The 55319-nt window shown below is 72.8% G+C and carries 55 protein-coding genes, 3 pseudogenes and 2 riboswitches (2 of these 60 only partly in view); of the genes and pseudogenes, 35 read left to right on the top strand and 23 right to left on the bottom strand.

The annotated features are described in order from the left end of the window. Together BJF86_RS16660 and BJF86_RS16655 are read left to right on the top strand one after the other, a co-directional pair. Nucleotides 1-1272: the 3' portion of an alkaline phosphatase family protein gene (locus tag BJF86_RS16660; RefSeq protein WP_083653296.1), read on the top strand. It extends 114 nt beyond the left edge of the window; only the last 1272 of its 1386 coding nucleotides appear in the window; its start codon lies beyond the left edge, outside the window; it ends in the stop codon at nt 1270-1272. Between the two features lie 9 nt (nt 1273-1281). Further along, entirely contained in the window at nt 1282-2007 is a 726-nt protein-coding gene (locus tag BJF86_RS16655) for a thymidine kinase (protein ID WP_075820591.1), read from the top strand. A gap of 175 nt (nt 2008-2182) precedes the next feature. Here BJF86_RS16655 and sepH read toward each other — a convergent pair whose 3' ends face one another. Beyond that, nucleotides 2183-4054 carry a septation protein SepH gene (gene sepH, locus BJF86_RS16650; protein ID WP_075820589.1) on the bottom strand — a complete coding sequence of 624 codons (1872 nt, stop codon included), beginning with the start codon at nt 4052-4054 and terminating at the stop codon, nt 2183-2185. Nucleotides 4055-4126: 72 nt separating this feature from the next. Between sepH and BJF86_RS16645 the strand changes: the two genes are divergently transcribed. The 11 genes from BJF86_RS16645 (at nt 4127) to BJF86_RS16595 (ending at nt 16830) form a co-directional block, all read left to right on the top strand. Continuing rightward, nucleotides 4127-4801 carry a trimeric intracellular cation channel family protein gene (locus BJF86_RS16645; RefSeq protein WP_075813848.1) on the top strand — a complete coding sequence of 225 codons (675 nt, stop codon included), beginning with the start codon at nt 4127-4129 and terminating at the stop codon, nt 4799-4801. Next, nucleotides 4798-6039 carry a ferrochelatase gene (locus BJF86_RS16640; RefSeq protein WP_237768283.1) on the top strand — a complete coding sequence of 414 codons (1242 nt, stop codon included), beginning with the start codon at nt 4798-4800 and terminating at the stop codon, nt 6037-6039. The genes BJF86_RS16645 and BJF86_RS16640 overlap by 4 nt, the downstream gene beginning before the upstream one ends. Further along, complete coding sequence (locus tag BJF86_RS16635) at nt 6039-6917, top strand: inositol monophosphatase family protein (RefSeq protein ID WP_083653294.1); 879 nt, start codon at nt 6039-6041, stop codon at nt 6915-6917. The genes BJF86_RS16640 and BJF86_RS16635 overlap by 1 nt, the downstream gene beginning before the upstream one ends. Nucleotides 6918-7067: 150 nt before the next feature. After that, on the top strand, nt 7068-7367 hold the full coding sequence (locus BJF86_RS16630) for a DUF4193 domain-containing protein (RefSeq protein WP_022923741.1): 300 nt from the start codon (nt 7068-7070) through the stop codon (nt 7365-7367). A 70-nt stretch (nt 7368-7437) separates the two neighbouring features. After that, on the top strand, nt 7438-7941 hold the full coding sequence (gene dut, locus BJF86_RS16625; RefSeq protein ID WP_075820585.1) for a dUTP diphosphatase: 504 nt from the start codon (nt 7438-7440) through the stop codon (nt 7939-7941). A gap of 7 nt (nt 7942-7948) precedes the next feature. Beyond that, nucleotides 7949-8857 carry a DUF3710 domain-containing protein gene (locus tag BJF86_RS16620; RefSeq protein WP_075820583.1) on the top strand — a complete coding sequence of 303 codons (909 nt, stop codon included), beginning with the start codon at nt 7949-7951 and terminating at the stop codon, nt 8855-8857. After that, nucleotides 8854-9594 carry a DUF3159 domain-containing protein gene (locus BJF86_RS16615; RefSeq protein ID WP_022923744.1) on the top strand — a complete coding sequence of 247 codons (741 nt, stop codon included), beginning with the start codon at nt 8854-8856 and terminating at the stop codon, nt 9592-9594. The genes BJF86_RS16620 and BJF86_RS16615 overlap by 4 nt, the downstream gene beginning before the upstream one ends. A gap of 1 nt (nt 9595) precedes the next feature. After that, complete coding sequence (locus BJF86_RS16610) at nt 9596-10984, top strand: class I SAM-dependent RNA methyltransferase (protein ID WP_083653291.1); 1389 nt, start codon at nt 9596-9598, stop codon at nt 10982-10984. A gap of 15 nt (nt 10985-10999) precedes the next feature. Continuing rightward, nucleotides 11000-12586 carry an LLM class flavin-dependent oxidoreductase gene (locus BJF86_RS16605; RefSeq protein WP_075820581.1) on the top strand — a complete coding sequence of 529 codons (1587 nt, stop codon included), beginning with the start codon at nt 11000-11002 and terminating at the stop codon, nt 12584-12586. 166 nt (nt 12587-12752) lie between these two features. Continuing rightward, nucleotides 12753-15578, top strand: coding sequence for an aconitate hydratase (locus BJF86_RS16600; protein ID WP_075820579.1), 2826 nt, complete (start codon nt 12753-12755; stop codon nt 15576-15578). Nucleotides 15579-15606: 28 nt separating this feature from the next. Beyond that, entirely contained in the window at nt 15607-16830 is a 1224-nt protein-coding gene (locus tag BJF86_RS16595) for a potassium/proton antiporter (protein WP_075820577.1), read from the top strand. Nucleotides 16831-16848: 18 nt separating this feature from the next. Here the strand turns inward: BJF86_RS16595 and BJF86_RS16590 are convergent, their stop codons facing one another. From BJF86_RS16590 to BJF86_RS16580, 3 genes are all read right to left on the bottom strand, one after another. Next, nucleotides 16849-18426, bottom strand: a complete 1578-nt coding sequence (locus tag BJF86_RS16590) for a GMC family oxidoreductase (protein ID WP_075813862.1) — start codon at nt 18424-18426, stop codon at nt 16849-16851. After that, nucleotides 18423-18947, bottom strand: coding sequence for a hypothetical protein (locus tag BJF86_RS16585; protein WP_237767582.1), 525 nt, complete (start codon nt 18945-18947; stop codon nt 18423-18425). Before BJF86_RS16585 ends, BJF86_RS16590 begins: the two co-directional genes overlap by 4 nt. Before the next feature lie 84 nt (nt 18948-19031). Next, a complete protein-coding gene (locus BJF86_RS16580; RefSeq protein ID WP_075813864.1) occupies nt 19032-19817 on the bottom strand; it encodes an IclR family transcriptional regulator in 786 nt (261 codons plus the stop codon). Between the two features lie 59 nt (nt 19818-19876). Here BJF86_RS16580 and BJF86_RS16575 point away from each other — a divergent pair, with 59 nt between their 5' ends. After that, entirely contained in the window at nt 19877-20197 is a 321-nt protein-coding gene (locus tag BJF86_RS16575; RefSeq protein ID WP_075813866.1) for a putative quinol monooxygenase, read from the top strand. Nucleotides 20198-20233: 36 nt separating this feature from the next. Next, the gene (locus BJF86_RS16570; RefSeq protein ID WP_143553908.1) at nt 20234-20995 is read left to right on the top strand and encodes a proteophosphoglycan 5; all 762 of its coding nucleotides are present in this window, start codon (nt 20234-20236) and stop codon (nt 20993-20995) included. Between the two features lie 43 nt (nt 20996-21038). Here BJF86_RS16570 and ppk2 read toward each other — a convergent pair whose 3' ends face one another. Further along, the gene (gene ppk2, locus BJF86_RS16565) at nt 21039-21941 is read right to left on the bottom strand and encodes a polyphosphate kinase 2 (RefSeq protein WP_083653287.1); all 903 of its coding nucleotides are present in this window, start codon (nt 21939-21941) and stop codon (nt 21039-21041) included. 40 nt (nt 21942-21981) lie between these two features. Then, nucleotides 21982-22827 carry a siderophore-interacting protein gene (locus BJF86_RS16560; RefSeq protein ID WP_083653285.1) on the bottom strand — a complete coding sequence of 282 codons (846 nt, stop codon included), beginning with the start codon at nt 22825-22827 and terminating at the stop codon, nt 21982-21984. Nucleotides 22828-22936: 109 nt separating this feature from the next. On the opposite strand from BJF86_RS16560, the gene BJF86_RS16555 reads away from it, so the two are divergent. Then, nucleotides 22937-23296 carry a hypothetical protein gene (locus tag BJF86_RS16555; RefSeq protein WP_022923755.1) on the top strand — a complete coding sequence of 120 codons (360 nt, stop codon included), beginning with the start codon at nt 22937-22939 and terminating at the stop codon, nt 23294-23296. Between the two features lie 164 nt (nt 23297-23460). Here the strand turns inward: BJF86_RS16555 and BJF86_RS16550 are convergent, their stop codons facing one another. Beyond that, nucleotides 23461-23859 (bottom strand): hypothetical protein, encoded by a 399-nt coding sequence (locus BJF86_RS16550; RefSeq protein ID WP_143553907.1) that lies wholly within the window; start codon nt 23857-23859, stop codon nt 23461-23463. A gap of 124 nt (nt 23860-23983) precedes the next feature. On the opposite strand from BJF86_RS16550, the gene dxs reads away from it, so the two are divergent. The 6 genes from dxs to BJF86_RS16520 all read left to right on the top strand — a co-directional run bounded on the left by dxs (nt 23984) and on the right by BJF86_RS16520 (nt 29008). After that, nucleotides 23984-25867 carry a 1-deoxy-D-xylulose-5-phosphate synthase gene (dxs, locus tag BJF86_RS16545; RefSeq protein WP_075820571.1) on the top strand — a complete coding sequence of 628 codons (1884 nt, stop codon included), beginning with the start codon at nt 23984-23986 and terminating at the stop codon, nt 25865-25867. Between the two features lie 11 nt (nt 25868-25878). After that, a complete protein-coding gene (locus tag BJF86_RS16540) occupies nt 25879-26781 on the top strand; it encodes a diacylglycerol/lipid kinase family protein (RefSeq protein ID WP_075820569.1) in 903 nt (300 codons plus the stop codon). Between the two features lie 62 nt (nt 26782-26843). Continuing rightward, nucleotides 26844-27203, top strand: coding sequence for a hypothetical protein (locus BJF86_RS16535; RefSeq protein ID WP_075820567.1), 360 nt, complete (start codon nt 26844-26846; stop codon nt 27201-27203). A 108-nt stretch (nt 27204-27311) separates the two neighbouring features. Continuing rightward, nucleotides 27312-28277, top strand: a complete 966-nt coding sequence (locus tag BJF86_RS16530; protein WP_075820565.1) for a phosphatase domain-containing protein — start codon at nt 27312-27314, stop codon at nt 28275-28277. 57 nt (nt 28278-28334) lie between these two features. Next, on the top strand, nt 28335-28553 hold the full coding sequence (locus BJF86_RS16525) for a hypothetical protein (RefSeq protein WP_202817206.1): 219 nt from the start codon (nt 28335-28337) through the stop codon (nt 28551-28553). Further along, nucleotides 28550-29008, top strand: coding sequence for a DUF2256 and DUF3253 domain-containing protein (locus tag BJF86_RS16520; RefSeq protein ID WP_075820563.1), 459 nt, complete (start codon nt 28550-28552; stop codon nt 29006-29008). The genes BJF86_RS16525 and BJF86_RS16520 overlap by 4 nt, the downstream gene beginning before the upstream one ends. 44 nt (nt 29009-29052) lie before the next feature. Here BJF86_RS16520 and BJF86_RS16515 read toward each other — a convergent pair whose 3' ends face one another. The 6 genes from BJF86_RS16515 to BJF86_RS16490 form a co-directional block, all read right to left on the bottom strand. Beyond that, nucleotides 29053-29808, bottom strand: coding sequence for an ABC transporter ATP-binding protein (locus BJF86_RS16515; protein ID WP_075820561.1), 756 nt, complete (start codon nt 29806-29808; stop codon nt 29053-29055). Next, nucleotides 29805-30872: an iron chelate uptake ABC transporter family permease subunit gene (locus tag BJF86_RS16510; protein WP_414819952.1), complete on the bottom strand. Its 1068-nt coding sequence runs from the start codon at nt 30870-30872 to the stop codon at nt 29805-29807. The genes BJF86_RS16515 and BJF86_RS16510 overlap by 4 nt, the downstream gene beginning before the upstream one ends. Then, a complete protein-coding gene (locus BJF86_RS16505; RefSeq protein WP_052327722.1) occupies nt 30865-31791 on the bottom strand; it encodes an ABC transporter permease in 927 nt (308 codons plus the stop codon). The genes BJF86_RS16510 and BJF86_RS16505 overlap by 8 nt, the downstream gene beginning before the upstream one ends. A 74-nt stretch (nt 31792-31865) precedes the next feature. Next, complete coding sequence (locus BJF86_RS16500; RefSeq protein ID WP_075820559.1) at nt 31866-32954, bottom strand: siderophore ABC transporter substrate-binding protein; 1089 nt, start codon at nt 32952-32954, stop codon at nt 31866-31868. 146 nt (nt 32955-33100) lie between these two features. Next, nucleotides 33101-33961 carry a serine protein kinase RIO gene (locus tag BJF86_RS16495; protein ID WP_075820557.1) on the bottom strand — a complete coding sequence of 287 codons (861 nt, stop codon included), beginning with the start codon at nt 33959-33961 and terminating at the stop codon, nt 33101-33103. A gap of 163 nt (nt 33962-34124) precedes the next feature. Next, nucleotides 34125-35762, bottom strand: coding sequence for a Na+/H+ antiporter NhaC family protein (locus BJF86_RS16490; RefSeq protein WP_075820555.1), 1638 nt, complete (start codon nt 35760-35762; stop codon nt 34125-34127). Nucleotides 35763-35979: 217 nt separating this feature from the next. Between BJF86_RS16490 and BJF86_RS19940 the strand changes: the two genes are divergently transcribed. Then, on the top strand, nt 35980-36300 hold the full coding sequence (locus BJF86_RS19940; RefSeq protein ID WP_158068446.1) for a hypothetical protein: 321 nt from the start codon (nt 35980-35982) through the stop codon (nt 36298-36300). A 43-nt stretch (nt 36301-36343) separates the two neighbouring features. Next, a complete protein-coding gene (locus BJF86_RS16485; protein WP_022923770.1) occupies nt 36344-37126 on the top strand; it encodes an inositol monophosphatase family protein in 783 nt (260 codons plus the stop codon). On the opposite strand, the gene BJF86_RS16480 is transcribed toward BJF86_RS16485, so the two are convergent. Together BJF86_RS16480 and BJF86_RS16475 are read right to left on the bottom strand one after the other, a co-directional pair. Continuing rightward, a complete protein-coding gene (locus BJF86_RS16480) occupies nt 37114-37521 on the bottom strand; it encodes a DUF2304 domain-containing protein (protein ID WP_075820553.1) in 408 nt (135 codons plus the stop codon). The genes BJF86_RS16485 and BJF86_RS16480 overlap by 13 nt on opposite strands. A gap of 69 nt (nt 37522-37590) precedes the next feature. After that, a pseudogene (locus tag BJF86_RS16475) lies at nt 37591-38273 on the bottom strand (glycosyltransferase family 2 protein). Between BJF86_RS16475 and BJF86_RS16470 the strand changes: the two are divergent. From BJF86_RS16470 to BJF86_RS19415, 8 genes and pseudogenes are all read left to right on the top strand, one after another. Continuing rightward, entirely contained in the window at nt 38272-38925 is a 654-nt protein-coding gene (locus tag BJF86_RS16470) for an acyltransferase (RefSeq protein WP_202817371.1), read from the top strand. The pseudogene BJF86_RS16475 and the gene BJF86_RS16470 overlap by 2 nt on opposite strands. Continuing rightward, nucleotides 38922-40058 (top strand): DegT/DnrJ/EryC1/StrS family aminotransferase, encoded by a 1137-nt coding sequence (locus BJF86_RS16465; protein WP_075820549.1) that lies wholly within the window; start codon nt 38922-38924, stop codon nt 40056-40058. Before BJF86_RS16470 ends, BJF86_RS16465 begins: the two co-directional genes overlap by 4 nt. A 41-nt stretch (nt 40059-40099) precedes the next feature. Continuing rightward, a pseudogene (locus BJF86_RS16460) lies at nt 40100-41070 on the top strand (Gfo/Idh/MocA family protein). Nucleotides 41071-41238: 168 nt separating this feature from the next. Beyond that, nucleotides 41239-42465 (top strand): glycosyltransferase, encoded by a 1227-nt coding sequence (locus BJF86_RS16455; RefSeq protein WP_237768282.1) that lies wholly within the window; start codon nt 41239-41241, stop codon nt 42463-42465. A gap of 60 nt (nt 42466-42525) precedes the next feature. Further along, a complete protein-coding gene (locus BJF86_RS16450) occupies nt 42526-42879 on the top strand; it encodes an MmcQ/YjbR family DNA-binding protein (protein WP_022923777.1) in 354 nt (117 codons plus the stop codon). Further along, nucleotides 42876-43379, top strand: coding sequence for a DUF1992 domain-containing protein (locus BJF86_RS16445; protein WP_028130788.1), 504 nt, complete (start codon nt 42876-42878; stop codon nt 43377-43379). The genes BJF86_RS16450 and BJF86_RS16445 overlap by 4 nt, the downstream gene beginning before the upstream one ends. A 105-nt stretch (nt 43380-43484) precedes the next feature. Then, nucleotides 43485-43586, top strand: a riboswitch (TPP riboswitch). Between the two features lie 31 nt (nt 43587-43617). Next, a pseudogene (locus tag BJF86_RS19935) lies at nt 43618-43920 on the top strand (thiaminase II); the annotation flags it as partial. Between the two features lie 77 nt (nt 43921-43997). Further along, nucleotides 43998-44309 (top strand): hypothetical protein, encoded by a 312-nt coding sequence (locus tag BJF86_RS19415; protein ID WP_158068445.1) that lies wholly within the window; start codon nt 43998-44000, stop codon nt 44307-44309. 81 nt (nt 44310-44390) lie between these two features. Here the strand turns inward: BJF86_RS19415 and thiD are convergent, their stop codons facing one another. The 5 genes from thiD to BJF86_RS17750 all read right to left on the bottom strand — a co-directional run bounded on the left by thiD (nt 44391) and on the right by BJF86_RS17750 (nt 48669). Continuing rightward, nucleotides 44391-45254 (bottom strand): bifunctional hydroxymethylpyrimidine kinase/phosphomethylpyrimidine kinase, encoded by an 864-nt coding sequence (gene thiD / locus BJF86_RS16435; RefSeq protein ID WP_075820547.1) that lies wholly within the window; start codon nt 45252-45254, stop codon nt 44391-44393. Then, a complete protein-coding gene (thiE, locus tag BJF86_RS16430; protein WP_075820545.1) occupies nt 45251-45904 on the bottom strand; it encodes a thiamine phosphate synthase in 654 nt (217 codons plus the stop codon). Before thiE ends, thiD begins: the two co-directional genes overlap by 4 nt. After that, the gene (gene thiM, locus BJF86_RS16425; protein WP_075820543.1) at nt 45901-46704 is read right to left on the bottom strand and encodes a hydroxyethylthiazole kinase; all 804 of its coding nucleotides are present in this window, start codon (nt 46702-46704) and stop codon (nt 45901-45903) included. Before thiM ends, thiE begins: the two co-directional genes overlap by 4 nt. Next, nucleotides 46692-46786, bottom strand: a riboswitch (TPP riboswitch). (Overlaps the previous gene by 13 nt.) A 135-nt stretch (nt 46787-46921) precedes the next feature. Then, nucleotides 46922-48097, bottom strand: coding sequence for an FAD-dependent monooxygenase (locus BJF86_RS16420; RefSeq protein WP_075820541.1), 1176 nt, complete (start codon nt 48095-48097; stop codon nt 46922-46924). Then, the gene (locus BJF86_RS17750; RefSeq protein WP_075820539.1) at nt 48094-48669 is read right to left on the bottom strand and encodes a TetR/AcrR family transcriptional regulator; all 576 of its coding nucleotides are present in this window, start codon (nt 48667-48669) and stop codon (nt 48094-48096) included. Before BJF86_RS17750 ends, BJF86_RS16420 begins: the two co-directional genes overlap by 4 nt. Nucleotides 48670-48793: 124 nt before the next feature. Here BJF86_RS17750 and BJF86_RS16410 point away from each other — a divergent pair, with 124 nt between their 5' ends. Genes BJF86_RS16410 through BJF86_RS16400 form a run of 3 tightly spaced genes read left to right on the top strand, consistent with a single transcriptional unit; the run spans nt 48794 to nt 53192 of the window. Further along, nucleotides 48794-50599, top strand: a complete 1806-nt coding sequence (locus tag BJF86_RS16410) for an ABC transporter ATP-binding protein (RefSeq protein WP_075820538.1) — start codon at nt 48794-48796, stop codon at nt 50597-50599. Beyond that, nucleotides 50596-52050: a glycosyltransferase gene (locus tag BJF86_RS18060; RefSeq protein WP_075820536.1), complete on the top strand. Its 1455-nt coding sequence runs from the start codon at nt 50596-50598 to the stop codon at nt 52048-52050. The genes BJF86_RS16410 and BJF86_RS18060 overlap by 4 nt, the downstream gene beginning before the upstream one ends. A gap of 29 nt (nt 52051-52079) precedes the next feature. Further along, a complete protein-coding gene (locus tag BJF86_RS16400) occupies nt 52080-53192 on the top strand; it encodes a glycosyltransferase (RefSeq protein ID WP_237768281.1) in 1113 nt (370 codons plus the stop codon). A 59-nt stretch (nt 53193-53251) separates the two neighbouring features. Here the strand turns inward: BJF86_RS16400 and BJF86_RS16395 are convergent, their stop codons facing one another. The 3 genes from BJF86_RS16395 to BJF86_RS16385 form a co-directional block, all read right to left on the bottom strand. Beyond that, nucleotides 53252-54256 (bottom strand): PstS family phosphate ABC transporter substrate-binding protein, encoded by a 1005-nt coding sequence (locus BJF86_RS16395; RefSeq protein WP_075820534.1) that lies wholly within the window; start codon nt 54254-54256, stop codon nt 53252-53254. After that, on the bottom strand, nt 54253-54645 hold the full coding sequence (locus BJF86_RS16390; RefSeq protein WP_075820532.1) for a hypothetical protein: 393 nt from the start codon (nt 54643-54645) through the stop codon (nt 54253-54255). Before BJF86_RS16390 ends, BJF86_RS16395 begins: the two co-directional genes overlap by 4 nt. A gap of 73 nt (nt 54646-54718) precedes the next feature. Then, nucleotides 54719-55319: the final stretch of a Na/Pi symporter gene (locus tag BJF86_RS16385; RefSeq protein ID WP_083653277.1), read on the bottom strand. 656 nt of this gene lie beyond the right edge of the window; the window shows 601 of its 1257 coding nt (coding positions 657-1257); the start codon falls outside the window, past its right edge; it ends in the stop codon at nt 54719-54721.

Here is a 55319-nt window from a genome sequence, read left to right as displayed (position 1 = left end):
CCGGCGCCGGGTTCTGGCCTGGCCTCCGTGCTGCCCGGTGCGCTCCGGGCGCTGGGCGTGGAGGACCTGCCCGAGGGGGTCGCTGCTCCCGTGTGGTCGGTGGACCCGACCCGGCGGGTCGTCGTGGTGCTCGCGGACGGCCTGGGAGCGCAGCAGCTCGCGCGTCGCAGCGGCCACGCGCGCACGCTGCGTGACCTCGCGACCCCGGAAGGCGCCGAGGGCTTCGGCTGCGGCTTCCCGTCGACCACGGCGACGAGCCTGACCAGCCTGGGCACCGGGCTGCCGCCGGGCGGTCACGGGATCGTCGGGTGGCAGACGAGCTACCGGGGGCGGCTCTTCAGCCACCTGGCGTGGAAGGACGGCCCCGACCCGCACACCTACCAGCCGGTGCCGACGCTGCTGCAGCACGCGGCACGGCGCGACGTGTCGATGACCACCGTCTCGCAGCAGGCCTTCTCCGGCTCGGGGCTGACCCGGGCCTCGCTGCGCGGGGGCGGCTACGTCGGCGCCGGCACCCACGACGAGCGCACCAGCGGCGTGCTGCAGTCGCTGATGCAGGCCGGACGGCGCGGTCGGGCGCTGGTGTATGCCTACTGGGACGAGATCGACAAGGCCGGCCACGTGTACGGCCCGGACTCGCTGGAGTGGGGGGAGGCGGTCGAGGTCTTCGACACGTGGGTCGCCGGGCTGCTCGCGCGCCTTCCGGCGGAGACGACGCTGCTCGTCACCGCCGACCACGGGATGATCGAGGCGCCGTTCGACCAGCGCCGCGACCTGGCGCTCGATCCGGTGCTGGACGAGGGCGTCGAGCTGCTCGCGGGCGAGCCACGGGCGCCGCAGGCCTGGTGCCGCCCCGGTGCGGTGGACGACGTCGTCGCCACCTGGCGCGAGGAGCTGGGCGAGGAGGCGATCGTGCTCACCCGCGAGGAGGCGGTCGAGGCGGGGTGGTTCGGTGCGGTCCGCGAGGCTACGACTCGCGCATCGGCGAGGTCGTCGTCGCCATGCTCGGCCAGGCCACCGTGCTCGACTCGCGCCTGCTGCGACCCGAGGTGCTGCGGCTGCGCGGCCAGCACGGCTCGATCACCGGGGCCGAGACGGCCGTCCCGCTGCTGGTCGCCACGACCTGAGCCACGTCCCACCGAGCGTCGCGAATGGTTGGCTACGACCCCACCGGGCGTCGCGAATGGTTGCCACAGCCCCGACCGGGCGTCGCGAATGGTTGGCCGGCGGCATACCGGCAACCCTTCACGGCGCTCGGTGGGTGGTCCGTAGACTGCCGGGGTGGCCGAGCTCGTCTTCTTCACCGGAACGATGGACTGCGGCAAGTCGACCCTCGCGCTGCAGATGGACCACACCCATCACCAGCGCGGCCGTCGCGGGCTGCTCTTCACCCAGCATGACCGCTCCGGGGCCGCGGTCCTCTCCTCCCGACTGGGGCTGACCAAGGACGCGCTCGAGGTCGGCGACGACCTCGACTTCTGGGAGCTGGTCGTGGAGCAGCGCACCAACGGTCGCGCCATCGACTACGTCATCTGCGACGAGGCGCAGTTCTACCGTCCCGAGCAGGTGGAGCAGCTCGCCCGGCTGGTCGACGAGATGGGCATCGACGTGTATGCCTTCGGCATCACCGCCGACTTCCGCACCGAGCTCTTCCCCGGGTCGCGTCGTCTCATCGAGCTCGCGGACCGCACCGAGCAGCTGCAGGTCCGGGCGCTGTGCTGGTGCGGCAAACCCGCCACGGTCAACGCCCGTGTCGTCGACGGCACCATGGTCATCGAGGGCGAGCAGGTCGTCGTGGGGGACGTCGGCGGAGCGGAGGGCGAGGGGGAGGAGGCGGCCGCGAGCAGCGACCATGCGCCGGTGGTGGAGTACGAGGTGCTCTGCCGGCGGCACTACATGCGCCGCATGAACTCGGCTGCCGCCCGTTCGGCCTCGACCTCCCCGGAGCTGCTGCCCTTCGACCTCGACCTCTGCCCGTTGCCCGCAGCTGCCGAACCCCTGCGCTGACCGTGAAAGTCGCGCCGGGGCGACATTTCGCCGGTCGGCGGTGATGCGGAGCCCGCGGGTGACTGTGGAAAGTGCCCCGGGGCAGGATTTCGCCGGTCGGTGGGGTGATGGGTACCCCTGGTGACCGTGGAAAGCGTGCCGGGGCAGGACTGTGCCGGTCGGCGGTATGCCGGGGTCAGCCGCGCGGGGGGCGGGAGCCGAACATGATGTCGTCCCAGCTGGGGACGCTGGTGCGGCCCTTGCGTCCGGACGTCGGCTTCGCGGCCGGCTCCTCGGGAGCGTCCTCCTCGACCGCGTCATCGACCTCCACCTGATCTGCGGCCGCCTCCTCGTCGGCGTGCTCCTGGGGTGCGTCGTCGGACGACGACGGCTCAGCGTCAGCCTCCTCGCTGACGGACTCCTCGCCCACGGACTCCTCGCCCACGGACTCCTCGATCCCATGATCCGCGGAGACCTCGTCATCAAGAGGCGCTGCAGCCCTTTGATCCGCGGACTCCTCGTCATCGAGAGGCGCTGCAGCCCTTTGGTCCGCGGCTGCCTCCTCGCGCACGGACTCCTCGGATGCGTCGTCGGACGACGACGACCCGTCGCCGACGTCGTCAGCCGGCTCCTCCTGGTGGACGCCCTCCGCCTCCGGACCGGGCTCGCCCTTCTGCACATCTTCGGGCTGGGACTCCGCAGCAGCCGGCTCCTCCGCGGGGTCGGCACCCTCGAAGGCCTCGTCCTCCATGAGCACCTCTTCCTCGGGCAGCTCCCCGTCGCCGTCGCGCTCCTCCGCGGCCGGCTCGTCGTCGCCGTCCGGCTCGTGGAGGTCGTCCTGCTGAGGCTGGCCCTCCTCGACGTCCAGGTCGTCGTCCTCCATCCCGAAGAACTCGTCGAAGGTGACCTCCTGCGGGTCGTGGCGGGTCCGGGCGAAGCTGCCCTCCGCCTCGACGCCCTCCTCCTCGTGCGCAGCGGGTGCCACCGACGGCAACCGCAGGCGACGCCGCTTGCGGCCCTTGCCACGGCCGACGGCGCGACGGGCCTCCTCCGGGGTGACCGGCTCGGGCTGCTCCTCCGGCCCCGGCTCGGCGACCACCTCAGGCTCCTCGACGACCTCCGGCTCGGCGACCACCTCAGGACCCGCCGCGACCTCGGGGGCCGGCTCGACGGCGACCGGGTCCTCGACGGGCTCGTCCCCCGTCGGCCCCACCGGTGAGGGGGACTCCGGCGCCGAGCCCCGCGGGTGCGCCGCGGGCGGGTCGCCCATGGTGCCGGGGTCGTAGGGCAGGTCCTCCAGCGGGAGCACCTCGCCGGGCATCTCCCGCTGACCCGGCACGTGGCCCGGGTCGTCAGCGCCCTGGCGCGCGGCCGGCTGGGTGCGCCGACCGCGACGCTGGCGCCGCTCGCGCATCGTGGCCATGAGGTCGGCCGCGGCCTCGTCCTCGCCGTGGGACCCGCCGAGCAGCGGGTGGCCCGACAGCCCGCCGGGCAGCGCCTGCTCGTCCTCGCTCAGCCAGCGCGCCTCGTCGTCGAGCGCCTCCACCGCACGCGAGCGCACGTCGTAGTGCCATGCCGCCCGGCGCTCACGCCCCCCGGCACCGAAGGCCACGATGACCGTCCACGGCTCCTGCGGCTCCCCGCGGGCTGCGTCCCACGACACCGCGGTGAGGTCGACGCCCCGGCTCTGCAGCCGCTCCCGGACCCGGCGGTCCAGGGTGTGCGACCCGTCGGTCCGCCCGCTGGCCCGCACCGGCGCGCGCTGCGCCAGCCCCACGACGTGCTCCCGCTCGGCGAGGACCGGGCCCTCGAACCGGCGCACCCGCTCCAGCTCCCACCCGGTCGAGGCGGCGACGTCCTCGGCCGGCTGCCCGGCCCGGATCATCGCCTGCACGTCGCGCGGGCTCACCGCCCGACGGCCCGCCCGCTCCGACTCGGCCTGCCGGGACCGCGGCCGCAGCGCCGCGCGCAGCCGGTCGTCGACCCGGACGGCATACTGCGACCCGTCGCCACCGGTGAGGACCAGACGACCACCCTCGTCGAGCTCGACGAACTGGAGCTGCTGCATGGTTGACCACTGTGCCACCCCGCCCGGACCGCTCGTGGGAGGGCACGCCGCGCGGGATACCCTGAAGGGGCCATGATCGCCGCTTCCGCCGATGTGCGTCTCGCCCTCGACCTCGCGGGGATCTTCGTCTTCGCGCTGTCGGGTGGGCTGGTCGCGGTGCGGGCCCGGCTCGACCTCTTCGGCGTCGCGGTGCTCGCCTGGGTGAGCGGCCTGGGTGGCGGCATCATCCGCGACGTCTTCCTCGGCGACGTCCCTCCCGACGGCATCAGCAACCCCTGGTACGTCCTCACCGTCCTGCTCGCCGGCCTGGTCGTCTTCGCCTTCCACGGCCTCTTCGTCGACCTCTCCCGTCACCGGCCCAAGCTGCGGCTGCACCGGATCAGCCAGGCCGTGAAGTACCTCGATGCCGTCGGGCTCGCGACCTTCGCCGTGGCGGGTGCTCTCAAGGCCGTGGTCCTGGGCGCGCCACCGCTGGCAGCCGTCTTCGTCGGCGGCATCACCGCCGTCGGCGGTGGGGTCATCCGCGACGTGCTCGTGGGTCAGGTGCCCGAGGTGCTCCGCCGCGAGCTGTATGCCGTGCCCGCCCTGCTCGGCGCCGCGGTCGTGGTCACCGCGGCCGAGCTCGGACAGCTGTCCTTCCTGGTGGTCTGGTCCACCCTGGCCCTCGTGCTGGGGATCCGGGTCGCCGCCATCGTCTTCGACCTGCACGCCCCGACCCCCATCCCCTCTCGAGGAGACGCAGCATGAGCAACCCCATGACCGACCCCAGCGACGCCGCCGACCCGGGAGTCGCCGACCCCGCGGCCACCGGACCCGAGGCCGGCTCGGCGCAGGACGAGGTCGTCGCCGAGCTCGAGGAGACCCTGCAGGAGTCGGAGGAGAACGACCTCTTCCCCTACCAGGCGATCGTCCTCACCTCCTTCGGCGGCCCGGAGGGCCCGGACGAGGTCATGCCGTTCCTGCGGCGGGTCACCGGCGGTCGGGGCATCCCCGACGAGCGGCTCGCGGAGGTCGCCGAGCACTACTACGAGTTCGGCGGCAAGAGCCCGATCAACGACCAGAACCGCGCACTCATCGAGGCGATCCGGGCCGAGCTCGCCCGTCGCGAGCTGACCATCCCTGTGCTCTTCGGCAACCGCAACTCCGAGCCGTTCCTCGCCGACGCCTTCCGGGAGGCCGCCGCCGAGGGCATGACCCGGCTGCTGTCGGTGACCACCAGCGCCTACTCCTGCTACTCCTCCTGCCGGCAGTACCGCGAGGACATCGCGGCGGCCCAGGAGGAGCTGCGCGCCGACGGGCAGGAGGTGCACGTGGACAAGGTGCGGCAGTACTGGAACCACCCCGGCTTCTCCGGCACCAACGCCCGCATCGTCACCGAGGCGGTCCGGCAGCGGATGGAGTCCAGCGGCTCCGGCGACGCTCCGCACCTGGTCTTCGTCACCCACTCCCTCCCGGTCGCCATGGACGACACGTCCGGGCCCGGGGACGAGGACGGCAACCTCTACTCCGCGCAGCACACCGAGCTCGCCGCCGCGATCAGCCGCGAGGTCTCGGCCACGCTCGGCGTCGAGGTCGAGCACGACCTGACCTACTGCTCGCGCTCCGGCCCGCCGAGCCAGCCGTGGCTCGAGCCGGACGTCAACGACCACCTGCGCGAGCTCGCGGGCCGCGGGGTGACCGACGTCGTCGTGGCCCCCATCGGCTTCGTCTCCGACCACATGGAGGTCGCCTTCGACCTCGACACCGAGGCCGCCGAGACCGCCGAGGAGCTCGGCCTCCACATGCTGCGCGTGCCGACCGTCGGCACCGACACCGAGTTCGTCATGGGCCTGGTCGACCTCGCGCTGGAGCGCGCCGCGCAGGCGCGGGACGAGGACGTCGAGCGCCCCACCTGGCCGGGTGAGGAGCCGCGCCCCTCGATCTGCCGCCCCGGTTGCTGCCCCAACCTGCGTCAGGCGAAGCCGGCGGCCTGCGGGAGCGACTGATGGGCGGCCCGCCCGACCCCGAGGACGCTCCGGACCCGCACCAGGTCCCGGCCGACGAACGGGTCGAGCTGGAGCGCCTCGCGGTCGACCTGGCCGAGGAGACCGGGGCGCTCATCCGCGAGGAGCGGCCGGACGGGCTGGGCGTGGCCCACACCAAGAGCAGCGACCTCGACGTCGTCACCGAGATGGACACCCGCGCCGAGGCGCTGCTGCGGGACCGCCTCGCCGCGGCCCGACCCGAGGACGGCGTGCTCGGCGAGGAGGGCGGCCATGGGGCGGGGAGCACCGGACTCACCTGGGTCCTGGACCCCATCGACGGCACCGTCAACTACCTCTACGACCTCCCCTCGTATGCCGTCTCCGTCGCGGTCGTCCTCGGTGACCCCACGACGCCGGGCGCCTGGACGCCGGTCGCCGGCGCGGTGATCAACCCCCGCACCGACGAGGTCTTCCACGCGCGCGCCGGGGGTGGCGCCCGCGTGACGGGACGTGGGACGACCCGGTCGCTGGCCTTGGGGAACCAGGACCGGCTGGAGTCGGCGCTGCTCGCCACCGGCTTCTCCTACGACCGTGCGGTGCGGCGGGGTCAGGCGGCGGTCGTCTCCGACCTGCTGCCCCGCGTGCGCGACGTCCGACGGATGGGTGCCGCGGCTCTCGACCTGTGCCATGTCGCGGCCGGCCGCGTGGACGGCTACTGGGAGAGCGGGCTGCAGCCGTGGGACCTTGCGGCAGGGTGGCTCGTCGTCACCGAGGCCGGCGGCGTGGTCACCGGACCGGGCGGCTCGGGCCCGCCCTCGGGCGACCTTGCGCTCGCCGCCAACGCGACCCTCCACCCCCTGCTGAGCGACGAGATCGACCGGCTCTCCGCCCGCCCCTGAGCGCCCGTCCGATACCGCCTCGCGCGGCCCGGGGCGGATAGGGCATACTCCCGCGCGGCGGATGTGCACCGGCGGCCTCGGTGGGCACAAAATCGAGGCTCTCGGCGTTCAGGGACGACGAGACCACGCGGCGATGGCAAGAGAGGCAAGATGGCGACCGACTACGACGCACCACGCAAGAACGACGACGAGCTCAACGAGGACTCGATCGAGGAGCTGAAGGCTCGGCGCAACGACAAGTCCTCGGGCAGTGTCGACGTCGACGAGACCGAGCAGGCCGAGGGCTTCGAGCTCCCGGGGGCGGACCTGTCCGACCAGGAGCTGTCGGTGCACGTGCTGCCCCGGCAGCAGGACGAGTTCACCTGCTCGCGCTGCTTCCTCGTGCACCACCGCAGCCAGCTGGCCAAGGAGGTCGGGGGGATGCCGGTGTGCACGGAGTGCGCAGCCTGAGCACCGTGCCGACGCCGTCACGGGCGGGGACGGTCACCGGCCGTCCCCGCCCGGCGGGCGGCTACCCTCGATGACCATGCCCCCCGAGCCGCTGACCGTCCCCGTCGCGCTGCGACGGCTGGACCACGGCCTGCCCGTGCCCGCCCAGGCGCGACCCGGCGACGCCGGGGTCGACCTGCACGCGCGCGAGGACGTCAGCATCGCGCCGGGGGAGCGCGTGCTCGTGGGCACCGGCGTGGCGCTCGCCGTCCCCGAGGGGTATGCCGCCTTCGTCCACCCCCGCTCCGGGCTCGCGGTACGGCACGGCCTGACGATCGTCAACGCTCCCGGCACGGTCGACTCCGGCTACCGCGGCGAGATCTTCGTCAACCTGCTCAACACCGACCGGCGGACGCCGGTGGACGTGCAGCGCGGCGACCGCATCGCCCAGCTCGTCGTCCAACAGGTGGCCCGTCCCGTCTTCACCGAGGTCGAGGACCTGGGCGAGTCGGCGCGCGGCGCCGGCGGCCACGGGCATACCGGCCGCTCCACCCCCCTCCCGGCGACCGCCGGACCGACCCAGCAGAAGGACTGAGCCACCCGTGGCACTCTTCGGCCGACGCAAGACCAAGCAGCTCAGCGACGACGAGCTCCTCCTCGACGAGGAGGACACCGTCGCCGTCCGGCCCGAGCCCGCCGAGGGGGAGCCTGGGGTCGACCGGGACTGGGTGCGCGCCGAGGACGGGCCCTACGACATCACCGAGTGGCCGGAGGTGGACGGCGGCATCGACCTCGGTGCGCTCCGCATCCCCTCGGTCAAGGGGATGCAGCTGCGTCTCGACATCGAGCAGAGCTCCGGGCGCGTCATCGGCGCCACCCTCGGGTTCGGCGCCTCGCAGGCGCAGGTGCAGGTCTTCGCGGCGCCCCGCACCGAGGGCATCTGGGAGGAGCTCCGGGCCGAGATCGCCCGCGGCCTGGTCGACTCCGGGGGAGCGGCCGAGGTCGTGGACGGGCGCATGGGCAAGGAACTGCGGGCTCGCATGCCCGGGCGCGCCCCGGACGGGCGCGTCGCCTACCAGCCGGCCCGCTTCGTCGGCGTGGACGGTCCCCGGTGGTTCCTCCGCGTCGTGATCGGTGGCCCGGCCGCGACCGACGACCACCAGGTCCGCGGCATCCTGTCCTTCGTCCGGCGCATCGTGGTGACCAGAGGCGACGAGCCCCGCCCGCCGCGCGAGGTCCTCACCCTGACCCCGCCCCAGGGTTTCGCGGAGGCCGTCGCCAAGGAGGCGCAGGCGCGGCGCGAGCAGCAGGAGCAGGCCCGGCGCGCCGCGGCGGCCGAGGCCGTCCGCAAGGCACCCTCCGCGAGCGGCTCGAGCGACGCCACGGCGGTCGCGGGTGTCGGGCTGTCGACCGGGGACGCGGCGGACACCTCGGGTGAGGGGGCGGCCCCCGCGCCGGAGCCGGCACCCACCGACGCGCCGAAGGCCCCGCGCAACCCCGACTTCACATGACCGACCACGGGCCGGGGCAGGAGCCCGCGGCAGGGTCCGTCGGGTCCACCGGCTCGGCGCAGGAGACCGTCGAGCAGGTCATCCGCCGGCGGATCAGCGAGGCCCTCGGCGGGTGGTACGGCTCGCTGGAGACGGCGCTGCCGACGGTCGCCTTCGTGACCACCTGGCTCGTCACCGATGCCGTCCGTCCGGCCGTGGTGGCCGCGGCGGCGCTGCTGGTCGTGCTCACGGTGATCCGCGGGTTCGTCGGCGGCTCGTGGCGCTTCCTCGGCTCGGCGATCTTCGCGACCGGCATCGCCGCCTTCTTCGCGCTGCGCTCCGGGGAGGCCCAGGACGCCTTCCTCCCCGGGATCCTGGTGAGCGGGCTCTACGGCGTGGCCGCCCTGGTGTCGATCCTGACGCGCTGGCCCCTGCTGGGCTTCATCGTCGCCCTCGGCGACCCCGACTTCGCCGAGCGACCCACCGCCTGGCGCCGCGACCCCGGCCTGGTCGCGGTCTGCGCCCGTCTCACCTGGGTGCTCGTCGCGCTCTTCGCGCTGCGCGTCGCGATCATGCTGCCGCTCTACCTCGCCGAGCAGGTCGCCTGGCTGGGCGTCACCAAGATCGTGCTGAGCTGGCCGGCCTACCTGCTGGCCGTGGTGGTCATGGGCTGGATGCTCGCGACCGGACGCACCCCCGCCCAGCCCCAGGACGACGCGAGCGGGACGGCCGCGATCGACCCGACGCAGGGTCGCTGAGGTGCCGGGCACCGACGCGGCCGCGGTCCCGGCGGTCGGCGACGAGCTGGACCTCCTCGTCGGCCCGGTGGCGCACGGCGGCCACTGCGTGGCCAGGGTCGGGGACGCCGACGACGGCCTCGTCGTCTTCGTCCGGCACGCCCTGCCGGGGGAGCAGGTGCGGGCGCGCGTGACCGGCGTCGGCAGCGGCGGCCGCTTCCTGCGCGCCGACGCCGTCACGGTCCACCGTGCCTCGCCGGACCGGGTCGAGCCCCCGTGCCCCTTCTCCGGCCCGGGACGCTGCGGCGGGTGCGACTGGCAGCACGCCGACCTCGCGGCGCAGCGTGCACTCAAGGCGGAGGTCGTCACCGAGCAGCTGCTGCGGGTCGGTGGGCTGGGACCGGAGGAGGTCCGCCGCCTCGGCGGGGGAGCGGAGCTGGTCTGCGACCCGGTCCCCGGTGACGACCACGGCCTGCGGTGGCGCACCCGGGTCGAGGTGGCGCTGCGACAGGTGCCCGGGCACCCGCCCGTCTCCGGCCTGCGGGCGCACCGCTCGCACGAGGTGGTCGACGTCGACGACTGCCGCATCGCCGCCCCCGGCGTGGTCGGCACCGGGGTCTTCGCCGCTGCGCAGGAGCTCGTCCCCGGCACGACCGGACGGTCCCGGGCCGCAGACGTGGTCACTGCTCTCGACGTCGTCGCCCCGGCCGTGGGCGAGCCGGTCGTCGTCCCCCTCGCGGCGCCCTCCGGCGGCCACCGTCCCCGGGGCCGCCGCCCGGGCACCGGTCGGCGGGCGGCCCGCCGACCCACGGTGCCGGTGGGTCCGGTCCCCGAGGTCACCGAGCGGGTCGGCGAGCACGACTTCACCGTCTCCGCCCGCGGGTTCTGGCAGGTGCACCCCGGGGCCGCCGCCACCTTCACCGAGCAGGTCCTGGCCTGGCTCGACCCGCAGCCGGGGGAGAGCGCCCTGGACCTGTATGCCGGCGTCGGGCTCTTCGCCGCGCCCCTCGCCGACGCGGTCGGCCCGGAGGGCCGCGTGCTCGCCGTCGAGGCGGACGAGGAAGCGACCCGGTCCGCGCGCGGCAACCTGTCGGCATACCCCTGGGCGCGGGCGGTCGCCGAGCCGACCGCCGCCGCCCTGGAACGGCTGGTGGCCGACGGGGAGCGGGTGGACCTCGTCGTCCTCGACCCACCGCGCAGCGGCGCCGGCGGCGACGTCGTCCGTGCCCTCGCCGCGCTGCGTCCCCGCGCGGTCGTCCACGTCGCCTGCGACCCGGCGGCGCTGGCCCGCGACCTCGCGACCGCCCGCGAGGCCGGGCTGGAGCCGGAGGCGCTGCGGGTGCTGGACGCCTTCCCGATGACCCACCACGTGGAGTGCCTGGCGCTGCTGCGCCCCGGCGCCCCGCGCTGAACGATGAGAGGCACCATGCCCGACCTGGACCAGCAGCTCGAGTTCGGCATCTTCCCGACGCCGGACGCCCGCCGGATCCCCGACCTGCTCTCGCTGGTCGCCCTCGCCGAGGTCGAGGGCCTCGACGTGGTCTCGGTGCAGGACCACCCCTACCAGGACGGCTTCCTCGACACCTGGACGTTGCTCTCCGTGCTCGGCGCGCGGACCACGACGATCCGGCTCGCCCCCAACGTCGCGAGCCTGCCGCTGCGGCCCCCGGTCGTGCTGGCCAAGGCCGCCGCCACGCTCGACCTGCTCACCGACGGGCGGGTCGAGCTCGGGCTCGGGGCCGGTGCCTTCTGGGACGCCATCGTCGCCGCGGGCGGTCCACGTCGCACGCCGGGCGAGGCGGTCGACGCGCTGGCCGAGGCGGTCGGGCTCATCAAGGCCTTCTGGGCCGGCGGCACGCTGCGCTTCGAGGGAGAGCACTACACGGCGCGGGGTCTGCACGCCGGCCCGGCCCCGGCCCACGACATCCCGATCTGGCTCGGGGCCTACAAGCCGCGGATGCTGCGGCTCACCGGACGCCTCGCCGACGGGTGGGTCCCGAGCATGGGGTATGCCGACCCGCCCGCCCTCCCTGAGCTCGCCGCGCGCGTCGACGAGGCGGCGCTGGAGGCGGGGCGTCCGCCCGCCGCCGTGCGCCGGATCTACAACGTCTTCGGGTCGTTCGGGACCGGGAGCGGCTTCCTCCGGGGCCGCCCGCAGGACTGGGCCGAGCAGCTCGCGGAGCTGACCCTGGACGTCGGCATGAGCTGCTACGTCCTCGGGACCGACGACCCGGACGTGGTGCGCCGCTACGCCGCCGAGATCGCCCCGGCGACCCGTGAGCTGGTCGACGCCGAGCGGGCGCGACGGGCGCAGCAGTCGGCGGAGGCGACAGGCGTCCCAGCGACCTCCGCTCCGCGCGACGCGGGACCGGGGACCGCGGACGGCGCCGTCCAGGAGCAGCACGGGCAGGGGCATGCCGTCACCGCGACGCCGGACAACGGGACACGCCTCTCGCCCTCGATGCCCTGGGACGAGGGCGCACGTCCCTCCGCCCCGGCGGGGGAGCCCGGCCGGCACCCCGAGCAGGCGCAGCACCTCGTCGACATCCACGACGGCCTGCGCTCGGAGCTGGAGCAGGTGCGCGACGTGCTCGACCAGGTGCGGCGCGGGCACGTCACGGTCGGCGCGGCGCGCTCGGTGATCAACACGATGACGATGCGGCAGAACAACTGGACCCTGGGCGCCTACTGCGAGTCCTACTGCCGGATCGTCACCGGGCACCACACGCTGGAGGACCGGAGCGTCTTCCCGCACCTGCGGCACCGCCAGCCCGACCTCGCGCCGGTGCTGGACCGGCTCGAGGAGGAGCACGTCGTCATCCACGAGGTGCTGGACGAGTTCGACAAGGCGCTGGTGCGGCTGGTCGCCGAGGACGGGACCGGGCGCGCGGGCGAGGAGGTCCTGGAGGGGGTGCAGCGCTCGCTGGACCTGCTCACCGACACCCTGCTCTCGCACCTGGCCTACGAGGAGCGCGAGCTCATCGGGCCGCTCGGGCGGCACGGCCTGGGCTGACCCGGCCGCACCGGACAGCAGGGCACAGGCAAGCCTCACCTGACGTCGGGGCCAGGGTGCGGCAGGATGGGCGACATCCGGGTATGCCCGCGCGTTGCGGCAGGCACCCTGGGTGAGATATCTTGATGTCAAGATAAATAGCCAGTGAGCGAAGGAGCGACCCACGTTGAGCACCAATCCGAACAGCTTCGATGCCCAGGGCACGCTGGAGGTGGGGGACGCCAGCTACGAGATCTTCCGGATCGGTGGGCTGGAGGGTGCCGACACGCTCCCGTACTCGCTCAAGGTGCTGCTGGAGAACCTGCTGCGCACCGAGGACGGCGCCAACATCACCGCCGACCACATCACCGCGCTCGCCGGCTGGGACGCCGACGCCGAGCCCGACACCGAGATCCAGTTCACCCCGGCACGCGTGATCATGCAGGACTTCACCGGTGTGCCGTGCATCGTCGACCTCGCCACCATGCGTGAGGCGATGGGCGATCTCGGCGGCGACCCCACCAAGATCAACCCGCTGGCGCCGGCCGAGCTGGTCATCGACCACTCCGTCATCATCGACGTCTTCGGCCGCCCCGACGCCTTCGAGCGCAACGTCGAGATCGAGTACGAGCGCAACGAGGAGCGCTACCAGTTCCTGCGCTGGGGCCAGACCGCCTTCGAGGACTTCAAGGTCGTGCCCCCGGGCACCGGCATCGTCCACCAGGTCAACATCGAGCACCTGGCGCGCACCGTCATGACCCGTGAGTCGGGCGCCGACGGCGCGCTGCAGGCATACCCCGACACCTGCGTGGGCACCGACAGCCACACGACCATGGTCAACGGCCTCGGCGTCCTGGGTTGGGGCGTCGGCGGCATCGAGGCCGAGGCCGCGATGCTCGGTCAGCCGGTCTCCATGCTCATCCCGCGGGTCGTGGGCTTCAAGCTCACCGGCGCGGTGCCCTCCGGCGCGACCGCCACCGACGTGGTGCTGACGATCACCGAGATGCTGCGCGAGCACGGCGTGGTGGGCAAGTTCGTCGAGTTCTACGGCGAGGGCGTCACCCAGGTGCCGCTGGCCAACCGGGCCACGATCGGCAACATGAGCCCGGAGTTCGGCTCCACCTGCGCGATCTTCCCGATCGACGACGTGACCCTCGACTACCTGCGGCTCACCGGCCGGTCCGACGAGCAGGTCGCGCTCGTCGAGGCCTACGCCAAGGAGCAGGGCATGTGGGCCGACCCGGCCAACGAGGCCCGCTACAGCGAGTACCTCGAGCTCGACCTGTCCACCGTCGTGCCCTCCATCGCCGGGCCCAAGCGCCCGCAGGACCGCATCGAGCTGACCAATGCCAAGCAGCAGTTCTGCGCCGACCTGGTCAACTACGCCGATGGCGAGGCCGAGCTGTCGGCCGTCGACCACGAGCTGGAGGACACCTTCCCGGCCTCGGACGCCCCGTCGCACGACGCCAGCGACGCCGGTCAGCAGGCCGCCCGGCCGATGCGCTCCGGGCGCTCCAAGGACGGGTCCACCCGCCGCGCATCCAAGCCGGTCGAGGTCACGATGGACGGCGAGACGTTCGAGATCGACCACGGCATCGTCGCGATCGCCTCGATCACCTCCTGCACCAACACCTCCAACCCCTCGGTGATGATGGCCGCCGCGATGCTGGCCAAGAACGCCGTCGAGAAGGGCCTGACCGTCGCGCCGTGGGTGAAGACGTCGATGGCCCCAGGCTCCAAGGTGGTCACCGGCTACTTCGACAAGGCGGGCATGTGGCCCTTCCTGGAGCAGCTCGGCTTCCACCTCGTCGGCTACGGCTGCACGACCTGCATCGGCAACTCCGGCCCGCTGGTCGAGGAGATCAGCCAGGCGATCAACGACAACGACCTCGCGGTCACCTCCGTGCTCTCCGGCAACCGCAACTTCGAGGGCCGGATCAACCCGGACGTGAAGATGAACTACCTCGCGTCGCCGCCGCTGGTCATCGCCTACGCCCTCGCCGGCACGATGGACTTCGACTTCGACGCCGAGCCGCTGGGGCAGGACACGGACGGCAACGACGTCTACCTCCAGGACATCTGGCCCGCGCCGGAGGACGTCGAGGCGACCATCGCCTCCTCGATCAGCCGCGACATGTTCACCGAGGACTACAGCGACGTCTTCGCCGGTGACGAGCGCTGGCAGAGCCTGGACACCCCGGACGGCAACACCTTCGAGTGGGCCGGCGAGTCGACCTACGTCCGCAAGCCCCCGTACTTCGAGGGCATGGGCGCCGAGCCCGAGGCCGTGGAGGACATCTCCGGCGCTCGCGTCCTGGCGCTGCTGGGCGACTCGGTCACCACCGACCACATCAGCCCCGCGGGCTCGATCAAGGCGGACAGCCCCGCCGGCAAGTACCTCTCCGAGCACGGCATCGAGCGCAAGGACTTCAACTCCTACGGCTCGCGCCGCGGCAACCACGAGGTCATGATCCGGGGCACCTTCGCCAACATCCGGCTCAAGAACCAGCTGCTGGACGGGGTCGAGGGCGGCTTCACCCGCAACTTCAGCAACGGCGGCGGGCAGACCACGATCTACGACGCGGCCCAGGCGTACGCCGAGGCCGGCACTCCGCTCGTCGTGCTCGCCGGCAAGGAGTACGGCTCCGGCTCCTCCCGCGACTGGGCGGCGAAGGGCACCCGGCTCTTGGGCGTCAAGGCGGTCATCGCCGAGTCCTACGAGCGGATCCACCGCTCCAACCTCATCGGTATGGGTGTCCTCCCGCTGCAGTACCCGGAGGGGCAGAACGCTGAGAGCCTGGGCCTGGACGGCACCGAGACCTTCGACATCTCCGGGGTGACCGGGCTCAACGAGGGCTCGACGCCGAAGACGGTCAAGGTCACCGCCACCAAGGACGGTGGCGAGCCCGTGGAGTTCGACGCGGTCGTGCGCATCGACACCCCCGGCGAGGCGGACTACTACCGCAACGACGGCATCCTGCAGTACGTCCTGCGGTCCCTGGCGACCGTCTGAGGCCACTGGCGCGGCGGGCACCGGGATCATGGATCTGACGGTGCTCGCCGCCGGGGTGCTGCTCATCCTGGCCGTGCTGTCGGTGCGGCTGTCGGAGCGGCTCCGGATGCCGGTCCTGCTGCTCTTCCTCGGGCTGGGCATGGCGGCCGGTTCGGAGGGGCCGGGCGGCATCGCCTTCGACTCGCCGGGGCTGGCGCAGAGCGTCGGCACGGTATGCCTGGTCGTCATCCTCTTCGCCGGCGGCCTGGACACCGCGTGGTCCTCGGTGCGCTCGGTCGTCGGCCCGGGGCTGCTGCTGGCGACGGGTGGCGTGCTCGTGAGCACGCTCATCCTCGGCACCGCCGCCTGGTGGCTGCTGGGCTCCTACACCGACCTGCGCCTCGGGGGCGACGGCATCAGCTGGACCGAGGGGCTGCTCATCGGGGCGATCGTCTCCTCCACCGACGCGGCGGCCATCTTCGGTCTCTTCCGGTCCGGCAGCCCTGCGCCCCGTCGACGGCTGCGGTCGCTGCTCGAGCTCGAGTCCGGCACCAACGACCCGATGGCGGTCATCCTCACGGTGACCCTCATCGGCATCCTCACCCGTGGCGAGGCCAGCCTCGGCACGGCGCTCGCGGGCGTGCTGCTGGGCATCGTCGTGGGTGCCGTGCTCGGCCTGCTGCTGGGGGGCGTCGCGGCGGTGGGGGCCGACGCGCTGCGACTGTCCATCCCGGGTCTCTACCCCGTGCTGTGCCTCGGGGTGGCGTTGACGACCTACGGCACCGCGCAGGCAATCGAGGGAAACGGCTTCCTGGCCGTCTACCTGTGCGGTCTCGTGCTCGGCAACCGGGTGCGCTCGCACCGCCGCCTCATCATCCAGGTCAGTGACGCCCTGGCGTGGATTGCGCAGATCGCGATGTTCATCACCATGGGACTGCTGGTCTTCCCCTCCGAGCTGGTCGGGGTCGCTCCGGTGGGCATCGTGCTGGCGCTCATCCTCATGTTCCTCGCGAGACCGGTGAGCGTCTTCCTGTGCCTGCTCCCCAGCGGGTTCTCGGCGCGCGAGAGCGCCTACGTCTCCTGGGCCGGGCTTCGTGGCGCCGTGCCGGTCGTGCTCGCCACCTTCCCGGCGACCGCCGGGCTGGCCCAGGCCGGGGAGGTCTTCGGCGTCGTCTTCTTCCTCGTGGTCGTCTCGGTGCTGGTCCAGGGATTCACCCTCGGCCCCGTCGGGCGACGGCTCGGCATCGAGGAACCGGCAGGCCCACCGACCTGAGCCTGGTCTCACGGCCCCTCACAGGTCGCCGGTGCGCAGCAGCTCCCGGATGCGGTCGGCCTGTCGCATGGCGAGGGCGACGATGGTCAGGGTCGGGTTCGCGGCGCCACCGGTGGTCATCACCGATCCGTCCGCGACGAAGAGGTTGGGCACGTCGTGCGCCTGGCCCCACCCGTTGAGCGGTCCATCGGCAGGGTCCGAGGTCATCCGGCAGGTCCCGAGGTTGTGCGTCGCCGGGTAGGGCGGGGTGTGGTGTACCCCGACCGCACCCGCGGCCCGGTAGACGGTGTCCGCGGAACGGTAGGCGTGCCGCCGCATCGCGATGTCGTTCGGGTGGTCGTCGAAGTGGACGTGCGGGGCGGGCAGTCCCCAGTGGTCCTTGACGTCGGGGTCGAGGGTGACCCGGTTCGACTCCTGCGGCATGTCCTCGCCGAGCAGCCACATACCGGCGGTGTTGGCGTAGGCGTCCATCAGCCGGGTGAACTCGCGGCCCCAGCTGCCCGGCTCGACGAAGGTGGCCAGGAAGGCCGGACCCAGTGACAGGGTCTCCATGTAGTAGCCGCCGACGAACCCGCGGGACGGGTCGTGGACCGCCTCGTCGGCGATGATGCCGGCCATCGTCTCGCCGCGGTACATCCGCACCGGCTGCTCGAAGCGTGCGTAGGCGGACCCGGTCAGGTGCCGCATGTAGTTGCGGCCGACTTGACCGGAGGAGTTGGCCAGCCCGTCCGGGTGCGAGGGCGAGTCGCTCATGAGCAGCAGTCTCGGCGTCTCGATGGAGTTGCCGGCGACGCACACGGCGCGCGCCGCCTGCCGGTGCAGGTTGCCGTCGGCGTCGAGATACTCCACCGCGTCGGCCCGTCCGTCGGAGCCGTGGGTGATCCGCACCGCCTGGCAGAGCGGGCGCAGCTCGGCGTTCCCGGACTCCAGGGCCCGCGGGATCTCCCGGACGAGCGTGGACCACTTGGCGCCGGACTTGTCCCCCTGGAAGTTGAACCCGTCCTGCACGGTGGCGGGGCGGCCGTCGTAGGGCTCGGCGTTGGTGGCGTAGGGACCGGTGGCGTAGTACTTGTAACCGGCGCGCTCGGCACCGTTCGCGAGGACCTTGTAGTTGTTGTTCGCCGGCATCGGCGGCCGCCCGTGCCGGTGCGAGGAGCCCATCGCCTTCTCGGCCCGGTCGTACCACGGCTCTATCTCCTCGAGCGTGACCGGCCAGTCCAGCAGGTTCGCGCCCTCCACCTCGCCGTAGGTGCTGCGGGCGGCGAACTCGTGCGCCATGAACCGCGGCGTCGCCCCGGCCCAGTGCGTGGTGGTCCCGCCGACGGCCTTGACGATCCACGCCGGCAGGTTGGGGAAGTCCCGCGCGACGCGGTAGGAGCCGGAGGTCGTGCGCATGTCCAGCCACGCCATCTGGTTGAAGGCGGGCCACTCGTCGTTGGTGTAGTCGTCCGCGGTCAGGTAGGGACCGGCCTCGAGGACGACGACCTTGACCCCCTCGGTCGCCAGGTCGTGGGCGACGGTGCCACCGCCGGCCCCCGAGCCGATGACGACGACGACCGGCTCGTTGAGCGGGATGGGGTTTCCGTGCGTGCTCATCGCTGCTCCTCCACGTCGCGCAGTTCGGTTCGGGGCTCACCGTCGTACTCGGTGATCCGCGGCTCGGGCAGCCAGTCCAGGTCGTCGAAACCCCGGGTCAGGTAGCCGCCCTGGTCGAAGCTCGGCCCCTCGTAGCCGAGCAGCTCCCACACCTCGCGGTCGTCGTACAGCGCGACCACCGCCACCCCGCGGATCTGCCGGAAGTAGGGCTCGTCGGCGTACTCCCGCAGGAGCAGCGTCGCCGTCTCGTCGGAGGCCCCGAGGAAGTCGCCGTCGCTGATCGTGTCGAGCATGTCCAGGTCGGGACCCAGGGTGGCGGCCAGACGCCGGTCGTCGGCGGTCGCCTCGACCACGGCGTCCGCGGTGCGCTCGTAGGGGCCGTCGGGGAAGGTGTCGTGCGGGTAGGCCAGCCGGAGCACGCGCACCAGGATCTGGCGTTGACGTGAGGTGAGCGTGGCCGGGCCGCCCCGGAGCGCGGAGCTGGTGTCCCGCTTGATCGTCGCCGAGTCCTTGTCCGCCATGGAGCCTCCTCGTCCCCGTCGCACCGCGTCGTGCGACGTGTCGCCCACGCTAGGCGCGCCCGGCGGAGCCCGCCACGGTTGTTCTCAGTGCGTGAGAACGTCGGGGTCGACGCGGCGGAAGTACGCGGCGACGTCACGGGCCGCCATCCGCAGCCGGTGCTCGATGCGCAGGTCCGGTCCGTCGAAGCGCGCGGCACCCGCGGAGACGGCCACGCAGCCGAGCAGGCCGCCGTCTGGCCGGCGCACCGCCACCGCGGCGCAGCTGCTGCCGGGCAGGAACTCCTCGAACTCCCAGGCGACGCCGCGACGAGTGACCCGCGCCAGGTGGGCCTCGAGCACCCCGGTGTCGGTGATGGTGCGCGGGGTGAGGGCGGGCAGCCCGTGGCGGGCGAGCTCCACCTGCCGCTCGGTGTCGTCCAGGTCGGCGAGCAGGATCTTGCCGAAGGCGGTCGCGTGCGGCGCCTGTCGGAAGCCGAAGGTCATCGGCTCCAGCCGAGGGCACTCGGGCGAGTCGGCGACGAAGATGAGCGCCAGGGTGGCGCCCCGCCGCACGGCGAGATATGCCGCGCAGCCGGTCGCGCGGTGCAGGTCGACGATCCGCTGCCGCACCTGGGCGGACAGGCCGATCTGCCGGTGCAGGGCCAGGCCCAGACGGTGCGGCTTGTAGCCGAGCTCGAAGCGGCCCTCGTGGCGCAGGTGGAGCAGGTAGTCCCTCGCCACGAGGTCCGCGGCCAGCCGGTAGACCGTGGACAGCGGCAGGCCGAGCTCGTCGGCGAGCTCCCGCGCGGTGGCGCCGCCCCGGTCCGCGACGAGCTCCAGCAGGTCGAAGGTGCGCTCCACGGTGCGCGCACCGGCGGGTGTCGTGCTCACGCCCCCATCATGGGGCAGCCGCGCTTGACGTCCGGCGCGGGGCACCCCACGATCGGGGCATGTACTTCATCGTGGTCAAGTTCCCCGTCAAGCCCGAGTCCGCCGAGCGCTGGTCCGAGATCGTCGCCGACTACACCGCCGGCTGCCGCAGCGAGGAGGGCAACATCTCCTTCGAGTGGTCCCGGAGCCTGGAGGACCCGCTGCAGTACGTCCTCGTCGAGACGTTCACCGACGAGGGCGCGGCCAAGCACGTCGAGAGCCCGCACTTCACCGAGGGCATCGAGGCGATGCGCCCGCATCTCACCGGCACTCCGCAGATCATCTCCCGGCAGGTCGAGGGTGAGGGCTGGGAGCCGATGGGCGAGCTGCAGATCGACTGACGCAGCGCAGACGACAGCCAGGGGAGGGGAGCCGTCATGGGATGGTTCCGGACGATGTTCGGGCGGCGCGACCACAAGGAAAGGCCCGCGGACCGCGACAGTGCGCCTGCGGACGGGCCCGAGACCGCCGCCGACGGACGCGTGGGGGATCCGCCGCGCGGACCAGTGGAGTTCGACCTGCCCGCGCCGGACCAGCTCCGACCGCGCTGGGCCGCGGTCGCCGCGGTGCTCGGGAGCGTGGGCTACGGCAGCGAGGACTGCCGCTCGGACGACGGTGACTGGTACTACCACGACGGCGGTGGCAACTGGTGCCGTCTCTACCGTTACGCCGACGGACGCGCGCTCCTCGTCGGCTCCGACCACGAGTACTCCGACACCTTCTACGGGGAGGCGGCGGCATACTTCGAGCGGCCCGAGACCGACCTGCTGGCGGCGGGTGAGCCGTGGTGGGGCGACGCGCTCGGCTGGCACGACCGGCGAGACGGTCAGTGGGTCTCCTTCATCTACGCCTTCGACGGGCAGCGGTGGCGCCGGGCGCCCTACGACCTCGACGACGGCTTCGCCTCGTTGGACCTGCCGGCCGTCTCCGACGACCGCGCGCGACGGACAATCACCGAGTATGCCAAGGGTGAGGGAGACGACGACCTCGTCCCGGACCTCGGGTCGCGGGTCGAGGAGGTGCTGCGCGCCGGCGTGGACGTCACCGCGGACCAGGTCCGGGCGCTGGGCTCGCACCTCACCGAGCCCGGGGTCGGGGTCGCGGCCGCACGCGGCTTCGCGGCACCGGGGCGACACTGAGCGCGCGCATACCGGAAGCTCGGCCGGTCGGGCGCTGCGGGATCTAGCTGAGGTCTTGCTGCGAGCGGCGCTCGACGGGCTTGCCGGCGGCCTCACCGACGGCGGCGGCGTGGTCGGGGACCGGCAGCTGCAGCCGTCGGTCGGTGCGCTGGTAGCCGGTCGAGTCCGGGCGCTCCGGCATGGTCAGCTCGGCCTGCTCGACCTGCTCGTAGGGGATCGTCGAGAGCAGGTGGGCGATCATGTTGATGCGGGCCGAGCGCTTGTCGTCCGACGGCACGACGTTCCACCGGGCCTCGGGGATGTCGGTGTGGACGAACATCTCGTCCTTGGCCCGGCTGTAGTCCTCCCACCGGGTCAGCGACTCCAGGTCGGTGGGGGAGAGCTTCCAGCGGCGCATCGGGTCCTCCATCCGGGACCGGAAGCGGCGCTCCTGCTCGTCGTCGGAGACGGAGAACCAGTACTTGCGCAGCAGGATCCCGTCGTCCATGAGCATCCGCTCGAAGATCGGGGTCTGCTGCAGCCACCGCCGGTGCTCCTCCGGGGTGCAGTAGCCCATGACCCGCTCGACCCCGCCGCGGTTGTACCAGGAGCGGTCGAAGAGCCGGGTCTCCCCGGCGGCGGGCAGGTGCTCGATGTAGCGCTGGAAGTACCACTGTGTCTTCTGCCGCTCGGTCGGGGTCGGCAGGGCCACGATCTGGGCGTCGCGGGGGGAGAGGTACTCGGTGACCCGTTTGATCGCCCCGCCCTTGCCGGCGGCGTCGCGTCCCTCGAAGACGATGACGAGGCGGTGGCCTGTCTCCTTGATCCAGGTCTGCATCTCGACGAGCTGCTCCTGGAGCCGGAGCAGCTCGGCCTCGTAGACCTTCTTATTCAGCCGCGGCACCGGTCCTGCGGTGCTCCCGCCCGTGGTCGCCTCGGTCTTCTTCGCGTTGCTGCGCGTCGCCATGGGGTCATCGTGCCACTACGACGGCGCGTCGTGAAGAGGCTCAGCTCCCCAGCGGCTCGTGGTGGTCGCGACCGGCCACGCCGCGCCGCCAGTAGCCGTCCACCTGCAGCGCGCTGGGCTGCAGTGCCTCGCCGCCGACGCCGAGCTCGGCCGCCGCACGGCGCACCTGGACCATCGCGCCGGCCTCGCCTGCGGCCCAGACGTAGTCCCCCTGGGCCGGGGGCAGGTCGCGCAGGGCCTGCGCGAGGGTGGTGTCCATCTCGTTCATGAGCCAGGTGATGCGGGCGCCGTCGCGCTGCGGCAGCGGGACCACGCAGCTCGCGTCGGGGACCTGGACCACGACCTCGAGCGGTATGCCTGCGGGCGCCTCCTCGAGCCAGCGGCCGATCGCGGGGATGGCCGTCTCGTCGGCGAGGAGCACGTAGCGCCGGGCGTCCGACGGCTCGGTCATCGACCCCCGGGGGCCGAGCAGCCCGACGACATCGCCCGGCCCGGCGCTGCTGGCCCACGTGCTCGCCGGTCCGGTGCCGTGCACGACGAGGTCGATGCTCACCTGCTGGCTGCCGTCGGGCCGCGCGTCCTCGACGCCGCGCACGGTGTAGTCGCGGGTCACCGGCCGCGAGGCTCCCTCGGGGAGCTGGGGCCGGTCGTCCACCACGGTCGGGAGGGTCAGCTCGCCGGTCGACGGGTGCGGGAAGGCGACCTTGACGTGGTCGCCGACGGCGAGCGGCACCCAGGGGATGGGTGGCGCGCCGGCCTCGAGGTCGAGCGTGACCCGCCGCATCCGGCCGCCGAGCGGCTCGACGCGGCTGACGGTGGCGCGGCGGACGTGGAGCGGGTGGAGCTGGCGACCGCGCTGCAGGGCTGGGGTGGCGGCGGTGGTCATGATGGGCCCCGTTCGTCAAATAGAGAAGGAATGCGTGCTCATAATAGGGGACGAGAGGCTCGAGGACGGCACACGACGGGCCGACGTCGGTGGTCGTACACTTGTTCGCATGAACAGCGGACCGCCCGGGTGGCCCGACCGGGTCCCGCCGGCCGGTGTCGCGGGTTGGGAGCAGGCGGCGGTGTCCTGGCTGCTCGACCAGTGCCCGGCCGACTACCGGGCGTATGCCGCCTGGCGCCGGCACCCGGCCGCGCTCGCCTGGATGGCGACCCGGCACCTGGAGGCCCAGCTCGAGGCCATGCGCGGCGCGTGGCGCGACGTCCGCCCCGAGCTCGGGCCGGCGCTGCCGCCGGGCACCATCGGCGACGTGCTGGAGTCGCTGGCCCGGGAGGGGCTGCGGCTGCGCGCCAACCACCGGGCCGCCGGCCTGCTGCTCGAGGCCCTGCGGCTGCGCGCCCCCATCGCCTGAGCCCGGGCGTCCGGCGAGCCGCCCCCTGACAGCCTCGTCGTCCACTGCGAGCCTCCTCGACCAGGCTGCCAGATGACGAACCGGCGCAGAGATGCGCCCACCGACCGGGAAAGTGCTGCCGGGGCCGGCGTTCCACGGTCACCGGCGCGGAGACGGCGGTGCGCTCAGGCCAGGTCGTGCTCGGCGAGGCGCCGGCGGAGGGCCTCCTCGAAGCGCGCGACGTCGCCCCCGAGCTCGTCGAGCTCCGCACGACCGAGCAGCACGGTATGCCCGGCGTCCTCCCCGCGCCCACGCTCGAGCAGCACCACGGGCGCACCGGCCTCGTCCACCGCGGCCTCCAGCGCCGGGGTCAGCTGGTCGAGGTGCCGCAGCTCGATGGTGGCCTCCATCCTGGCGGCCACCTCGTCCCACGCCTTCTTGCGCCGGACCGGCGAGTGCGTGATGTCGCACAACGAGCAGTGCGCGGTGCCGCGCAGCTTGCCCCAGGCATACGCCACCTCCCCGAGCACGCTGCCCCGGGCGTCGTAGACGCCGACGACCCTCGGACCCGGCTGCGCGCTCATCCCACCAGCGTAGGCGCGGGTCGGCATCGTCCACCGCACGAGGCCCGGGTGCAGCGTCCTCCCAGGACCGGCCACGTAGACTGATCCGGCTGACAACGACGCCGTCGAGGCCGGAGGACGACACGTGGCACTGATGCGCACCATCACCGGGCCGTCCGACCTCAAGCGGTTGACGCAGGGTCAGGTGACATCCCTCGCGGAGGAGATCCGCGCCTACCTCATCTCCTCGGTGTCCCAGACCGGCGGCCACCTCGGCCCGAACCTCGGCGTCGTCGAGCTCACCATCGCCCTGCACCGCGTCTTCGACTCCCCGCGCGACACGCTGCTCTTCGACACCGGGCACATCTCCTACGTGCACAAGCTGCTGACCGGCCGGCACGACCTCTCGACGCTGCGCAAGCAGGGCGGGCTGTCCGGCTACCCCAGCCGGGCCGAGTCCGACCACGACGTGGTGGAGAACAGCCACGCCAGCTCCTCGCTGTCCTGGGCCATCGGCATCGCGACCGGCCGCAAGCTGCGCGGCGAGACCGACCGGCACACGGTCGCGGTCATCGGCGACGGCGCGCTCACCGGCGGCATGGTGTGGGAGGCGCTCAACAACATCGCCGACCAGCCGGACCTGCCGCTCATCATCGTCATCAACGACAACGAGCGGTCGTATGCCCCGACGCGCGGCGGCATGGCGGAGTACCTCGCCTCGCTGCGCGCCACCCAGGAGTACGAGCACATGCTCTCCTGGGGCAAGCGGCAGCTCGCCCGCACCCCGGTGGTCGGGCGCCAGGTCTACGAGGCGCTGCACGGGGTGAAGAAGGGGCTCAAGGACATCGTCAGCCCGCAGGGAATGTTCGAGGACCTGGGGCTGAAGTACCTCGGCCCGGTCGACGGCCACGACGTCGAGGCGATGGAGACCGCGCTGCGCCGTGCCCACGATTTCGGCGGGGTGGTGCTCGTGCACGCGATCACCGAGAAGGGTCACGGCTACGACCCGGCGACCGCCGACGAGGCCGACCGCTTCCACGCCGTCGGCAAGATCAATCCCGAGACCGGGTTGCCGCTCGAGCTCTCCGGGCGGTCCTGGACCGACGAGTTCAGCGACGAGCTGGTGCGGCTCGGGCGGGAGCGGGACGACATCGTCGCGCTCACCGCGGCCATGCTCATCCCGGTCGGCCTGCAGCCCTTCGCCGAGCGCTTCCCGGACCGCGTCTTCGACGTGGGCATCGCCGAACAGCACGCGGTGGCGATGGCCTCCGGCCTGTCGTTCACCGGGATGCACCCGGTGGTGTGCATCTACGCCACCTTCCTCAACCGCGCCTTCGACCAGCTCCTCATGGACTGCGCGCTGCACCGGCAGGGCGTCACCTTCATCCTCGACCGGGCCGGGATCACCGGCTCGGACGGCGCCAGCCACAACGGTATGTGGGACCTCACCCTCGTCGGGATCGTGCCCGGCATTCGGGTCGCGGCCCCGCGCGACGGCCAGCAGGTGGCGCTCGCGCTGCGCGAGTCGGTGGACATCGACGACGGGCCGAGCGTGGTGCGCTTCCCGAAGGGCAGCGTGGGCGCCCCCATCGAGGCCGTCCGTCAGGTGGGGACGTTGGACGTCCTGCGGGACGTCGATGCCCTGGGCGGTGAGCAGGGAGAGCTGGAGCTGCTCCTCGTCGGCGTCGGCTCCATGGCCGCCACCGCGCTGGAGGTGGCCGACAAGCTGGGTGCCGAGGGGCGCCGGGTCATGGTGGTGGACCCGCGCTGGGCGCTGCCGGTGAGCCCGGACCTCGTCGACCTCGCCCGCGGAGCCGGGCGGGTGGCCGTCATCGAGGACAACATCGTCGGCGGCGGCATCGCCGGCGCGGTGTCGCAGGCGTTCGTGGAGGCGGGCGTCGACGTGCCGGTGCACGGCTACGGCATACCTCGGGAGTTCCTCGACCACGGGTCCCGCGACCAGGTGCTCGACCGCATCGGCCTGACGCCGGACGCGGTGGCGACCTCGTTGACGGCCAAGCTGGGCTGAGGGAGCCGGTCGTGCCCACGGTCGGGCTCGTCCTCAACCCGGCCGCACGCGGAGCGGAGCGCGCCCGCGCGGAGGTCGCCATCGCCTGCGCCGAGGCCGCGCAGCCGCCGCCCGTGGTCCGGTCGACGACGGTCGCCGACCCCGGTCCGGGGCAGGCCCGCGAGTTGCTGGGGCTGGGGTGTCGCCGCCTCGTCGTCGCGGGCGGGGACGGCACCGTCCGCGAGGTCGTCGGGGCGACGGACCCCGTGGCCACCGTCGGGATCGTGCCCTGCGGGACCGCGGACCTGGCCGCCCGCAGCCTGCGGCTGCCGCTGCGGGCGCGACCGGCCGCCCGGCTGGCCGTGGGCGCGGACGCCTCTCCGGTCGACGTGGGCCGGGTCGAGGTGTGGCAGGAGGACGGCTCCTCGATCCGTCTCCCCTTCCTCGTGGTCGTGGGCGTGGGCCACGACGCGGAGGTCCTCGCGTCCCTGTCGCCGGTGGCGAAGGCGCGCCTGGGGTGGCTGGCCTACGTCACGCCGGGGCTGCGGCGGCTGCACCGTCCCGGACGGACGGTCGAGGTGCGGGTCGACGACGCCGTCGAGCAGCAGGAGCGTGCCTGGAGCGTGCTCGCCGTCAACGGGGGCCGCCTCCCGCTCGGGGCGCGGCTGGTGCCCGGTGCACGGATGGACGACGGGCTGCTGCACGTCGCGGTCGTCGCGCCGCGGCGGCTGAGGGAGTGGGGGCGCGTCGCGGCGACCGGGGTGGGGGTGCGGCACCGGCGGCACCCGGCGCTGCGCTACCGCAGCGGGCAGGTCGTCGAGGTCCGGATGCGGGCGCCGGGGCCGCTCCAGGTCGACGGCGACGTGGTGCCTCGTGCGGTGTCCGCGAGGATCACGATCAAGCCGGGTGCGGTGCGGGTGGCGCGGGAGCACTGATCCGAGGACGGGACGTATCTGGCGCGAGGCTCCGTGCTCTGCCCCCGACGAAGGAGGGATCCATGAGCCCACCGCTCACCGCACCGCAGCATCTCGTCGCCGTCCCGACGACGGACGTGGAGGAGATGATCGACCGGGGGAAAGGGCCCGTCGTGGTGCACCGCTTCGGGGACGTCACGATCATCCGCCCCGACGACCCGACGATCCGCCCGGGCAGCGCGGAGGTAGAGGCGCTGCGGACGTTGTCCGACCCGATGGTGCTGCCGCGTGACGAGCTGATCGCGCACCTCGACCTCGCCGCCTTCGCCTACCGTCGCCGGGGGGAGCTGCAGCGTCGGGCCCGTGGCGTGGTCACCCTGATATCCGCCGTGGTGAGGGAGGCGGCGGTGGACGGGCTCCCCTCGAACGCGGCCAGCACCTGATCCGTCCCGCCCGCGGCCGCTGCGGTCGACCGTGGCTCGACGCCGGTGGCGCCGCCTGGCAGGCTTGCTCCTCCTGGCACTCCGACCAGGGCCGCCCCAGGAGGGACCATGGATTCGTCCACCGTGACGGCCCGCGTGCCGACCGAGCTGCTGGCGCGCCTCATCGGGCCGCTGCACCGGGGCCGGGTGACCCGCGAGGACCAGCAGGCGATCGTGGACACGATGACCGCGGTGACCGGCGCCCCCTTCCACGACCTGAAGTACCGCCTCAACGCCACCGGCGACCACCACGACCTCGAGCACCTCGTCTTCGACCACCTGGACGAGGACCTCCAGGACCGGCTCCTCGAGCACATCGCCGCGCAGGCGCAGGCCGACCCGACCCCCGACCTCCGCGTGCTCTGCGACATCGACGACACGCTCCGGTGCGCGCTGCACGACGACCGCTACCCCCGCGGGACGGTCTACCCCGGGGTCGTCGAGCTGCTGACCCAGCTCGACCGCGGGGCGGCGGCGGACCCGGGCCGGGTGGGCGACCTCACCTTCGTCACCGCCCGGCCGGGCGGGCCGGCCGGGCTCATCGAGGAGTACACCCGGGACGGGCTGGCCGACCTCGGTCTGCCGCCGCACTCCGTGCTCGGCGGGTCGCTGCTCAACCTGCACACGAAGGCGGCGATCGCCGAGCGCAAGCTGCAGAACATGGAGCGTGACCACCTGCTCTTCCCCGAGTGCCGCATGGTCTTCGTCGGCGACAGCGGTCAGGCGGACGGCGACGTGGGCGCCGAGATGGCGGCCCGCCCCCACGACCACGTGGTGGGCACCCTCCTGCACGACGTCACCGGGCTGGACGGGGCGGCGCGCGCCGCGTGGGCAGAGCGCGGCGTGCACGTCTTCGACACGTATGCCGGTGCCGCGGGCCACGCGCTCCGGCTCGGCCTGCTCACCCGGGAGCAGGCGCACGCCGTCGCCGGGGCGACGCGGGAGGGCGTGGCCCGGCTCGACCTCGAGCCGCGGCAGCGGGCGCACCTTGAGGACGTTCTGACCGCCGAGGAGGCGGATCTGCGGATAGGCTGACCCGGCCGCTCCCCGCACGGCGCCTGTCACCGTCCGCGCCCGATCATCGGAGTTCGCATGCGACTCACCCGACGCTCGTTCCTCGCTGCCATGGGAGGGGCGGACACCCCGGCAGTCCTGGGTGGCTGCGGCGGCTTCTCCACCGGTTCCGGCTCCGGGGGTGTGGAGGGCACGCTGTCCTTCACCACCTGGGGGACCGACGCCGAGCTGGCCGGCTTCCGGGCCGCCATCGCGGCCTTCGAGGAGGCCAACGAGGGTGCCGGCGGGCTGCGATGAGCGGGCGGCGCGCCGGCGACGAGGGCGGGGATCACGCCCGGGACGTCGAGAAGTGGTGCGCCTCCTGCGGGCGCCGGATCGAGTGGCGCAAGAAGTGGGAGCGCTCCTGGGACGAGGTGAGGTACTGCTCCAGTGCCTGCCGCCGGCGGGGCGTGCGGGCCGTCGACCGCGAGCTGGAGGAGGCGCTGGTCGACCTGCTCGCGCGGCGGGCGGCGACCTCCTCGGTCTGCCCGTCGGAGGCGGCGCGCCAGGTCGTCCGCACCCAGGGGCAGGACGGCGAGGGTTCCGACGACCCCGAGGCGTGGCGGGAGCTCATGGAGCCGGCCCGCCGGGCCGCCCGGCGGCTCGTCGTCGCGGGCCGGGTCGAGATCACCCAGGTCGGACGGGTGGTCGACCCCTCGACGGCGAGCGGACCCGTCCGGGTCCGTCGCGGCCCCCACTGGTCGGCCCCCTGACCCCTGACCGCGGCCGGCCCGCGAGCCGGTCGTGGACCGCGCGGTCAGTAGTAGACCGCGAGCGGCCCGTCGGGCCCGTCGATGACCTTCACCGGGGTGTGGAAGACGCGGGTGAGGGTCGCGTCGGTGAGGATCTGCGCCGGCGGCCCGAACTCGGTGATCTGCCCGTCGTTCATCGCCATGATCTGGTCGGCGTAGCGCGCCGCGAAGTTGATGTCGTGCAGCACGATGACCACGGTGCGTCCCAGCTCGTCCGCGGCCCGGCGCAGCTGGCGCATCATCTGCACCGAGTGCTGCATGTCCAGGTTGTTCAGCGGCTCGTCGAGGAGCACGTAGTCGGTGTCCTGGGCGAGCACCATCGCGACGTAGGCGCGCTGCCGCTGGCCGCCGGACAGCTCGTCGAGGTAACGGTGCTCCAGGCCGGTGAGGTCGAGGAAGTCGATCGCCTCGCTGATGTGGCGCTCGCACTCGGGCGTGAGCCGGCCCCGGGAGTGGGGGAACCGGCCGAAGCCGACGAGCTGGCGCACCGTGAGTCGGGTGATGAAGTGGTTCTCCTGGCGCAGGATCGACAGGATCGTGGCGATCGCGCGCGACGGCGTGTGCACGACGTCGTGCCCGGCGACCGTGATCGACCCCTCGTCCAACCCGAGGAGCCGGCCGATCATGGTGAGCACGGTCGACTTCCCGGCGCCGTTCGGCCCGATGAGCGCGGTGATCCCTCCGGCGGGGATCTGCGTGGTCACCGGACCGATCGTGGTCTCGGTGCCGTAGGTCTTGGTGACGTCGGTCAGCTCGATCACAGCCGGCCCTTTCGGATGATGTAGACCAGGAAGGTCAGGCCGCCGACCAGCTCGATGATGATCGTGACCATGCCCTGGGCGTAGAAGACGTGGCGCAGCACGAAGTAGGCACCACTGAGCACGACATACCCCAGCAGGAAGGCCATCGGCAGCAGCAGCCGGTGGTCGTAGGTGTCGGCGAACTGGTAGGCGAGCATCGCCACGAGGAACCCGAGGAAGGTCATCGGGCCGACGAGGGAGGTCGTCATCGCCATGAGGACCGAGACGAGGACGAGGACGACGATGACCTCGCGCCGGTGGTTCAGCCCCAGGTTGGTCGTGGCGTCCCGGCCCAGGGCGAGCACGTCCAGCCGCCGCGCCCGCCACCACAGCGTGCCACCGGCGGCCAGCGCGATCGGCACGGCATAGGGCAGGTAGGCCGCGTCGGCGTTGCCGATGTTGCCGAAGAGGCGGGCGGTGAGGATGTCGAACTCGCTGGGCGTGAGGAGGCGCTGCATGAAGGTCGACAACGACCCGAGCCCGCCGCCGAGGATCACCCCGACGAGCAGCATGATGTGGATGCTGCCGAAGCGGCCTGACAGCAGCCAGCCGTAGAGGATCGTCGCGACGACGACCATGAGCCCTGCCTGCAGCAGGAACTGTGCGGTGCCGGTGACCGCGGCCACGCCCGAGGCGCCGAGGAAGAAGACTGCGCCGGTCTGCACGACGACGTAGAGCGCCTCGAAGCCCATGATGGAGGGGGTGATGATCCGGTTGCTCGTGGCGGTCTGGAAGCTCACCGTGGCGAAGGCGTGGCAGAAGGCCACGACGAGGATCACCGCGATGCTCGTGGCCCGGAGCTCGGCGATCCGCCAGAAGCCGTCGGTGCCGACCGGCATCGGGTTGTCGTAGGCGAGGATCCCGGCCGTGAAGCCCAGGGCGAGGAGCACCAGCAGCCCCATGACGACGGCATACCGGAGCCGGTCCCGGCCGCGCACGAACGGGCCGGTGCGGCGCTCGCCGGGACCAGGGGTATGCCCGGAGACCTGCGGCGCGTCGGTGGCGGCGGTCCTCGTCTCAGGCACGGCGCTGCCGGATCACGAGCAGGGCGATGAAGAAGACCGCGCCGAGGACGCCGAGGATGAGCGAGACCGGCACCTCGAACGGCATGATGATCGTGCGCCCGATGATGTCGCAGACGGTGACCACCCAGACGCCGAGCAGGCAGACCCACGGCAGGTTGCTGCGCAGGTTGTCGCCGCGCAGGAGCGAGACCACGTTGGGCACGATGAGGCCGAGGAAGGGCAACGACCCGATGACCACGGTCACCACGCCCGTGGCGACGGCCACCATGGCGACGCCCAGGAGGATGACGCGGTCGTAGTCGAGCCCCACGTTGGTCGCGACGTCCTTGCCGAGCCCCGCCACGGTGAGCCGATCGGCCAGGAGGAAGACGAGCAGGGTGACGACCAGGACGATCCACAGCATCTCGTAGCGGCCCCGCACCACCGACGTGAAGCTCCCGGCGAACCAGATGCCCATCTGCTGCAGCATGTCGGTGGCCAGCGCGAGGTAGGTCGAGACCGCCCCCACGACGGCCCCGATCATGATCCCGACGATGGGGACGATGAGCGAGGACTTCAGCGACACCCGCCGCAGGAAGGCGAAGAAGACCATGGTGCCGATGAAGGCCATGACCACCGCACCGGCCATCTTGGTGAGCAGGCTCGCGCCCGGGACGAGGATGAAGACGAGGAGCAGGCCGAGCCCGGCCCACTCGGTGGTCCCGGTGGTCGTCGGCTCGACGAAGCGGTTCTGCGTCAGGAGTTGCATGACCAGGCCGCACATCGACATCGCGGCCCCCGCGAGGACGAGGGAGATGGTGCGCGGGACCCGGGTGATGCCGAACATCGCCCACCCGTCCTCGCCGTCGGTGATGTCGTAGACACCGACCGACAGCGACAGCGCCAGCAGCCCCGCGGTCAGCACGACCGCGAGGGGCAGCGCCCACGCCGAGGACCCCCGGGTCGGGCCGGTGCGGCCTGCCGGGGGTCCCCCGTGGGTGGGCTGGAGGGTGCTCAGCGGGCGGAGCCACCCATGGCGTCGGCGAGGTCGTTGAAGACCTCGGTGTAGGCCTGGATGTCCTCGGTGAGGTAGAAGTCGGCGGGCAGGTAGACGATGTTGCCCTCGGTCACCGCGGTGACGTTGGCCAGCGCCTCCGACTCGGCGATGACCTCCTCGGCGCTGGAGTACTCCTCGCCCTCGGCGGCGACGGCCGCGTCGCGGTCCATGACGATGATCCAGTCCGGGTTGGACTCGGCGATGGCCTCGACCGAGATGTCGTCGCCGGTGTGGCCGCTGCCGCCCTCCTGCTCCAGGGCCGGGGTGAGGCCCAGGACGTCGAAGACCGGACCGATCGCGCGGCCGGTGCTCGGGGCGACGTAGCCGATGTCACCGCCGGAGGTGATCAGCCCCATGACCGTCTGCTCGCTGTCGTAGGCCTCGGTGGCCGCGGCGATGGACGCCTCGAACTCCTCGACCAGGGCCGCGGCGTCCTCCTCATGCTGGACGGCCTGGCCGGCGAGCTCGATCTGGCGGATGAGCTCCTCGTCCAGGGGGTTGGTCTCGTAGTCCGTGGTGGTGTCGACGATGGCGGCCTCGGGCACGAGCGAGGTGATGTCCTCGTAGAAGTCCTGGAAGCGGTAGCCGGTGAGCACGAGGTCGGGGTCGGCGGCCACGATGGCCTCCAGGTCGGGCTCGCCGTGGTTGCCGAGGTTGACCACGGAGTCGTCGCTGGCGTAGCCGATGTCCTTCGGGAAGATGTCCAGCGGCGCGGCCACGACCGGGACGCCCCAGGCGTCGAGGGCGCGAACGACGCGGTTGTCGGTCACCATGATCCGCTCGGCCGGGACCGGCACCTCCACGGTGCCCTGGAAGTCCTCGACCTCGACGGTGCCGGACGCGGCCTCCTCCGAGGACGTGTCGCCCTCGGAGTCATCGGCGGACTCCTCGCTGTCGGCGCTCTCGTCGCCGGCGGAGCCTTCCTCGGCGGCGGAACCGTCGTCGGACGAGCTGTCGGTGCCCTCGTCACTGCCGCAGGCGGCCAGGGTCAGGGCGGCGGCGGTCGCGAGGGCCACGAGGCCGGCGCGAGGGCGACGCAGGTTCATGATGCTTCTCCTTGAGGTTCGGGGTCGGCACCAGCATCCTGACGCCGAAGGTAACCCTAACCTAAGTGATCTTTACCCCCGCTGCACCACCCCAAATTGTGGGATGGCTCACGTCGTCGCGCCTGACCCGAGCTCGCCGGTCGCCCTCACAGGGCCAGCGCGAGGGCCTCGGTGAAGAGCTCCTCGGCGTCGGCGTCGAGCCCGCGCCGCAGGAACCACGCGGTCACCGTGGTGCAGTCCCGGTGCAGCAGGTCAGCGCCCTGCGGGTTGGCGACGACATCCACCACCTGGGGCAGGTCGATGACCACCAGGGTCTCACCGTGGACGAGCAGGTTGTAGGCGGACAGGTCGCCGTGTGCCCAGCCCTGACCGGCCAGGCCGAGGACGACGTCCCGGGTCTGGTCCCACAGGTGGGCCAGGAGCGGGGGATCGCCCGTGACCTGGGCCAGGCGTGGCGCCGCCGTCCCGTCCGGCTCGCCGACGAACTCCATGAGCAGCTCGGTGCCCTGGATCGAGACCGGGTAGGGAACGCGCAGGCCGACCTCCCAGGCGTGGCACATGGCCTCCCACTCGGCATGCGCCCAGCGGCCCGCGGCCACGGCGCGGCCGTAGGTGGTCCCCTTGGCCAGCGCCCGCTGGTCGCGGGACCGACGCACGCCGCGACCCTCGGTATACCTCGCGCTGCGGTGGAACGAGCGGTGGTCGGCGTCGCGGTAGCGCTTGGCGGCGAGCAGGCAGGCGGCGTCGGTGCCCGGCGTGCTCGCCGTGCGCTCGAGCAGGAAGACGTCGGCCTCCTTGCCGGTCTTGAGCACGCCGAGCTCGGTGTCGATGGCGCCGGAGTCCTGCACCACCCACGGCGGGACGGGGGCCGGGCCGCGGTGGCCCGCCTCGACGTCCCAGTAGGTCGTCAGACGCTGGTCGGTGCTGAGGTCGTCGGCCGCGTGCAGCGGCGCGTAGTCGAAGACGAAGAACGGGTCGATGTCGCCCGTGGGGTGCGGGGTGTGCACGAGGTGCTCCTGGGAGGAAGAGGGGGGTGGGGCGGGTGCCCCGGGGCGCGGTCGGACATCGCTGGCCCCCTTCCTCTCAGGTGAGCACGCCCGGCGCGTGCTCGTGGTGCTCCGGAGTCTGCCGCGCCCGGGTCGGGCGCGGCAACGGGTTTTCGTCCCCCGGTCAGGACAGCGAGCGCTCCGCCTGCTCCTCCTCCGGGATCTCGTCCTCGAGCCGCTGCAGGACGGTCTTGCCGAGGATCGCGACGACGACCAGCCCGACGAGCACGGCGACGAAACCGAGCCAGCCGCTGCCGGTCGCGGCGAAGACGGCGTAGCCGAGCAGCGCGATGACGGCGCCGGAGATGGCATACGGCAGCTGGGTCATGACGTGGGTGATGACGTTGCAGCTCGCGCCGGTGCTGGACAGGATCGTCGTGTCGCTGATCGGGGAGCAGTGGTCGCCCCAGACCGCGCCGGCGAGGACCGCGCCGAAGGCCGCGAGGAGCAGTTCGTCGCCTCCGCTGACGTTGACCATGATGTCGCCCGCGATCGGGAGCAGGATCCCGAAGGACCCCCACGAGGTGCCGGTGGAGAAGGCCATCGCGCCGGCGAGGACGAACATCACCGGGATCAGCCACTGCGGCGCCATGTTGGCGCTCTCGACGAGACCACCGAGGTATTCGCCGGTGCCGAGCTGGCCGATCAGGTCACCGAGGATCCACGCGAGCAGCAGGATGTAGACCGCCGGGAGCATGGACTGTATCCCGCTCCAGACGCCGCGTCCCAGGGTGCTGGTGGAGAACTTGGGGTTGGAGGAGGTGTAGCGCACGTAGTAGTAGAAGGCCGACGCGAGCCCGAGCACGGCGCCGTAGATGAGCGCCTGGGTGACGTCGGTCGAGGCCATGATGTCCAGGACGCCGACGCCGCTGCCGGCGACGTAGTCCTCAGCGGTGACCGTGCCGCGGTAGCCGGTCCAGACGATGCCGCCCAGCACCCCGGCGACCAGCAGCAGGAACGGGATGACCAGCGCGCGCTTGTGGCCGGGGGAGTGGACCGGGAGGTCCTCGGCGATCTCGCCGGGGATCTCCTCGCTGTCGTCGTAGGTCTCGCCCTCGGTGATCGCGCGCCGCTCCTGGCCGCGCATCGGCCCGAAGTCGATCCCGAAGACCACGACGATCCACACGAGCAGCACCGCCGCGATCGCGTAGTAGTTCATCCCGGCGGCCCCGAGGAAGGCGCCGACGTCGCTCACGGTCAGCGTCGAGGCGGCGACCAGCGGGGCCATGATGCCGATGATGCTCGCGCCCCAGCTGGAGAAGGGGACGAGCACCGCGACCGGCGCGGAGGTGGAGTCGATGAGGTAGGCCAGCTTGGCGCGGGCGACGTGGTGCCGGTCGGTGACCGGGCGCGCGACCTGTCCGACGGCGAGGGCGTTGAAGTAGTCGTCGATGAAGATCGCGACGCCGAGCCCGGCGCCCAGCGCCTGCGCACCGCGGCGGGTCCGGATGCGCTGGATCGCCCAGTCCGAGAAGGCCTGGCTGCCGCCGGACATGAGGATGAGCGAGGCGATGACGCCCAGCGCCAGGGTGAAGACGAGGATGTAGACGTAGTAGGTGTTGACCGCGCCCTCGGCCCAGAAGATGCCGGCGACGCCGGTCCACACCAGGCGCAGCGTCTCCAGCGGGTTGAAGTTCGCGACGAGCAGCGCGCTGGCGAGCACGCCCGCACCGAGGCTCAGCAGCACCTTCTTGGTCGCGATGACCAGCGCGATCGCGATGATCGGCGGCAGCAGCGTCAGGATCGGCAGGTCCTCGGTCATGGTGCCTCCTCGACGGCGGTGGTGCCCAGGGTAGACCCACCCTAGACGTCCGCGCTGCGTCGACCACGGAGTTTCGCGCGGACGGTGACGATGAGCACGACGGCGAGGATGCCGTAGAGCACCCAGGTGATCCAGCTGCTCACCAGCACGGCGTAGTCCCCGTTGGAGGACAGCAGCGCCTCGCGCAGCGAGCCGCCGTAGAGGTAGGCCGATCCCCGTGCCCCGCGCCCAGGCGGGGGCGGCCTCGCGGAACTCGGCGCGCGAGAGCCACGCCCGCCCGCTGGTCTTCATCGCGACGGTCTTGGGGTTGCGCCGGACCCGGGACGCGATGTGGAAGACCTCGCCGAGCGCGAGGACCGCGACCGTGACCGTGACGATGGAGATCCCGTCGAAGAGCTCGGGGATGCCCAACGTCGAGCGCTCGGTGGCCGACGCGCGAAGGTCATCGGCAGCAGCAGGGCGACGGCCATCGAGCTGCCCAGGCCGGGCATGGCGCCGACCTCGGGCTCGCGCACCGACGCCGGTGATGCTCGGCTGACCGCGCGTGCTCACCTACCGGTGAGTCGTGACACAGTGGACCGGTGGCCGCGCTGACGACGGATGCCGTCCTGACCCTGCTCCAGGAGGTGGCGGACGAGGCCATCACGCCGCGCTTCCGTGCGCTCGCGGACGACGAGATCGGCTCCAAGAGCCACCCCGGTGACCTGGTCACGGTCGCCGACCGGGAGGCCGAGGTGCTCATCACCCGGGAGCTGCGCGCCGCCTACCCGAACGCCGTCGTCCTCGGCGAGGAGGCCTTCGCCGACCACCCGGCCAGCATGGACGCCTTCCGTGGCGCCGAGCACGCCTTCACCGTGGACCCGGTCGACGGCACCCGCAACTTCGTCCACGGCTCACCGGACCACGCGGTCATGGTCGCCGAGACCCGGGCCGGCACGACGGTCCGGGCCTGGATCTGGCAGCCGCAGCACCGCCTGGCCTACGTCGCCGAGCGGGGCGCGGGGGCGACCCGCAACGGCGAGCGGCTCCCGCCGCTGCGACCCGGCACCGACCCGGCCCGCTGGCGGGTGCACACCTCCGCCCGGCGGCAGGTCGGCGAGTCGCTCGGCGGCACCGCGCCCATGGCGCTCACCTGGGTGAGCTGCGGCATCGACTACCCGAAGCTCGCGGAGGGGGCCTGCGACGCGCTCGTCTACCACGGGACGCGTCCGTGGGACCACGTGCCCGGCGCGCTGCTCGTCCACGAGGTGGGTGGTCTGGTCGCGACCGACGAGGGCGAGGCATACACCCCGCGCAGCGACCCGCGCGGCATCCTCGCGACCGCCGGCCAGGCGGTGCTGGACCGGCTGCGTCAGGTCTCCTGAGAGCGTGGCGGTTCATGCTGGGCGGTGTCGTGCCCGGTGGTGTCGTGCTCGGTGGTGTCGTGCACGGCTGCCCGCAGCGCGAGCTCCCGCGCCAGCGTCGTCACCTGCTGCTCTAGCTGGCGCATACGGCGGTAGGAGGCCGCGACATACCCCAGGAAGACGACGGTGAGGCCGTAGAGCAGCAGGTCCGCGCCCCGGCCCACCCCGAGCAGCTGGGCCACCTGGGTGAGGACGCGGGGGAAGAGGATCGCCACCGCCGCGAGCACGACGAAGGCCACGAGCAGCAGCCGCCGCACCGCCTGGTGCCGCACCCCGGCGGTCGAGCGGGTGAGCATCGCGGTCACGACGACGACGCTGACCAGCAGCACCAGCTTGATCACGGGTTGGTCGAGCACGTCAGCGCCTCGCTCTCGTCGGTGTCACGGTCGTGGGCGTCACTGCGGTCCATGTCAACGCGGTCGATGTCACTTCAGGATGGTGTCGACGAGGATGTTGACCGAGTTCATCAGCGACTGCCCCTTGGCCCGGCTGTAGTCGGTGTAGAGCACGTGCACCGGGTGCTCGGCCCACGGCAGCCGGGTGCGACCGAGCTGCAGGACGATCTCGGTGGCGTGGGCCATGCGGTTCTGGCGCAGGTCGAGCCGGGTGGCGGCGTCGCGGCGGATGACCCGCAGCCCGTTGTGCGCATCGGTGAGCTTCATCCCGGTCTGCTGGTTGGTCAGCCAGACCGCCGCCTTGAGCACGAGCTTCTTGAGCACCCCCGGGCGGGTGCGGTCGTCGAGGAAGCGGGAACCGAAGACGATCGCGAGGTCCTCGTCCCGGGCACGTTGCACCATCTGCGCCGCGTCGGCCGGCCGGTGCTGCCCGTCGGCGTCGAAGGTGACGAGGTATGCCGCGTCCGTCGCGTCGAGGACGTAGCGCATCCCGGTCTGCAGCGCGGCCCCTGGCCGAGGTTGAACGGGTGCTGCACGACCACGGCACCGGCCTCCCGGGCGCGCTCGGCGGAGGCGTCGTGGGAGGCGTCGTCGACGCAGACGACGTGGGGGAACAACGCCCGTGCCTCGCGGAGGACCTCCTCGACCACCTGCGCCTCGTCGAACAGGGGGATCACCAGCCAGGCGTCCTCCTGCACGGGCGATAGAGTCATGGCTGCATTGTCCCCCACCGCTACCCATGGGAGTCCCGTGACGACACGCATCGTCGACAGCGCCGATGTCGCGGACAGCGCGAGCATCGGTGACGACAGCTCGGTCTGGCACCTCGCGCAGGTGCGCGAGGACGCCGTCCTCGGCGCCGGGTGCATCGTGGGGCGGGGGGCCTACGTCGGCACGGGCGTGCACCTCGGGGACCACTGCAAGTTGCAGAACTACGCGCTGGTCTACGAGCCGGCCAGGCTGGGCCACGGGGTCTTCGTCGGGCCCGCGGCCGTGCTGACCAACGACACCTTCCCCCGCGCGGTCAACCCGGACGGCTCGCGCAAGGACGCGAGCGACTGGGACGCCGTGGGCGTCACCGTGGGCGACGGGGCCTCGATCGGGGCCCGCGCCGTCTGCATCGCCCCGGTCGAGATCGGCCCGTGGGCCACCGTCGCCGCTGGAGCGGTCGTCGCCAAGGACGTGCCCGCCCACGCCCTGGTCGTCGGCGTCCCGGCCCGGCAGGTCGGGTGGGTGGGCCACGCCGGCCGCCCGCTCGAGCCGAGCGGCACCCCGGGGCAGTGGCGCTGCCCGCAGACGGGGACGACATACCTCGAGAGCGACGGTGCCCTGCGCCGCGCCGGGACCGATGAGGAGACCGCATGACCGAGCAGCCCATGATCCCCGCGGCCAAGCCGCTGATCGGGGAGGACGAGCGCGCAGCGGTGGACCGGGTGCTGCGCTCGGGAATGGTGGCCCAGGGGCCCGAGGTCGCGGCCTTCGAGGGGGAGTTCGGCGCCCAGCTCGTCGCGGGGCGCACCTGCGTCGCGGTCAACTCCGGCACCTCCGGGCTGCACCTGGGGCTGCTCGCCTGCGGGATCGGCGCCGGCGACGAGGTGATCGTGCCCAGCTTCACCTTCGCGGCGACCGCCAACGCGGTGGCGCTGACGGGGGCGACTCCGGTCTTCGCCGACATCAGCCCGGACACCTTCAACCTCGACCCGGAGTCGGTGCGGGCCGCGCTGACCGACCGGACCGCTGCGGTCATGCCGGTGCACCTCTACGGCCACCCGGCGGACATGGACGCGTTGCGCGCGGTGACCGCCGAGCACGGCGTCCAGCTCTTCGAGGACGCGGCGCAGGCGCACGGGGCGACCTATCACGGCACGCCGGTCGGCCGGTTCGGCTCGTTCGCGATGTTCAGCCTCTACCCGACGAAGAACATGACCTCGGGCGAGGGCGGGATGGTCGCCTGTGCCGACGAGGAGATCGCGCGGGGGGTGCGGCTGCTGCGCAACCAGGGGATGGAGAAGCAGTACGCCAACGAGGTCATCGGGCTCAACAACCGGATGACCGACATCCACGCGGCCATCGGGCGGGTGCAGCTGAGCAAGGTCGGGGCGTGGACGGAGGCGCGGCAGGCCAACGCGCGCCGGCTCGACGAGCACCTCGCCGGGGTGGACGGGGTCGTGGTGCCGCCGGTGCGGGAGGGGTGCACACACGTCTACCACCAGTACACCGTCCGGATCGACGGGGCCACGGGCGAGCAGCGGGACGAGGTGGTCGCGGCGCTGCGCGAGGAGCACCACGTGGGGTGCGGGGTCTATTACCCGACGCCGAACCACGAGCTGGTGTCCCTGGCACGCTTCGCGCCGGCCGGGGAGCTGCCGGAGACGGCGCGGGCGGCAGCCGAGGTGATCAGCCTGCCGGTGCACCCCTCGCTCACCGAGCAGGACCTGGAGCGGGTCGCCGACGCGGTCGGGGCCGTCGTCCGCGCGGGCGCGGGAGCCGGCGCGTGACCGGCCGACCCGCGGCGGTGCCGGAGGACCGGCCCGTCCGCATGGGCCTCATCGGGCTCGGCTCGATGGGGCGGCACCACGCCCGGGTCATCCGGGAGGTCGAGGGGATGGAGCTGGTGGCGGTCGCCGACCCCTACGGCGACAAGCACGGGGTGGCCGGGCCGCTGCCGGTGCTGCCCGATGTCGAGGCGCTCATCGGCGAGGGGATGGAGGCGGCGATGGTGGCGGTGCCGACCTATCTGCACGAGGAGGTCGCACTGGCGCTGGCCGAGGCCGGTGTCCACACGATGGTGGAGAAGCCGATCGCCGCGACCGCAGAGTCGGGGGAGCGCGTGGCCCGCGCCTTCGAGGAGGCCGGGCTGGTCGGGGCGGTGGGTTATGTCGAGCGGTGCAACCCGGCGCTCCGGGAGATGCGGCGGCGGATCGAGGCGGGTGAGCTGGGCGAGGTCTACCAGATCACGACGTCCAGGCAGGGCCCGTTCCCCGCGCGGATCGCCGACGTCGGCGTGGTCAAGGACCTCGCGACGCACGACATCGACCTCACGGCGTGGATCGCGCAGTCGCCCTACGTCAGCGTCGCCGGCCAGGTGACGCACCGGTCCGGTCGCGAGCACGAGGACATGGTGGTGGCGACCGGTCAGCTCGAGAACGGCATCATCGTGTCGCACATCGTCAACTGGCTCTCACCCCGCAAGGTGCGCGAGACGGTCGCCACGGGGGAGAACGGGTCCTTCGTCGCCAACACCCTCTCCGGCGACCTGACCTTCGTCGCCAACGGCGACGTGCGCAGCGAGTGGGACGCGTCTCGGTCTTCCGGGGCGTCTCCGAGGGTGACTCGATCCGGTATGCCATCGCTCGCCGAGAGCCGCTGCGCGTGGAGCAGGAAGGCTTCCGGGACGCCCTCTGGGGTCGCGACTCCGACATCGTGTCGATGGCCGACGGGGTGCACACCCTCAGGGTCGTGGAAGCGGTGCTGGAGTCCGCCGCGACCGACCGCACCATCACTCTGTGACCACCCCACCCCTCATCCCACCGGGCGTCGCGCATGGTTGCTCCAGACCCGACCGGGCGTCGCGAATGTTTGCCCGAGGTGCCTTTCTGGATGGAGGATTCCGGGGCCTGTTCCCCAGAAACCTCTGTCCACTTCCTGTGTCCTCCGGCGACTGTGAGTGGTTGAACCGTGCGTGAGCGCAAGCCCCTCGTCGTCCTGGCGTCGCGGATCTACGCCCCCGAGGCGGCGGCCGCGACCTTCCGGCTGTCGGCGTTGGTGCGTGCCCTCACCGATCGCGCCCGGGTCCGCGTCCTGACCACGACGCCGCCCCCGGCTCTGCGCCCACCACGGTCGACGCTCGGTGGGGTCCAGGGCAACCCGGCGCGACGCTCGGTGGGGGGTGAGGGCCAGCAGGAGGAGGGGCGCGCCAGCGCGGCAGGGGTGGAGGTGTCGCGGTGGCCGGTGCTGCGCGACGCGACCGGGTATGTCCGTGGCTACCTGCCCTACCTGTCCTTCGACCTGCCGCTCGCCCTCCGCCTGCTCACCGGTCCACGCCCCGACGTGGTCGTCGTGGAGCCGCCGCCGACGACGGGCGCGGTGACTCGGGTCGCGCTCGCGCTCCGAGGCGGGATCCACGGGCGAGGGATCCCCTACGTCTACTACGCAGCCGACGTGTGGTCCGACGCGACGGCCTCGATGGGTGTACCTGCGCCCGTGGTCGGGCTGATGCGTGCGGTGGAGCGCTTCGCTCTGGGCGGGGCGGCGCACGTCGTCGCGGTGAGCGACGGGGTCGCCGAGCGCGTGCGGGCCCTGGCCGGACCCGGGGCGCCGGTGACGGTCGTGCCCAACGGGATCGACACCGACGTCTTTACCCCGGACGGCGAGGTCCACGCGGACGCGCCTGAGACGGCATACCTCGTGTATGCCGGGACTGCCTCGGAGTGGCAGGGCGCGGAGGTCTTCGCCGAGGCGATGCGCGCGGTGGTGCGGGAGGTGCCGCACGCCCGGCTGGTGTTCCTCGGTCAAGGATCGTCCTGGCCGGCGTTGCAGCGCATCGCAGGCGAACTGCCCGTGGGGGTGATCGAGCTGCGCCCCCTGGTGCCGCCGGAAGAGGCTGCGTCGTGGCAGCGCGGCGCCGCGGCGGCGTTGGTGGGCGTGCGCCCGGGAGTGGGATACGACTTCGCGTATCGACGAAGGTGGTCGCGGCGCTGGCGTGCGGGCGCCCGTGGTCTTCGCCGGGCCGGGACCGGCCGCGGCGGACGTGCGCGACCACGGGCTCGGGGCGGCCGTCGAGCACGAGCCAGGGGCCGTGGCCGCAGCGATGGTGGCTGCCCTGCGCGCCTCGCCGGACGAGCAGGAGCGCGCCCGTCGGGTGGAGTGGGTCCGGGAGCACCGGAGCCTCTCGGCGACCGGTGAGGGCGCGGCCAGGATCGTGCTGGAGGCAGGTCTGTCAGGCCCGGGTGGCAGGCTCCCCCCATGGGACAGGTCGACGACGAGCTGAGTGGTTTCGCCCTCGGGATGCCCGGGGCGTGGCGGGACTCGCCGTGGGACGACGGCGACGTCGCGAAGGTCGGCCCGGGGGAGCGGGGCAAGATCTTCGCCTTCCTCGGTCCGGGCCGGCTGGGGGTGAAGTGCGGGCTGTCGCGGGAGGAGGCCGACGAGTGGCTCGACCGCTTCCCCGACGACGCGACCGTCATGGCCTACATCGGTCGCAGCGGGTGGAACGACCTGCGGACGGACGGGGCCATCCCGGTCGAGGAGTTGAAGGAGGCGATCGAGGACTCCTATGACATGGTGGTCAGCAGGATGCCGAGGAAGGACCGACCATGACCAGGTGGGGCAAGGAAGGCGAGCGGCCCGGTGCGCCGAAGGCCGAGGACCAGCTGGCCGACCAGGGCGTGACGAAGCGGCGTCCGTCGGCGGCGACCACGGCCCGCGCGGTCCAGAGCTGGGTCGACCAGACGATCGACCAGGCGCAGCGGCAGGGCACCTTCGACGATCTGCCGGGAGCCGGCAAGCCGCTGCGCGACGTCGACACGCGCAACGATCCCGACTGGTGGGTCAAGAGCCTGATCCAACGGGAGCAGCTCGACCTCTCCGGCGCGATGCCCGGTGTGATGCAGCTGCGTCGGGAGAAGGCGGCCTATCCCGAGGCGCTGTTGCCGCTGCCGGACGAGGCGGCCGTCCGCGCGGCGGTCGAGGACTTCAACGCGCGGGTGCTCGCCGACCGCCGACGCCCGCACGCCGGGCCGACGTCGCCGCCGGTGGTGGGACGGCTCGACGTCGAGGAGATGGTGCAGGCCTGGCGGGAGGCCCGCGCCGCAGGCTGAGGGCGTCCGCGCTTGGCTGGTCCTCCCCGGTGACCCGGGTGCAGACACACCGAGCGCATCGCGGGGCACCCGGTGGCGCTGGGGAGGGGATTGCTAGCCTGAGCGGCACGCCACGCGGGGTGCCCACTGGGCTGAGAGGGAGACGATCCCGACCCGTCGAACCTGATCTCGATCATGCGAGCGGAGGGATCGTGGCCGTGCCGGCGATGGCACCCCTTTGTGTCTCGCGGAGGATGCCATGAGCTTCGCCGCCGAGCAGCGCGAGCGCTGCGACCACCTGTTCCAGGCCTTCTACGACCATCCCTACCTGCGCTCGCTCGCCGACGGCGGCGCCAGCCGGGAGAGTGTGCTGCACTACGTGGCTCAGGACCACGCATACCTCACCGCCTTCATGCGCGGCTATGGGCAGGGCATCGCGCTGAGCCCCGACCGGGAGTGGGTGGCTTGGTTCCGTGACCAGATCACCTTCCTGCTTGAGGATGAGACACATCCCCACCATGTGCTGTGCGCGGCCTTCGACGTCGACTACGCGTCCGTCACCGCCGCCCGGATGGCGCCGACCGCCCAGGCCTACATCAACCACATGATGCTGGCCGGGCGTGACAGCTGGGGGTGCTCATGGCGGCGCTCGCACCCTGCCCGTGGACCTACATCTGGGCAGCCCAGCGGCAGCAGGCGGAGGCTCCCGTGGCGGCGGACAACCCGTTCCGGGGGTGGTGGGAGTTCTACGCCGACGCGGGGGAGATCCTGCAGGACTTCACCGACCGCATGGACCGGCTCGCCGAAGAGGCCGGCCCGGCTGAGCGGGCGAGGATGGCCCAGGCATTCGAGGACAGCTGCCACCTCGAGATCAGATTCTGGCAGATGGCCTGGACCCAGGAGACCTGGGAGGACTCGCTGAGCCTCGGGCGGGCGGTCGCTCTGACCTGACCGGCGCTCATCGGGGAGGGACGCGCCGACTGGCCGCCGCATACCGTGCGGCCGGTTGGCGCATACCGTGCGGCCGGTCCGTCAGGGGTGGTGGTGCTGTCGCCAGGCGTGGTGCACGGGGCCGGGGCCGTGGCCGATGGCGAGGTCCCGGCCGTGCTCCAGCGCGCCGGTGAGCCAGTCCTTGGCGTCGGTCACGGCCTCGATCCAGGTGTCGCGCACGGGGACCAGCGCGGTGATCGCCGAGGAGAGGGTGCAGCCGGTCCCGTGGGTGTGGGGGGTGTCGACGCGCGGGGTGCGCAGCTCGGTCAGGCCGTCGGCGTCGGCCCAGACGTCCACCGCGTCGCCGCCGAGGTCGGCCGCGTCGCTGTCGAGGTCGACCGCGCCGTGCGCCTGCTCAGCACCAAGGTGGCCGCCCTTGAGCAGGACCCGCTCGGCACCGAGGCCGCGCAGCGCGAGCGCCTGGTCGCGCATCGTCGCCACGTCACCCGCCTGGGCCTCCGGGTCGAGGCCGAGGAGCACGGCCGCCTCGGGGAGGTTCGGGGTGATCGCGGCCACGTGCGGCAGCATCGAGCGCACCTCCTCGATCGCGTCCTCGTCGAGCAGACGGGAGCCCGCGGTCGAGACCATGACCGGGTCGAGCACCACGCGCGGCAACGAACCCGACCGGCACAGGTCGCCCACGGTGCGCGCCACCTCCGCGGTGCCGAGCATGCCGATCTTGGTCGCAGCGACGTCCAGGTCCGCCACCAGGGTCTCCACCTGCTCCCGCACGAAGGCGGCCGGCACGGGGAGCACCCCGGTCACGCCCTGCGTGCTCTGCGCGGTGAGCGAGGTCAGGACCGCGCAGCCGTAGGCCCCCAGCGCCGCGAAGGTCTTGAGGTCGGCCTGGATGCCCGCGCCACCGGAGGGGTCCGACCCGGCCACGGTCAGCACGATCGTCGTCATCGCGCGGCTCCCACCTGGTCTGCCAGGTCGCGGGCAGCCACCTGCGGGTCGTCGGCCGAGCAGATCCCGCTGACCACCGCCAACCCGTCCACCCCGGTCGCCAGGACCGCCGCGGCCCGGGCGGCGTCGATGCCGCCGATGGCCACGGACGGCAGCGTCGCGGCGGCCACCAGCTCGGCGAGGCCGTCGACCCCGACCGGCGTGGCGTGGTCGACCTTGCTGGGCGTCGCCCACACCGGTCCCAGCCCGAGGTAGTCCACCGTGCCCGCCGGCAGCTCGGCGGCGGCCCGCACCTGCTCCGCGGACGTGCACGACAGCCCGAGGTATGCCGTGTCGCCGAGCATCGCGCGCGCCGCCTCGGGAGCGAGGTCGGACTGGCCGACGTGGGCACCGTCGGCGCCGATGCGCTCCGCGAGGTGGACGCGGTCGTTGACGATGAGGGGGGCGGCAGACCTCGCGCCGTCGAGCGCGCGGCGGGCGAGCAGCCCGAGCGCGACGAACTCCTCGTCCGAGGCGTCCGGGTCGCGCAGCTGGACCACCGTCGCGCCACCCGCCACGGCGGCCCGGATGGTCGTGGAGAGGCCGTGGCGCCGCGTCATACCCGTGTCGGTCACGAGGTAGAGGCTGAGGTCGAGCGGGGCGCGGCTCATGCCAGCCGCACCCGCTCAGCCAGCGTGTCCGCCTCGAGCACGGCGAGTTCGTCCAGCAGCGCCACCGCGAAGCTCCCCGGCCCGGCCGACGCGGCGGCGGCACCGTCCGCGGCCACCGTCAGCGCTGCCGTGGCGGTCGTCGCCGCGAGCAGCGGGTCTGGCTCGACCGCCGCCGCGGCCGCCATGAGGGCGCCGAGCGCGCAGCCGACCCCGGTGACCCGGGTCATGAGTGCGTCACCGTTGTGCACCTCGACCGAGCGGGTGCCGTCGGTGAGCCGGTCCACCGGCCCGCTGACGGCCACCGCGCACCCGTGGCTCCGCGCCAGGGACCGGGCCGTCTCGACGCTGTCGTCCGTGCTGTGCGTGGCGTCGACCCCGCGGCCTCCGGCCCCGCCGCCGAGCGCCAGGATCTCCGAGGCGTTGCCCCGGATGATCGCCGGGGCGGCGGTCTCGAGCAGCTCGCGGGCGAGGCTCGTGCGCCAGGCCAGCCCGGCGGCGACCGGGTCGAGCACCCACGGGGTGGCGACCTCGCGCGCGCCCCGGACGGCGGCGCGCATCGCCTGCGACGTGTCGTCGTAGGGCGTCCCCAGGTTCACCAGCACCCCGCCGGCCACCCGGGCGAAGTCACCGGCCTCGTGCGGGTTGTCGACCATCGCCGGCGCGGCGCCCGCGGCGAGCAGCACGTTGGCGGTGAACGGCGCGACCACGATGTTGGTGAGGCACTGGGTCAGCGGGCTCTGGGTCCGCACCTCCGCCCAGCAGGCGGCGAGGCGGTCGGGGGAGACGGGCGTCTGGCTCATGACGATCCCTTCGCTAGTACGAGCTAGATCAGGTTCGACGGGTGTGATCTCAGCCGCACGTGCGGCACCCCGCGTCGCCCTCGACCCTAGCGCAGAGGTATGCCGAGACCCGCCCGGGGCGGACCCGTCCCGGGCCATCTCGCCTGTCGCCGCCGTCGCGGCCCCGTTCGCGTCGCGGCACCCGCTCGCGTCGCGACCCCCGCTCGCGCCGGGTTCGTCAGTGCGTGGGTGCCCCGCCGATGCTGCGCGCCACCAGTCGGGCGACGAGGGGCAGCCGGGTCGCCCGCACCACCAGCCGACGCAGCACAAGGGCGCTCCGGCCCGTGGGGACGAAGCTGGAGGCGCCCTGGCGAGCACGGTCCTGCACGGGCTCGACCTGCGCGCGCCAGCGCGTCTCGTAGCGGTCGAGCGCCTGGGTCAGGGTGACTGCGGTCACGGGCCGGGTCAGGGTCGCCAGCTCCTGCCCGAGCGCGTGCGCACCGGCGATGGCCAGCGAGGCCCCCTGACCGGCGATGAGCGACACGGCGTGCGCGGCATCACCCATGAGCAGCACCCGCCCGTGCCGCCACCGCGGAGCGATGGCCTGGGCCACCACGTCGACGAAGACGTCGTCCTCCGGCACGCGCGCGATCAGTGCCTCTGCCGCGGGACCGGCCCCGACGAGCTGTTCGCGCAACCAGTCGACGCGGTCCGCGGGCAGCTCGGTGCCCCTGGCCAGCGTGAAGGTGGACACCAGCTCGTCGTCCATGGCGTAGGTGCCCACCTGGCGACCGATCGTGTCGCTCATCTCCACCGTCAGGCCGAGCCGCTCGGAGACCTCGGGTGCCTCGGTGCTGAAGGCGCCGGTGAGGAATCCGAGGTGGCGGACCGCGGCATCGGGGAAGAGCTGCGCCCGGGTGGGTGAGTGCAGTCCCTCGCAGATGAGCACCAGGTCGGCGTCGAGCTCGGTGCCGTCGTCCAACCGGACCCGCGCCACATCCTCCTGGTCCCTGAGGTCCGCCATCTCCGCGACGTCCGCGACGGTGCGCCCGAAGTGCACCCGGGCCCCCTCGGGGAGGGTGGAGCGCAGCGCCTCCTCGAGGCCGCCGCGGGTGATCGACAGGAAGCGACCACCCTGCAGCTCGGCGAAGGCCGCCAACGGCAGCTCGCCGCTCGAGCGGCCGGTGGCCTGCACGAAGCGGGCCGCGCGATAGACGCGGCCGCGGGCGCTGATCGCGTCGAGTACGCCGAGCTCCTCGGCGGCGGCATACCCGGGCCCGAACAGATCCAGGGTGTAGCCCTCGGTGCGCGGCCCGGGCGCCACCTCGACGAGGTCGACCTGCCAGCCCAGCGACGTCAGCGCGTGTGCCACGGCGAGCCCGCTGATGCCCGCTCCACTGACCACAGCTCTCATCGGGAGTCCTTCCTGGTGAGCTCGACGAGGTGTGCCATGGCCTCGGCCACGGGGAAGTCCGGGTCCACGCTCCGGTGGAGCACGAGGCCCTCGATCCCGGCGACCAGGGCCGCGGCCCGGCTCCGCGCCGCAGCAGGCGGGTGTCCGACGTCGCGCAGCCGCTCCTCGAGGAGCGCGCGCAGCTCCCGGACGATCTGTCTGACCAATCCGGCGACCTCCGGGTCGCGGACAGCGGCGAGATAGGTCTCGGCGACCAGCATCGACGAGGGGTCACGGGTGAAGTCGGGGGAGTCGACCGTCGCGCCGTAGGCCAGCAGCCCCGGCTCCAGATCGGGGAGGGCGGCGGCGAAGGACGCCAGAGACAGCCGCAGCGAGGCGGTGGCGGCGTGCCGGCGCAGCTCCTCGGCCGAGGAGAAGTGGTAATGCACGACTCCGGGCCGCACCTGGGCCCGCTCCGCGACCGAGCGCACGCTGACCCGGCCCCAGCCCTCCTCGGCGATGAGGGCCGCGGCCGCCTCGAGCAGGGCCTCCCGGGTGCGCTCGCCCCGGGCAGCTCGTCCGTCAGCGGTCATGTCGCGAGCGTACCAAAAATTGGACGAACGACCAAATAGATCACCGGGGCGCCACGGGCCATCGGAAGCGGGCTGCGGTGCGGTGCCCCGGCGACAGCCCAGGTCACGGCTACGCTGGACGGCGATGCTCGCTCTGTGGCGCACCGTCCGCCAGCTCCTGACGGTCCTGCCCCCCGGCACCAGCCGCTTCATCATCGGCTTCGCGGTGCTGCAGAGCCTGCTCGCCGTCCTCGACGTCGCGGCCCTCGGCCTGCTCGCGGTCGTGCTCACCCCCATGCTCACCCAGCGCAGCGCGACGCTCCCGGTCCTGGGCATCGAGCTGTCCGAGCCGGTCGAGTTCGGGATCGTGCTGCTCGTCGTCGGCGGACTGATCATCACCAAGTCGGTCTTCGCGATCCTGCTGCAGTGGTGGGCGACGCGGCGGTTCGCGCGCTTTGAGCAGGCCCTCGGTGCCCAGCTGCTGGAGACCACCTTCCGTGCACCGTGGGCCGAGCGGCTGCGCCGCAACTCCACCGACCTGGTCCGCTCCACCGACGTCGGGGTCGGGGCGACGGTGGCCGGGGTCATCATCCCGTTCTGCCAGCTCTCGGGTGAGGTCTTCACCTTCCTCGCCGTGCTCGTGGTGCTCCTCGTGGCCCAGCCGGTGCTCGCGACGGCCACGATCCTCTACTTCGGCCTCGTGGCCTTCGCGCTCTACCGCGTCGTGCTGCGGCGGGCGGTGCAGGCCGGCAAGGACAACCGCAACTACTCCGCCCGCGCGGTGCGCCTCGTGACCGAGATGGTGCACTCGCTCAAGGAGGTCACGCTCCGGGACAAGTCGCAGGAGGTCGCCACCGTCGTGCTCCGGGCCCGGCGCCGCGCCTCGCAGGCGCGAGCCAACCAGACCTTCCTCGGTGCCGTCCCGCGCTACGTCCTCGAGTCAGCGCTCATCGGCGGTCTGGTGCTGGGCGGCGCGATCGGGTGGCTGCAGGACGGGGTGCCCGGCGCGTTCACCGCCATCGCGCTCTTCGGGGTGGCCGGCTTCCGGCTCGTGCCCTCGCTGACCCGCTTCCAGACGATCATGGGGCAGACGGCTGCCAACATCCCGTTCGCGACCCAGGTCCTGGAGGAGATCGACCGTGGCCGCCGGTATGCCGAGGCGGACCGGACGGGAGGCAACGCGCCGCTGCCGGACGACGCGCGCACGTTGCGCCTGGACGGCGTGACGTTCAGCTATCCGGACGCCGCGGAGGCGGCCGTGCGCGACGTCTCCCTCACCCTGCGGTTCGGCGAGACCCTCGCGCTCGTCGGGGCGTCCGGCTCGGGCAAGTCGACCCTCGTCGACCTCGTCCTCGGCCTGCTGCAGCCGGACTCCGGGCAGATCCTCGTCGACGAGCAGCCGCTGCCGGACGTCCTCAAGGCCTGGCGGTCCCGCGTGGGCTACGTGCCGCAGGACGTCGCGCTCTTCGACGCCTCGGTCGCGCGCAACGTCGCGCTCTCCTGGGACGACGACGGCATCGACGAGGACCGCGTCCGCCGCGCCCTGGAGCGGGCGCAGCTGCTGGAGGTCGTCGAGGCCCGGCCCGACGGCATCCACGCGCCCGTGGGGGAGCGCGGGCTGGCCCTGTCCGGGGGGCAGCGCCAACGGCTCGGGGTCGCGCGCGCCCTCTACACCGACCCGCTCGTGCTCGTCATGGACGAGGCCACCTCGGCGCTCGACACCTCCACCGAGCGGGCGGTGACCTCGGCCATCCGCGAGCTGCACGGCCAGGTGTCCGTCATCGTCGTAGCGCACCGGCTGGCGACCATCCGGCACAGCGAGCAGGTCTGCTTCATGGACCGCGCCGAGCTGGTCGCCACCGGCACCTTCGACGAGGTCGTCGCGCAGGCTCCCGACTTCGCCGTGCAGGCGGCGCTCGCCGGCCTCGCGGACGAGAGGAAGGACTCGTGAGCCCCCAAGGACCCCGTCTGCCATCGGTCGAGGGCCGGGCTCCGCGCGTCGCGCTGCTCGTCTACAACGACGCCCACGCCGACTCCCGCGTCATCAAGACCGCCGAGAGCCTGCGGGCTGCCGGTGCGCAGGTCCGGATCTTCGCCGTCGCGCGGGCCGGCTATCCCGAGGGCCCGGGGGTCGTGGGCGACGCGATCGAGGTATGCCGTGCCCGCGAGTTCGCGCTCGCGCGCCAGGCCCCCTGGCTGCTCGATCTGGCGCGCCGGGTGACCGGCCGTCAGCCCCCCGAGCCGGTGCCTGAGCCACCCGCGTCGCTGCCGAAGGCGCCAGGGACGCCCGCGCCCACCGACCACGCACCCGACGACCACGCACCCGACGCCTCGGCCCCCGCGACGGGCGAGCGGCATACCCCCGCCGCCCCTGGCGCCGCGCCGTCGGAGCCGCCGCAGCCGCCGCTGCCCGAGCCCCTCTTCGACCTCTGGCTGCGCACCTGGCGGACCGCCAGCCTCGGGCTCTACTGGTGGGACGCCGCCCGCGACGCGGTCGACTTCGACCCCGACGTGGTCCACGCCAACGACGGCAACACCCTCGCCCCCTCCTGGTGGATCGCGCAGCGCACCGGGGCGCGCCTCGTCTACGACGCCCACGAGCTGTGGCGGCACCGCAACGTGCGCCAGGACCGGCCGGTCGCGCCGCACGTCGAGGCCCTGATCGAGTCGACGGTCCTCCGACAGGCGGCCGGTGTCATCACCGTCAGCCCGTCGATCGTCGCCTGGCTGCAGGAGACCTACGACCTGCCGGAGACGCCCACCCTGGTGCGCAACGTGCCGCGCCCGGCCGTGGGCGGGGCACCGGGCCGCGAGCAGGGCCGGCTGCGCGCGCTGGCCGGGCTCGGCCCGGAGCAGCAGGTCATCGCCTACGGCGGCCGGATCACCACCTCCCGCGGCATCGAGGAGACGCTGGAGGCGATGACCCACCTGGGCGAGCAGGTGCACCTGGTGCTGCTGGGCTACGGCGAGGTGGGCTATCTCGCCGCGCTGCGCCGCCGGATCACCGACCTCGGGCTCGAGGCTCGGGTGCACTTCGTGGGAGCGGTCGCCCCGCCCGAGGTCTCGACGGCGCTGGCCGACGCGGATGTCTCGGTCGTCTACGTCCGCCCCATCTGCCTGAGCTACCGCTACAGCCTGCCCAACAAGCTTTTCGAGTCGATCCACGCGGGCATCCCGGTCGTGGCCGCCGATTTGCCGGACACCGCCGAGCTGGTGCGCGAGCTGGGCGTCGGCGAGATCTTCTCCGCGCAGAGCCCGGCCGACCTGGCGGCCACGATCGAGCAGGTGCTGGCCGACCCGACGCCGTATGCCGCGGCCGCCCGGGCCGCGGCGCACGGTCTCACCTGGACCGCCGAGGAGGAGCGACTGCTCGGGCTCTACGCGCGGGTGCTGCGCGGATGAGTCGGGATCCGCGGCCCCGGCTGCTCGTCATGGCATGGAGTCCGCTGCGATCCGACGCGCGGGTCCTGCGCCAGATCCGGCTCTTCGCCGACCGCTACGCCGTGACCACGATCGGCTACGGCGAGGCGCCGGACGGCGTCGTCGAGCACCTGCGCCTGCCCGACCACGTGGTCCACTGGCACAAGGACCGCCGGCTCCTCGCGTTGCGGCGGTTCGAGACGGCATACCGCGGCGCGCCGGTGACCGTCGCGGCGGCCGAGTTGCTCGCCGACCAGGCGAAGTTCGACGTCGTGCTCGCCAACGACGCCGACACCCTGCCGCTCGCGCTCGAGCTGGCGCCCTACGGCGGGGTGCACCTGGATCTGCACGAGTACGCGTCCCGCCAGAGCGAGGAGTCGTGGCGCTGGCGGCTCTTCGTCGCGCCGTACTACCGCTGGTTGCTGCGTCGCCACGGGCGCGAGGCCGACTCGGCGAGCACGGTGGGGCGCTGGCTGGCGCGGGAGTACCGTCGCGAGTTCGGCCTCACCTGCGCGGTGGTGCCCAACGCCGCGCCGTATGCCGACCGCACGCCGACACCGGTCGGCGCACCGCTGCGGCTGGTGCACTCCGGGCTCGCGCGTCGGGGCCGCAGCCTGCACGTCATGGTCGACGCGGTGCGCTCCTGCCAGCGCGACGTCACCCTCGACCTCTACCTCATGCCCAACGACCCGACCTATCTGGAGCAGCTGCGGGCCTCGTGCGCCGACCTGCCGCAGATCCGCTTCCACGACCCGGTGCCGCCGGAGCAGCTGGGCGACGCGCTCGCCGCTGCTGACCTGGGCGTCTTCGTGCTGCCGCCGGTCAACTTCAACTACAGGTTCACCCTGCCCAACAAGTTCTTCGACTTCGTCCAGGCACGGTTGGGGATCATCATCGGGCCGAGCCCGGAGATGGCCGATCTGGTGCGGCACCACCGGCTGGGGGTGGTGCTCGACGATTTCACCGGCGAGGCGCTCGCCGCCGCGCTCGACGCGCTGAGCGACGCGCAGGTCGCGGACTTCAAGGCGGCCTCAGACGCGGCCGCGCGGGAGCTCTCCGCGCAGGAGCAGGTCCGCGGCTGGGTGCGGGCGATCGACACGCTCGCGGCGCGCGTCGGGGGGTAGCGCGACACGCCAGGGACGACCGGCGGCGGCCCAGGAGCGCCGGCCGGGTGGTGTGCGGATCAGCCCTCGAGAGCCGCGGCGAGGGCCGTGGCGTCGACCGGCTGCCCGTCGAAGGCCGATCCCGTGGTCCGCGCCTCCCACCTCTGCTCGGCGAGATCCGCGACCTCGTCGGAGAGCGGGTAGAAGTAGACGAGCGGCAGCACCTGGTCCAGACGCTCCAGGTAGTAGTCCACGAACTCGCCGACCTCCGCGTCCTGCTCCAGCGCGGAGGTGGAGACGTAGAGGAACAGCGGTCGGGTGAACGGGGCGTAGTCTCCGGACTGGGCGTTCTCCAGCGTCGGGGCGACGCCGTCGATGCTGACGTTGGTGATCTGGTCGCGCTGCTCCCCGTCGGCGGCGAGGTAGTTGCCGACGCCGAGGAAGGCCAACGCCTGCGGGTCGTCGGCGACCCAGCCGGTCAGCTCGGCCATGTCGTCGGTGGCCTCGTAGTCGTCGCGGATCGCGCCCGCCTCACCGCTCGTGCGATACGTGAAGTAGTCGAAGGTGCCGGACCCCTCCGGGCGACCGTAGAGCCCGATCTCCTGCTCCGGCCAGTCGTCGCGCACGTCGCGCCACGTGCGGACCTGCGAGTCCGGCTCCCAGATGGCCCGGAGCTCCTCCGTCGTGAGGTCGGTCGCGAAGGTGTTGTCCTCGTGCCGGATGACGGTCAGCGCGTCCAGGGCGATCGGCACCTCGACGAAGTCGACTCCCTCGTCCTCGCAGGCCGCGATCTGCTCGGTGGTGATCGCGGTCGACGCGTCGTTGATCGCCGTCTCACCCGCGCAGAAACGGTCGAAGCCGTCACCGGTGCCCTCCGCGGCGACCTGGATCTCGAAGCGCCCCAGGTCGGCCATCTCCTCAGTGATGGGCGCCACGGTGGAGGAACCGGACACCTGGATGGTGCCGTCGGCGGGCGTGGCAGCGCCGCCGTCACCGCTGCAGGCCGCCAGAGAGGCCAGCAGCACGGCCCCAGCCGCCGCGAGTGTCGAGCTGCGCCAGTGGGGGTATGTCGTGCCGCGGCTCATCGGGTCGGGTCCTCATCCGTCATGGACCCCTCGGGCTCCGGTGCCTGCGGGCCAGGGGCGGAACCCGGCGTGACGTCGGTCGCCGTCGCGCTGCTGCGGTCGGCGCCCCAGCCGAGCTCGCGCAGCGCCTCCTCGAGGAAGGCTCTCACCTCGTCCCAGCGGATCCGGCTGTTGCGCAGGTGCTCCTCGAGCCGGTCGACCTCGAGGTGCTGCAGGGTGTGCAGGCCTTCCTCCTCCCGACGGGCACGGTAGGCCGCGAGCTCGGCGCGCAGGCGGCCGGCCGTCTCCTCGGCCTCGACCAGCATCGCCTCCAGCTCGCGGCCGAGGGCGTCGCTGTCTCGGGGGGTGGATCCGTCGGTGGCGGGCTGCGGGCTGGGGTCGGCGGTCATGGGTCCCTCCGTCGGGTGGGCGGGGCGGTCGGTGGTCGGCGTGCGCCGCGCGGCGGGCGCGACGCCGGGTCGGTCAGAAGACCCAGGTGGTGAGGGCGATGAGGAGCAGCGGGAGCACCAGGAAGACGCCGAAGGTCCAGACGACGGCATACATCTTGCGCTCTGCGGAGCGGTCGGCGAGGATCGTCGCCCCGATCCGTGGCAGCGGGCGCAGGAAGGGGAGCCCGAAGATGATGAGCGTCGCCAGCACGTTGAAGAGCAGGTGCACGAAGCTCGCCTGCAGCGCCTTCTCGCCCTCGATGCCGGTGAAGGCGAAGGCCGCGATGAGGGCGGTGATGGTCGTGCCGATGTTGGCGCCGATCGTGAAGGGATAGATCTGCTTCAGCGAGAACGCGCCGGACCCGGCGAGAGGGACCGCTAGGCTCGTCGTGGTCGACGACGACTGGACCATCATCGTGACCACCGCCCCCGAGGCGATGCCAGTGACGGGGCCCCGGCCGATCGCGGCGTGGAGCACCTCCTTGGCCCGGCCGACCATGAGCACCTTCAGCAGCTGGCCGATCTTGTTGATGACGAGCAGGATGAGGCTGATCCCCAGGACGATCAGCACGAGCCCGGTGACGACGTCGGGCAGGCCCGGTAGCTCGACCAGGGCGACGACGAGCGTCGCCAGC

The organism is Serinicoccus sp. CNJ-927, assembly GCF_001942435.1.
Classification (GTDB): domain Bacteria; phylum Actinomycetota; class Actinomycetes; order Actinomycetales; family Dermatophilaceae; genus Ornithinicoccus; species Ornithinicoccus marinus.
Note: the sequence above shows the minus strand (reverse complement) of the source record. Positions and strands in the feature narration are given on the sequence as shown.

What these genes read in the sequence shown, in the direction of transcription:
- ppk2 (WP_083653287.1), bottom strand. Translation starts at nt 21,941, where the DNA reads ATGGCGACGCGCAGCAACGCGAAGAAGACCGAGGCGACCACGGGCGGG.
- BJF86_RS16445 (WP_028130788.1), top strand. Translation starts at nt 42,876, where the DNA reads ATGACCAGGTGGGGCAAGGAAGGCGAGCGGCCCGGTGCGCCGAAGGCC.
- BJF86_RS16465 (WP_075820549.1), top strand. Translation starts at nt 38,922, where the DNA reads ATGACCGAGCAGCCCATGATCCCCGCGGCCAAGCCGCTGATCGGGGAG.
- BJF86_RS16575 (WP_075813866.1), top strand. Translation starts at nt 19,877, where the DNA reads ATGTACTTCATCGTGGTCAAGTTCCCCGTCAAGCCCGAGTCCGCCGAG.
- BJF86_RS16590 (WP_075813862.1), bottom strand. Translation starts at nt 18,426, where the DNA reads ATGAGCACGCACGGAAACCCCATCCCGCTCAACGAGCCGGTCGTCGTC.
- BJF86_RS16400 (WP_237768281.1), top strand. Translation starts at nt 52,080, where the DNA reads ATGGCATGGAGTCCGCTGCGATCCGACGCGCGGGTCCTGCGCCAGATC.
- BJF86_RS16530 (WP_075820565.1), top strand. Translation starts at nt 27,312, where the DNA reads ATGGATTCGTCCACCGTGACGGCCCGCGTGCCGACCGAGCTGCTGGCG.
- BJF86_RS16525 (WP_202817206.1), top strand. Translation starts at nt 28,335, where the DNA reads ATGCGACTCACCCGACGCTCGTTCCTCGCTGCCATGGGAGGGGCGGAC.
- BJF86_RS16560 (WP_083653285.1), bottom strand. Translation starts at nt 22,827, where the DNA reads ATGACCACCGCCGCCACCCCAGCCCTGCAGCGCGGTCGCCAGCTCCAC.
- BJF86_RS16595 (WP_075820577.1), top strand. Translation starts at nt 15,607, where the DNA reads ATGGATCTGACGGTGCTCGCCGCCGGGGTGCTGCTCATCCTGGCCGTG.
- BJF86_RS16550 (WP_143553907.1), bottom strand. Translation starts at nt 23,859, where the DNA reads ATGAGCGCGCAGCCGGGTCCGAGGGTCGTCGGCGTCTACGACGCCCGG.
- BJF86_RS16390 (WP_075820532.1), bottom strand. Translation starts at nt 54,645, where the DNA reads ATGACCGCCGACCCCAGCCCGCAGCCCGCCACCGACGGATCCACCCCC.
- BJF86_RS16570 (WP_143553908.1), top strand. Translation starts at nt 20,234, where the DNA reads ATGGGATGGTTCCGGACGATGTTCGGGCGGCGCGACCACAAGGAAAGG.
- BJF86_RS16535 (WP_075820567.1), top strand. Translation starts at nt 26,844, where the DNA reads ATGAGCCCACCGCTCACCGCACCGCAGCATCTCGTCGCCGTCCCGACG.
- BJF86_RS16420 (WP_075820541.1), bottom strand. Translation starts at nt 48,097, where the DNA reads ATGAGAGCTGTGGTCAGTGGAGCGGGCATCAGCGGGCTCGCCGTGGCA.
- BJF86_RS16585 (WP_237767582.1), bottom strand. Translation starts at nt 18,947, where the DNA reads ATGGCGGACAAGGACTCGGCGACGATCAAGCGGGACACCAGCTCCGCG.
- thiE (WP_075820545.1), bottom strand. Translation starts at nt 45,904, where the DNA reads ATGAGCCGCGCCCCGCTCGACCTCAGCCTCTACCTCGTGACCGACACG.
- BJF86_RS16470 (WP_202817371.1), top strand. Translation starts at nt 38,272, where the DNA reads ATGGCTGCATTGTCCCCCACCGCTACCCATGGGAGTCCCGTGACGACA.
- BJF86_RS16500 (WP_075820559.1), bottom strand. Translation starts at nt 32,954, where the DNA reads ATGAACCTGCGTCGCCCTCGCGCCGGCCTCGTGGCCCTCGCGACCGCC.
- BJF86_RS16640 (WP_237768283.1), top strand. Translation starts at nt 4,798, where the DNA reads ATGAGCAACCCCATGACCGACCCCAGCGACGCCGCCGACCCGGGAGTC.
- thiM (WP_075820543.1), bottom strand. Translation starts at nt 46,704, where the DNA reads ATGAGCCAGACGCCCGTCTCCCCCGACCGCCTCGCCGCCTGCTGGGCG.
- BJF86_RS16395 (WP_075820534.1), bottom strand. Translation starts at nt 54,256, where the DNA reads ATGAGCCGCGGCACGACATACCCCCACTGGCGCAGCTCGACACTCGCG.
- BJF86_RS16410 (WP_075820538.1), top strand. Translation starts at nt 48,794, where the DNA reads ATGCTCGCTCTGTGGCGCACCGTCCGCCAGCTCCTGACGGTCCTGCCC.
- dut (WP_075820585.1), top strand. Translation starts at nt 7,438, where the DNA reads ATGACCATGCCCCCCGAGCCGCTGACCGTCCCCGTCGCGCTGCGACGG.
- BJF86_RS19415 (WP_158068445.1), top strand. Translation starts at nt 43,998, where the DNA reads ATGGCGGCGCTCGCACCCTGCCCGTGGACCTACATCTGGGCAGCCCAG.
- BJF86_RS16645 (WP_075813848.1), top strand. Translation starts at nt 4,127, where the DNA reads ATGATCGCCGCTTCCGCCGATGTGCGTCTCGCCCTCGACCTCGCGGGG.
- thiD (WP_075820547.1), bottom strand. Translation starts at nt 45,254, where the DNA reads ATGACGACGATCGTGCTGACCGTGGCCGGGTCGGACCCCTCCGGTGGC.
- BJF86_RS16450 (WP_022923777.1), top strand. Translation starts at nt 42,526, where the DNA reads ATGGGACAGGTCGACGACGAGCTGAGTGGTTTCGCCCTCGGGATGCCC.
- BJF86_RS16615 (WP_022923744.1), top strand. Translation starts at nt 8,854, where the DNA reads ATGACCGACCACGGGCCGGGGCAGGAGCCCGCGGCAGGGTCCGTCGGG.
- BJF86_RS16605 (WP_075820581.1), top strand. Translation starts at nt 11,000, where the DNA reads ATGCCCGACCTGGACCAGCAGCTCGAGTTCGGCATCTTCCCGACGCCG.
- BJF86_RS16520 (WP_075820563.1), top strand. Translation starts at nt 28,550, where the DNA reads ATGAGCGGGCGGCGCGCCGGCGACGAGGGCGGGGATCACGCCCGGGAC.
- BJF86_RS16555 (WP_022923755.1), top strand. Translation starts at nt 22,937, where the DNA reads ATGAACAGCGGACCGCCCGGGTGGCCCGACCGGGTCCCGCCGGCCGGT.
- BJF86_RS17750 (WP_075820539.1), bottom strand. Translation starts at nt 48,669, where the DNA reads ATGACCGCTGACGGACGAGCTGCCCGGGGCGAGCGCACCCGGGAGGCC.
- BJF86_RS16635 (WP_083653294.1), top strand. Translation starts at nt 6,039, where the DNA reads ATGGGCGGCCCGCCCGACCCCGAGGACGCTCCGGACCCGCACCAGGTC.
- sepH (WP_075820589.1), bottom strand. Translation starts at nt 4,054, where the DNA reads ATGCAGCAGCTCCAGTTCGTCGAGCTCGACGAGGGTGGTCGTCTGGTC.
- BJF86_RS16490 (WP_075820555.1), bottom strand. Translation starts at nt 35,762, where the DNA reads ATGACCGAGGACCTGCCGATCCTGACGCTGCTGCCGCCGATCATCGCG.
- BJF86_RS16630 (WP_022923741.1), top strand. Translation starts at nt 7,068, where the DNA reads ATGGCGACCGACTACGACGCACCACGCAAGAACGACGACGAGCTCAAC.